The organism is Microbispora sp. NPDC004025 (assembly GCF_053604425.1).
The window spans coordinates 571,691-626,086 of sequence record NZ_JBSGHN010000004.1; the positions used below are offsets into that span (position 1 = coordinate 571,691).

General features: G+C 70.7%; 59 protein-coding genes, 1 tRNA gene and 1 pseudogene. 37 read left to right on the forward strand and 24 right to left on the reverse strand.

The genetic code is table 11. The features are described from left to right. Positions 1-131 precede the first annotated feature (131 nt). The 4 genes from ACWEQG_RS14655 (at position 132) to ACWEQG_RS14670 (ending at position 7,044) form a co-directional block, all read left to right on the forward strand. On the forward strand, positions 132-989 hold the full coding sequence (locus ACWEQG_RS14655) for an SAM-dependent methyltransferase (protein ID WP_452284824.1): 858 nt from the start codon (positions 132-134) through the stop codon (positions 987-989). A gap of 201 nt (positions 990-1,190) precedes the next feature. Continuing rightward, on the forward strand, positions 1,191-1,541 hold the full coding sequence (locus ACWEQG_RS14660) for an STAS domain-containing protein (protein ID WP_452284826.1): 351 nt from the start codon (positions 1,191-1,193) through the stop codon (positions 1,539-1,541). A gap of 230 nt (positions 1,542-1,771) precedes the next feature. Beyond that, on the forward strand, positions 1,772-6,184 hold the full coding sequence (locus ACWEQG_RS14665) for an HAD-IC family P-type ATPase (RefSeq protein ID WP_452284828.1): 4,413 nt from the start codon (positions 1,772-1,774) through the stop codon (positions 6,182-6,184). Positions 6,185-6,366: 182 nt separating this feature from the next. Continuing rightward, positions 6,367-7,044: a carboxymuconolactone decarboxylase family protein gene (locus tag ACWEQG_RS14670; RefSeq protein ID WP_452284830.1), complete on the forward strand. Its 678-nt coding sequence runs from the start codon at positions 6,367-6,369 to the stop codon at positions 7,042-7,044. Positions 7,045-7,099: 55 nt separating this feature from the next. Here the strand turns inward: ACWEQG_RS14670 and ACWEQG_RS14675 are convergent, their stop codons facing one another. Then, positions 7,100-7,495 carry a nuclear transport factor 2 family protein gene (locus ACWEQG_RS14675; protein ID WP_452284831.1) on the reverse strand — a complete coding sequence of 132 codons (396 nt, stop codon included), beginning with the start codon at positions 7,493-7,495 and terminating at the stop codon, positions 7,100-7,102. Between the two features lie 332 nt (positions 7,496-7,827). Here ACWEQG_RS14675 and ACWEQG_RS14680 point away from each other — a divergent pair, with 332 nt between their 5' ends. Together ACWEQG_RS14680 and ACWEQG_RS14685 are read left to right on the forward strand one after the other, a co-directional pair. Next, the gene (locus tag ACWEQG_RS14680) at positions 7,828-8,382 is read left to right on the forward strand and encodes a carboxymuconolactone decarboxylase family protein (RefSeq protein ID WP_452284833.1); all 555 of its coding nucleotides are present in this window, start codon (positions 7,828-7,830) and stop codon (positions 8,380-8,382) included. Next, positions 8,382-9,935 (forward strand): NAD(P)-binding domain-containing protein, encoded by a 1,554-nt coding sequence (locus ACWEQG_RS14685; protein ID WP_452284835.1) that lies wholly within the window; start codon positions 8,382-8,384, stop codon positions 9,933-9,935. The genes ACWEQG_RS14680 and ACWEQG_RS14685 overlap by 1 nt, the downstream gene beginning before the upstream one ends. Positions 9,936-9,944: 9 nt before the next feature. Here the strand turns inward: ACWEQG_RS14685 and ACWEQG_RS14690 are convergent, their stop codons facing one another. From ACWEQG_RS14690 to ACWEQG_RS14710, 5 genes are all read right to left on the reverse strand, one after another. Next, positions 9,945-11,084, reverse strand: a complete 1,140-nt coding sequence (locus ACWEQG_RS14690) for a carboxylate-amine ligase (protein ID WP_452284837.1) — start codon at positions 11,082-11,084, stop codon at positions 9,945-9,947. 106 nt (positions 11,085-11,190) lie between these two features. Then, the gene (locus tag ACWEQG_RS14695; protein WP_452284839.1) at positions 11,191-11,700 is read right to left on the reverse strand and encodes a hypothetical protein; all 510 of its coding nucleotides are present in this window, start codon (positions 11,698-11,700) and stop codon (positions 11,191-11,193) included. A 152-nt stretch (positions 11,701-11,852) separates the two neighbouring features. Next, positions 11,853-13,262, reverse strand: coding sequence for an aldehyde dehydrogenase family protein (locus tag ACWEQG_RS14700; RefSeq protein ID WP_452284841.1), 1,410 nt, complete (start codon positions 13,260-13,262; stop codon positions 11,853-11,855). 126 nt (positions 13,263-13,388) lie between these two features. Next, positions 13,389-13,997, reverse strand: a complete 609-nt coding sequence (locus ACWEQG_RS14705) for a cupin domain-containing protein (RefSeq protein ID WP_452285110.1) — start codon at positions 13,995-13,997, stop codon at positions 13,389-13,391. An 84-nt stretch (positions 13,998-14,081) separates the two neighbouring features. After that, complete coding sequence (locus ACWEQG_RS14710) at positions 14,082-14,696, reverse strand: pentapeptide repeat-containing protein (protein WP_452284843.1); 615 nt, start codon at positions 14,694-14,696, stop codon at positions 14,082-14,084. Positions 14,697-14,842: 146 nt separating this feature from the next. Here ACWEQG_RS14710 and ACWEQG_RS14715 point away from each other — a divergent pair, with 146 nt between their 5' ends. Beyond that, positions 14,843-15,943, forward strand: a complete 1,101-nt coding sequence (locus ACWEQG_RS14715) for a L,D-transpeptidase (RefSeq protein ID WP_452284845.1) — start codon at positions 14,843-14,845, stop codon at positions 15,941-15,943. Between the two features lie 67 nt (positions 15,944-16,010). On the opposite strand, the gene ACWEQG_RS14720 is transcribed toward ACWEQG_RS14715, so the two are convergent. After that, the gene (locus ACWEQG_RS14720; protein ID WP_452284847.1) at positions 16,011-16,499 is read right to left on the reverse strand and encodes a DUF5946 family protein; all 489 of its coding nucleotides are present in this window, start codon (positions 16,497-16,499) and stop codon (positions 16,011-16,013) included. Between the two features lie 187 nt (positions 16,500-16,686). Between ACWEQG_RS14720 and ACWEQG_RS14725 the strand changes: the two genes are divergently transcribed. The 3 genes from ACWEQG_RS14725 to ACWEQG_RS14735 all read left to right on the forward strand — a co-directional run bounded on the left by ACWEQG_RS14725 (position 16,687) and on the right by ACWEQG_RS14735 (position 18,919). Continuing rightward, positions 16,687-17,172 carry an SRPBCC family protein gene (locus ACWEQG_RS14725; protein ID WP_452284849.1) on the forward strand — a complete coding sequence of 162 codons (486 nt, stop codon included), beginning with the start codon at positions 16,687-16,689 and terminating at the stop codon, positions 17,170-17,172. A 402-nt stretch (positions 17,173-17,574) separates the two neighbouring features. Then, the gene (locus ACWEQG_RS14730) at positions 17,575-18,414 is read left to right on the forward strand and encodes a CDP-alcohol phosphatidyltransferase family protein (RefSeq protein ID WP_452284851.1); all 840 of its coding nucleotides are present in this window, start codon (positions 17,575-17,577) and stop codon (positions 18,412-18,414) included. Between the two features lie 58 nt (positions 18,415-18,472). Continuing rightward, entirely contained in the window at positions 18,473-18,919 is a 447-nt protein-coding gene (locus ACWEQG_RS14735) for a hypothetical protein (protein WP_452284853.1), read from the forward strand. A gap of 23 nt (positions 18,920-18,942) precedes the next feature. Here the strand turns inward: ACWEQG_RS14735 and ACWEQG_RS14740 are convergent, their stop codons facing one another. Next, entirely contained in the window at positions 18,943-19,299 is a 357-nt protein-coding gene (locus ACWEQG_RS14740) for a winged helix-turn-helix transcriptional regulator (protein ID WP_452284855.1), read from the reverse strand. Between the two features lie 97 nt (positions 19,300-19,396). Here ACWEQG_RS14740 and ACWEQG_RS14745 point away from each other — a divergent pair, with 97 nt between their 5' ends. The 7 genes from ACWEQG_RS14745 (at position 19,397) to ACWEQG_RS14775 (ending at position 26,071) form a co-directional block, all read left to right on the forward strand. Next, positions 19,397-20,269, forward strand: coding sequence for an NAD(P)-dependent oxidoreductase (locus tag ACWEQG_RS14745; protein ID WP_452284857.1), 873 nt, complete (start codon positions 19,397-19,399; stop codon positions 20,267-20,269). A 108-nt stretch (positions 20,270-20,377) separates the two neighbouring features. Then, positions 20,378-20,860: a DnaJ family domain-containing protein gene (locus ACWEQG_RS14750; RefSeq protein ID WP_452284859.1), complete on the forward strand. Its 483-nt coding sequence runs from the start codon at positions 20,378-20,380 to the stop codon at positions 20,858-20,860. A 126-nt stretch (positions 20,861-20,986) separates the two neighbouring features. Next, a complete protein-coding gene (locus ACWEQG_RS14755) occupies positions 20,987-22,510 on the forward strand; it encodes a serine hydrolase domain-containing protein (RefSeq protein ID WP_452285112.1) in 1,524 nt (507 codons plus the stop codon). Then, positions 22,507-23,202, forward strand: a complete 696-nt coding sequence (locus tag ACWEQG_RS14760) for a response regulator (RefSeq protein WP_452284861.1) — start codon at positions 22,507-22,509, stop codon at positions 23,200-23,202. The genes ACWEQG_RS14755 and ACWEQG_RS14760 overlap by 4 nt, the downstream gene beginning before the upstream one ends. 4 nt (positions 23,203-23,206) lie before the next feature. After that, on the forward strand, positions 23,207-24,844 hold the full coding sequence (locus ACWEQG_RS14765; RefSeq protein WP_452284863.1) for a sensor histidine kinase: 1,638 nt from the start codon (positions 23,207-23,209) through the stop codon (positions 24,842-24,844). Between the two features lie 135 nt (positions 24,845-24,979). Beyond that, on the forward strand, positions 24,980-25,630 hold the full coding sequence (locus ACWEQG_RS14770) for a DUF6461 domain-containing protein (RefSeq protein ID WP_363470156.1): 651 nt from the start codon (positions 24,980-24,982) through the stop codon (positions 25,628-25,630). A gap of 45 nt (positions 25,631-25,675) precedes the next feature. Further along, entirely contained in the window at positions 25,676-26,071 is a 396-nt protein-coding gene (locus ACWEQG_RS14775) for an ACT domain-containing protein (RefSeq protein WP_452284865.1), read from the forward strand. Between the two features lie 83 nt (positions 26,072-26,154). Here the strand turns inward: ACWEQG_RS14775 and ACWEQG_RS14780 are convergent, their stop codons facing one another. Next, positions 26,155-26,640 carry a DUF2000 domain-containing protein gene (locus ACWEQG_RS14780; protein WP_452284867.1) on the reverse strand — a complete coding sequence of 162 codons (486 nt, stop codon included), beginning with the start codon at positions 26,638-26,640 and terminating at the stop codon, positions 26,155-26,157. Between the two features lie 110 nt (positions 26,641-26,750). Between ACWEQG_RS14780 and ACWEQG_RS14785 the strand changes: the two genes are divergently transcribed. From ACWEQG_RS14785 to ACWEQG_RS14795, 3 genes are all read left to right on the forward strand, one after another. After that, positions 26,751-27,209: an Lrp/AsnC family transcriptional regulator gene (locus tag ACWEQG_RS14785; protein ID WP_452284869.1), complete on the forward strand. Its 459-nt coding sequence runs from the start codon at positions 26,751-26,753 to the stop codon at positions 27,207-27,209. Positions 27,210-27,367: 158 nt separating this feature from the next. Then, positions 27,368-27,826: a hypothetical protein gene (locus tag ACWEQG_RS14790; protein WP_452284871.1), complete on the forward strand. Its 459-nt coding sequence runs from the start codon at positions 27,368-27,370 to the stop codon at positions 27,824-27,826. Positions 27,827-27,969: 143 nt separating this feature from the next. Further along, complete coding sequence (locus ACWEQG_RS14795) at positions 27,970-28,671, forward strand: helix-turn-helix domain-containing protein (protein ID WP_452284873.1); 702 nt, start codon at positions 27,970-27,972, stop codon at positions 28,669-28,671. A gap of 67 nt (positions 28,672-28,738) precedes the next feature. On the opposite strand, the gene ACWEQG_RS14800 is transcribed toward ACWEQG_RS14795, so the two are convergent. After that, positions 28,739-29,242 (reverse strand): nucleotidyltransferase domain-containing protein, encoded by a 504-nt coding sequence (locus tag ACWEQG_RS14800; protein ID WP_452284875.1) that lies wholly within the window; start codon positions 29,240-29,242, stop codon positions 28,739-28,741. A 99-nt stretch (positions 29,243-29,341) separates the two neighbouring features. After that, entirely contained in the window at positions 29,342-29,800 is a 459-nt protein-coding gene (locus ACWEQG_RS14805) for a nuclear transport factor 2 family protein (RefSeq protein ID WP_452284877.1), read from the reverse strand. A gap of 287 nt (positions 29,801-30,087) precedes the next feature. On the opposite strand from ACWEQG_RS14805, the gene ACWEQG_RS14810 reads away from it, so the two are divergent. The 4 genes from ACWEQG_RS14810 (at position 30,088) to ACWEQG_RS14825 (ending at position 33,977) form a co-directional block, all read left to right on the forward strand. Further along, on the forward strand, positions 30,088-30,711 hold the full coding sequence (locus tag ACWEQG_RS14810; RefSeq protein WP_452284879.1) for a CDP-alcohol phosphatidyltransferase family protein: 624 nt from the start codon (positions 30,088-30,090) through the stop codon (positions 30,709-30,711). A gap of 10 nt (positions 30,712-30,721) precedes the next feature. Then, positions 30,722-31,312, forward strand: a complete 591-nt coding sequence (locus ACWEQG_RS14815; RefSeq protein WP_452284881.1) for a lysophospholipid acyltransferase family protein — start codon at positions 30,722-30,724, stop codon at positions 31,310-31,312. A gap of 1 nt (position 31,313) precedes the next feature. Then, on the forward strand, positions 31,314-32,246 hold the full coding sequence (locus ACWEQG_RS14820; RefSeq protein ID WP_363467659.1) for a phosphatidate cytidylyltransferase: 933 nt from the start codon (positions 31,314-31,316) through the stop codon (positions 32,244-32,246). A gap of 195 nt (positions 32,247-32,441) precedes the next feature. Then, positions 32,442-33,977, forward strand: coding sequence for a S8 family peptidase (locus tag ACWEQG_RS14825; protein ID WP_452284883.1), 1,536 nt, complete (start codon positions 32,442-32,444; stop codon positions 33,975-33,977). Positions 33,978-34,069: 92 nt separating this feature from the next. Here ACWEQG_RS14825 and ACWEQG_RS14830 read toward each other — a convergent pair whose 3' ends face one another. Then, positions 34,070-34,339: a hypothetical protein gene (locus tag ACWEQG_RS14830; protein ID WP_452284886.1), complete on the reverse strand. Its 270-nt coding sequence runs from the start codon at positions 34,337-34,339 to the stop codon at positions 34,070-34,072. Between the two features lie 306 nt (positions 34,340-34,645). Between ACWEQG_RS14830 and ACWEQG_RS14835 the strand changes: the two genes are divergently transcribed. Beyond that, positions 34,646-35,689: an NBR1-Ig-like domain-containing protein gene (locus tag ACWEQG_RS14835; RefSeq protein WP_452285114.1), complete on the forward strand. Its 1,044-nt coding sequence runs from the start codon at positions 34,646-34,648 to the stop codon at positions 35,687-35,689. A 59-nt stretch (positions 35,690-35,748) separates the two neighbouring features. On the opposite strand, the gene ACWEQG_RS14840 is transcribed toward ACWEQG_RS14835, so the two are convergent. Genes ACWEQG_RS14840 through ACWEQG_RS14850 form a run of 3 tightly spaced genes read right to left on the reverse strand, consistent with a single transcriptional unit; the run spans position 35,749 to position 38,504 of the window. Continuing rightward, entirely contained in the window at positions 35,749-36,699 is a 951-nt protein-coding gene (locus ACWEQG_RS14840; RefSeq protein WP_452284888.1) for a SpoIID/LytB domain-containing protein, read from the reverse strand. 33 nt (positions 36,700-36,732) lie between these two features. Next, entirely contained in the window at positions 36,733-37,617 is an 885-nt protein-coding gene (locus ACWEQG_RS14845) for a peptidase inhibitor family I36 protein (RefSeq protein ID WP_452284890.1), read from the reverse strand. A gap of 41 nt (positions 37,618-37,658) precedes the next feature. Next, entirely contained in the window at positions 37,659-38,504 is an 846-nt protein-coding gene (locus ACWEQG_RS14850) for a peptidoglycan-binding domain-containing protein (protein ID WP_452284892.1), read from the reverse strand. Positions 38,505-38,711: 207 nt separating this feature from the next. Between ACWEQG_RS14850 and ACWEQG_RS14855 the strand changes: the two genes are divergently transcribed. Further along, positions 38,712-38,885 (forward strand): hypothetical protein, encoded by a 174-nt coding sequence (locus ACWEQG_RS14855; protein WP_452284894.1) that lies wholly within the window; start codon positions 38,712-38,714, stop codon positions 38,883-38,885. A gap of 385 nt (positions 38,886-39,270) precedes the next feature. Here the strand turns inward: ACWEQG_RS14855 and ACWEQG_RS14860 are convergent. Next, positions 39,271-39,343 (reverse strand) — tRNA-Arg (locus ACWEQG_RS14860). Between the two features lie 140 nt (positions 39,344-39,483). After that, on the reverse strand, positions 39,484-39,942 hold the full coding sequence (locus ACWEQG_RS14865; RefSeq protein WP_452284896.1) for a MaoC family dehydratase: 459 nt from the start codon (positions 39,940-39,942) through the stop codon (positions 39,484-39,486). 198 nt (positions 39,943-40,140) lie between these two features. Between ACWEQG_RS14865 and ACWEQG_RS14870 the strand changes: the two genes are divergently transcribed. After that, positions 40,141-40,263 (forward strand): hypothetical protein, encoded by a 123-nt coding sequence (locus ACWEQG_RS14870; RefSeq protein WP_452284898.1) that lies wholly within the window; start codon positions 40,141-40,143, stop codon positions 40,261-40,263. 55 nt (positions 40,264-40,318) lie between these two features. Here the strand turns inward: ACWEQG_RS14870 and ACWEQG_RS14875 are convergent, their stop codons facing one another. Continuing rightward, entirely contained in the window at positions 40,319-40,834 is a 516-nt protein-coding gene (locus tag ACWEQG_RS14875) for a DUF4142 domain-containing protein (protein ID WP_452284900.1), read from the reverse strand. Between the two features lie 109 nt (positions 40,835-40,943). Next, positions 40,944-41,762 (reverse strand): glycoside hydrolase family 16 protein, encoded by an 819-nt coding sequence (locus tag ACWEQG_RS14880; protein WP_452284902.1) that lies wholly within the window; start codon positions 41,760-41,762, stop codon positions 40,944-40,946. 152 nt (positions 41,763-41,914) lie between these two features. On the opposite strand from ACWEQG_RS14880, the gene ACWEQG_RS14885 reads away from it, so the two are divergent. Beyond that, positions 41,915-42,328 carry a ribonuclease domain-containing protein gene (locus tag ACWEQG_RS14885; RefSeq protein ID WP_452284904.1) on the forward strand — a complete coding sequence of 138 codons (414 nt, stop codon included), beginning with the start codon at positions 41,915-41,917 and terminating at the stop codon, positions 42,326-42,328. 8 nt (positions 42,329-42,336) lie between these two features. After that, on the forward strand, positions 42,337-42,705 hold the full coding sequence (locus tag ACWEQG_RS14890; protein ID WP_452284906.1) for a barstar family protein: 369 nt from the start codon (positions 42,337-42,339) through the stop codon (positions 42,703-42,705). A gap of 43 nt (positions 42,706-42,748) precedes the next feature. Here ACWEQG_RS14890 and ACWEQG_RS14895 read toward each other — a convergent pair whose 3' ends face one another. Then, positions 42,749-43,444, reverse strand: a complete 696-nt coding sequence (locus ACWEQG_RS14895) for an SDR family NAD(P)-dependent oxidoreductase (protein ID WP_452284908.1) — start codon at positions 43,442-43,444, stop codon at positions 42,749-42,751. Positions 43,445-43,546: 102 nt separating this feature from the next. Here ACWEQG_RS14895 and ACWEQG_RS14900 point away from each other — a divergent pair, with 102 nt between their 5' ends. Then, a complete protein-coding gene (locus ACWEQG_RS14900; RefSeq protein ID WP_452284910.1) occupies positions 43,547-44,407 on the forward strand; it encodes a helix-turn-helix domain-containing protein in 861 nt (286 codons plus the stop codon). Positions 44,408-44,420: 13 nt separating this feature from the next. Here ACWEQG_RS14900 and ACWEQG_RS14905 read toward each other — a convergent pair whose 3' ends face one another. Continuing rightward, positions 44,421-45,050 (reverse strand): hypothetical protein, encoded by a 630-nt coding sequence (locus ACWEQG_RS14905; RefSeq protein ID WP_452284912.1) that lies wholly within the window; start codon positions 45,048-45,050, stop codon positions 44,421-44,423. Between the two features lie 237 nt (positions 45,051-45,287). Between ACWEQG_RS14905 and ACWEQG_RS14910 the strand changes: the two genes are divergently transcribed. The 3 genes from ACWEQG_RS14910 to ACWEQG_RS14920 all read left to right on the forward strand — a co-directional run bounded on the left by ACWEQG_RS14910 (position 45,288) and on the right by ACWEQG_RS14920 (position 48,663). Further along, the gene (locus ACWEQG_RS14910) at positions 45,288-47,360 is read left to right on the forward strand and encodes a sensor histidine kinase (protein ID WP_452284914.1); all 2,073 of its coding nucleotides are present in this window, start codon (positions 45,288-45,290) and stop codon (positions 47,358-47,360) included. Then, positions 47,350-48,006 (forward strand): response regulator, encoded by a 657-nt coding sequence (locus ACWEQG_RS14915; RefSeq protein WP_452284916.1) that lies wholly within the window; start codon positions 47,350-47,352, stop codon positions 48,004-48,006. The genes ACWEQG_RS14910 and ACWEQG_RS14915 overlap by 11 nt, the downstream gene beginning before the upstream one ends. A 69-nt stretch (positions 48,007-48,075) precedes the next feature. Next, on the forward strand, positions 48,076-48,663 hold the full coding sequence (locus ACWEQG_RS14920; protein ID WP_452284918.1) for a hypothetical protein: 588 nt from the start codon (positions 48,076-48,078) through the stop codon (positions 48,661-48,663). A 129-nt stretch (positions 48,664-48,792) separates the two neighbouring features. Here ACWEQG_RS14920 and ACWEQG_RS14925 read toward each other — a convergent pair whose 3' ends face one another. Continuing rightward, the gene (locus ACWEQG_RS14925; protein WP_452284920.1) at positions 48,793-49,491 is read right to left on the reverse strand and encodes a GntR family transcriptional regulator; all 699 of its coding nucleotides are present in this window, start codon (positions 49,489-49,491) and stop codon (positions 48,793-48,795) included. Between the two features lie 147 nt (positions 49,492-49,638). Here ACWEQG_RS14925 and ACWEQG_RS14930 point away from each other — a divergent pair, with 147 nt between their 5' ends. Continuing rightward, positions 49,639-50,172, forward strand: coding sequence for a YbhB/YbcL family Raf kinase inhibitor-like protein (locus ACWEQG_RS14930; RefSeq protein ID WP_452284922.1), 534 nt, complete (start codon positions 49,639-49,641; stop codon positions 50,170-50,172). Between the two features lie 95 nt (positions 50,173-50,267). On the opposite strand, the gene ACWEQG_RS14935 is transcribed toward ACWEQG_RS14930, so the two are convergent. Further along, positions 50,268-50,735 carry a hypothetical protein gene (locus tag ACWEQG_RS14935; protein ID WP_452284924.1) on the reverse strand — a complete coding sequence of 156 codons (468 nt, stop codon included), beginning with the start codon at positions 50,733-50,735 and terminating at the stop codon, positions 50,268-50,270. Between the two features lie 105 nt (positions 50,736-50,840). On the opposite strand from ACWEQG_RS14935, the gene ACWEQG_RS14940 reads away from it, so the two are divergent. Then, positions 50,841-51,497, forward strand: coding sequence for a TetR/AcrR family transcriptional regulator (locus tag ACWEQG_RS14940; RefSeq protein WP_452284926.1), 657 nt, complete (start codon positions 50,841-50,843; stop codon positions 51,495-51,497). 87 nt (positions 51,498-51,584) lie between these two features. Here ACWEQG_RS14940 and ACWEQG_RS14945 read toward each other — a convergent pair whose 3' ends face one another. Further along, positions 51,585-52,067 carry a hypothetical protein gene (locus tag ACWEQG_RS14945; protein ID WP_452285115.1) on the reverse strand — a complete coding sequence of 161 codons (483 nt, stop codon included), beginning with the start codon at positions 52,065-52,067 and terminating at the stop codon, positions 51,585-51,587. A gap of 605 nt (positions 52,068-52,672) precedes the next feature. On the opposite strand from ACWEQG_RS14945, the pseudogene ACWEQG_RS14950 reads away from it, so the two are divergent. Together ACWEQG_RS14950 and ACWEQG_RS14955 are read left to right on the forward strand one after the other, a co-directional pair. Then, positions 52,673-53,284: pseudogene (locus ACWEQG_RS14950) on the forward strand (HAD-IA family hydrolase); the annotation flags it as partial. 580 nt (positions 53,285-53,864) lie between these two features. Then, positions 53,865-54,221 carry a hypothetical protein gene (locus ACWEQG_RS14955; RefSeq protein WP_452284928.1) on the forward strand — a complete coding sequence of 119 codons (357 nt, stop codon included), beginning with the start codon at positions 53,865-53,867 and terminating at the stop codon, positions 54,219-54,221. Positions 54,222-54,396 lie beyond the last annotated feature (175 nt).

The window sequence follows — 54,396 nt, forward strand, 5'->3', positions numbered from 1 at the left end:
GTCTGATGCGCCCGGCCTCGTCCGTTGACCGACCCGTTCATGCCAGTTATCGCAAACATCTCCCTCTCGGCCCCCGCGGGCCTTACCATGATCGCGATCTGGACCCGTACAGCGAGGGAGCAGGACGGATCATGGCTGACGACGACCAGCACGTGAGCGGTGCCCCGGCGAACGACGAGCAGGCGGCGACCAGGATCGACACGAGCAAACCCAGCATCGCCCGTGTCTACGACTTCTTCCTCGGCGGGAAGGACAACTTCGCCATCGACCGGCAGGTGGGCGAGGCGACGTTGAAGATCGCGCCCGACGCCCCCGCGGCGGGCCGCGCGAACCGGGCCTTCCTCCGGCGCGTCGTCCACCATCTCGCGGCCGAGGCGGGCATCCGGCAGTTCCTCGACATCGGCTCGGGCCTGCCGACGCAGGGCAACGTGCACGAGGTGGCCCAGGAGGTCGCCCCCGAGGCGCGGGTCGTCTACGTCGACAACGACCCGATCGTGCTCGCGCACGGCCGGGCGCTGCTCGCCACGAACGGGAGCACCACCGTCGTCGAGGCGGACATCCGCGACCCGGAGTCGATCCTGAACCACCCCGCGGTCGGGGCGCTCATCGACTTCGACCAGCCGGTGGCCCTGCTGCTGTTCGCGATCCTGCACCACGTCAACGACCACGAGGACCCCCAGGGCATCGCCGCCCGATTCCGCTCGGCCCTGCCCTCCGGCAGCTATATGGCGCTGTCCCACTTCCACAACCCGGGGCCCGCCATGCCCGAGGTGTCGGCGCAGGCCACGTCGGCTGAGAAGCTGTTCAACGAGAACCTCGGCACGGGCCGGTGGCGCACCCGCGACGAGATCCTCGCCTACTTCGGCGACCTGCCGCTCCTCGAACCCGGTCTGGTGCCGCTCGCCGAGTGGCGGCCGGATCCCGGCGAGTTCGTCGAACGCGGCATCACCTACCACACGTTCGTCGGCGCCGTCGCCCACAAGCCCTGAGAAATCATCCGGGGCGATAAACGTGAAATACGTCACTGCCCCGCCGTACGACCCGGCAGGCATCGGCGCAGGCCGGGGGCCACGCGACGGCGGGCCGGTGATCGGCGGGGTGGGTGCGGGGACCTCGCTTCGGTTGACATCGGCGAGCAGCGACAGTGATGCTCGGAGGTGGCTGCCCCTCTACAGGAAGGCGGCTCCGACATGATGACCATCAACAGGTCCTTCGAATCCGCTCTGCACAAGCAGAACCTGCTCTATCTCGACAAGCAACTGACCGTACGCGCCTCCGACGACGGCTCCGTACGGCTGATCGGGCAGATCGATCTCACCAACGGCGACGCGCTGGCCGACACCCTCCACAGGCAGTGGGCGAGGCCGGGAACGGGATCCGTGGACGTCGCCGAACTCCAGTTCATCGACCTCTACGGCCTGCGTGCCCTGGCCCTGCTGTCCGACATGCCCCTGGGCCGGCCGATCCGGCTGCACAACGCCACGCCGGCGCTGCGGAGGCTGCTCGCCCTCCTCGACTGGCCCGCATTCACCGTCGGCTGACCCCTCGGTTCCACGGGCCCGTCGGCCGCACCGATCGCGGGCGGTGCGTCTGCCGTTCTCCCGGCTTCTCGTCTCCCGGGTTTCCCGTATCCCGCGTTTCTCGTGCTCCGGATGGAGGAAAGGTATCCGACGACGGTCGTACGACCGTTATGACCAGCGTCTGATCCTTCATACGGGTTCAGGCGGGATTCATCCGTGAGTTCCCCCCGACTCTCGCGAGGAGGGGTGATGTGATCCTGAACCGGGTGCTCAACACGTCCGCGGCCCTGCTGCGCGGCGTGCTGCCCGAGCCGTTCCGAGACCTGATTCCATGCCCTCGTGAGGTGCACGTCTGCCCCGGCGGGTTGCGCATCAACCTGCACGGGATCGGCCGGCCCGGCTCGGAAGCAGCGGCCGGCCGGCTGGAGGAGCGGCTGGAGACCGTCCCCGGCGTCGAGCGCGCCGAGGTCAACGGCCGCATCGGCGCCGTCTTCGTCGCCTGTGACCCGGGCCGGGTCGACCAGGACAAGCTGCTAGCCGTCACCGCGGAGCTCGACGAGCAGGAGGAGCACGCCCACGAGAGCCCCGTCCACCTCGTGGAGGAGCACCTGCGGGCGACCGTGCGGCTGACGGCCGGTGTCACCGGAATCGGGCTGATCTTCCTGGGCAAGGCGATTCGAGCCCCCCGGCTCCCGGCGACCGTGCCCGCGTTGCTGCAACTGGTCAACTCCACCCCCGTGATCCGCGAGCAGCTCGACCTCCGGCTGGGGCGCCGTCCCGCCAACGCCCTGTTCATCACCGCCGGCCTCGTCACCCAGACGCTCACGCTCCGCCCCACGGCGCTGTTCGTGCAGGCCGTCGCGAACGTGGGCCGCTACATCGAGACCAGGGCCAGCCGGTACGGCTGGGAGGGCCTTGAGGAGCGGCTGGCCACGCGCCCGGGGGCCTACCGCCACATCCGCGCCGCGACCCGGCCGCGCCCGTGCCACCTGCCGCACGGACCGGTCGAGCGCTACGCGGACGTCGTCGCCCCGATCAGCGCCGCCGCCTACGCGGTGACCCGGGTGTTCGCCCGCGGCGAGCGGGCCGCCGCCGTTCTCATCTCGGCCACCCCCAGGGTCGCCGACCTCAGCCGGGAGGCGTTCGCCGGCGCGATCAGCCGTGCGCTCGGCAAGCACGACACGGTCGTCTTCGACGCCGACTGCCTGCGCACGATGGACCGCGTCGACACCGTCGTCCTGGACGCCGCCGCCCTGACCACCGGTTCGTGGACGATCGACCGTGTCGAGCCGCTGCTCGAAGGGCAGGACACCGACGAGCTGTACTCCCGGCTCTACTCCCTCATCGACTTCACCGACCCTGGGCGCACCCGGACGCTGGAGGGCTGGTCGGCCCGGCCGCTGCCCGACCCCGAAGGCCTGGTCGCGGACGCCGCCCTGTGGCGGTCGCGCGGACTGCGGGCGGTGGAGGTGTCCAGGAACGGCACCCGGATCGCCGTCGCCGGTCTCGCCCCGGAGATCGACGCCCTGGCCGTGCCCATCGTCGGCGCGGCCAAGGCGGCCGGCGACGTCTTCCTCGCGGGCGGCGAGGAGGGCTTGCCGCAGCGTCTCGCGATCGGCCGTACGCTGCCGGGCGGCGCCGAGCTCGGCCGGCACGTGTACGACCTTCAGGCGGAAGGCCACTGCGTGGTCGTCGTGTCCCGCCGCGCCCGGCACGCGCTCGCCCAGGCCGACATCGGCGTGGGGGTGGTCGATCCGGAGGGCACCGGCCCGGAGGGCATCGTGCCGTGGGACGCCGACGTCGCCGGCGAGCTGCACGGCGTCCACCTGTTCCTGCGCTGCCTGCCCCGCGCCCGCGCCACCAGTGGGAACGCCGTACGGCTCGGTGCGGCCGGCGCGGTGGTCGGCACCCTGCTGGCCGTCGCGGGCCCGGCCGCCACGGCCCTGCGCCGGGCGCAGCTCGCGAGCGCCGTCGTCTCGCTGGCCGCCATCGTGCTGGGCGAATGGTCCGGGCAGAACGCGGGACGCGTCCCCACCCCGCCGCGCGCCGACACCACCCCCTGGCACGCCATGTCCGCCGCCGAGGTGCTCTCCCGGCTCCGTTCCTCCGCGCACGGGATCGCCGAGCAGGAGGCGGGCAGGCGCCGCACCGAGGCCGCGCCGGAGAAGGCGGAGGGCCCGCACTCGCTGGCCCGGGCCACGGTGGAGGAGCTCGCGAACCCGCTCACGCCCGCCCTCGCCACCGGTGCGGGGATATCGGCCCTCGTCGGCTCGGCCCTCGACGCCGTGCTGATCAGCGGTGTGATGGTCATCAACGCGTTCCTCGGGGGCGTGCAGCGGTACAAGGCCGACCGGGCGCTGCACCGCCTGACCGAGTCGACCGAGGTCCTCGTACGGCTGCGCCGCCCCGAGGGAGTCGTCGAGACGACGACGGACGCGCTCGCGCCCGGCGACGTCATCGAGCTGCGCGCCGGTGACGCCGTGCCCGCCGACGCCCGCGTCATCAAGGCCGTCGGGCTGGAGGTGGACGAGTCCACGCTCACCGGAGAGTCCCAGCTCGTCGCCAAGACGGCCGCGCCGACCGTGGCGGCGGCCATCGCCGACCGCAGCTCGATGGTCTACCTGGGCACGTCGATCGCGGCGGGCAGCGGACGGGCGGTGGTCGTCGCGACCGGCGACATGACCGAGTCGGGGCGCAGCGCCAGGCTCGCGGGCGAGCCGAGCCCGCCCACGGGAGTGGAGCTGCGCCTGCGGGAGCTGAGCAGCCGCATCCTGCCGATCTCGATAGCCTCCGGGGTGGTGCTGCTCGTCACCGACCTCCTGCGCGGACGGTCGCTGGCCGCGGCGCTCACACCGGCCGTGAGCCTGACGGTCGCCGCCGTGCCCGAGGGGCTCCCGTTCATCGCCACCGTGGCGGAGCTGGCCGCCGCGCGGCGGTTGTCCAGGCGTGCCGCGCTGGTGCGCAACCCGTCCACGATCGAGGCCCTGGGCCGGGTCAACGTGCTGTGCTTCGACAAGACGGGCACGCTGACCGAGGGCCGCATCAGCCTGCGGCACGTGTCGGACGGGCGCGCCGGCCGCCCGGTCGAGGAGCTGATCGAGGAGGTGGACGCCGGGCTGCGGCGCGTCCTCGCCGCGGCCGTACGGGCCAGCCCCAAGTCCGGCGTGGGACGGGTCATCGCCCACCCGACGGACCGCGCCGTGCTCGACGGCGCCCAGCGGCTGGACGTCACGCCTGCCGAAGGGTTCGAGAGCTGGGAGCGCGTGGACGAGATGCCGTTCGAGCCGGGCCGCGGCTACCACGCGGTGCTCGGCCGCACCGAGCACGGACACCTGCTCAGTGTGAAGGGCGCCCCCGAGATCGTGCTCACCCACTGCACCACCGTGCACCGCGACACCGGTCCGGTCCGCTGCGACGAGACCGTACGCGCGGAGCTGGAGCAGGAGGTGGAACGGCTGGCCCGGCAGGGATACCGGGTGCTCGCCGTCGCGCAGCGGCCCGCCTCGGACCGCAGCGACCTCGACGAGTCGCGCATCGAGGAGCTGTGCTTCCTCGGTTTCCTCGGCCTGGCCGACCCGGTCAGGTCCACGGCCGCGGAGAGCGTCAGGCGCCTGACGCGGGCCGGGGTGCGGATCGTCATGGTCACCGGCGACCATCCCAGCACCGCCGAGGCGATCGCGGTCGAGCTGAACGCGTTGAACGGCCAGCGCGTCATGACCGGCCCCGAGCTGGACGAACTGGACGACGAGACGCTGACCAAGGTGCTGCCCGACGTGGCGGTCTTCGCCAGGACCACACCCGCGCACAAGGCCAGGATCGTCACGTGCCTGCGCCGGGCGGGGGAGGTCGTCGCCGTCACCGGAGACGGCGCCAACGACGCGCCCGCCATCCGCACGGCCGACGTCGGCATCGCTCTCGGCTCGCGGGCGACGCCCGCCGCGCGGGCCGCCGCCGACCTCGTCGTCACCGACGACCGCATCGAGACGATCGTGGACGCCATCGTCGAGGGCAGGGCGATGTGGACCTCGGTGCGCGACGCGCTGAGCATCCTCCTCGGCGGCAACATCGGTGAGATCGCCTTCACCGTGGGGTCCAACCTGCTGGCGGGCGGCAGCGCGCTCAACGCCCGGCAGCTCCTGCTGGTCAACCTGCTCACCGACATGGTGCCGGCCATGGCGGTGGCCGTACGGCCGCCCGCCTCGACCGACCCGGACAAGCTCCTCGCCGAGGGCCCGGAGGCGTCGCTGGGCGCGTCGCTGACCCGCGACATCTACCTGCGCGCGGCGGTCACGACGGCGGCGGCGACGGCCGCGTGGATCCTGGGCCGCATGACCGGCACCCGCGTGCGCGCGGACACCATCGGCCTGGTCGCGCTCGTGTCCGCGCAGCTGCTGCAGACGCTCTCGGGCGGCGGCCGGGACAGGATCGTCGTGCTCGCGTCGCTGTCGTCGCTGGCCGTCCTGTGGCTCATCGTCACGGTGCCGGGAGTCAGCACGGTCTTCGGCTGCCGGCCGCTCGGCCCGGCGGGCTGGGTCATCGGGCTGGGCAGCGCGGCCGCCGCCACGCTGGTGGGGATGCTCGTGCGGCGCCCGGTCAGGGAGGCGACGACCCGCGCCGAGGCCGAACGCCGCCGGAGCACGGCCCACGTGCCCGTCCCCGCCTGACGGGAGCCACCGGTCCTACCGGGGACGAGCGTTCCGTCCCAGGAGAAACGCCGTCAAGTTCGGGAATTGACAGAAGAATGCCAGCGGCGGACATCTTGCTGAGCCGCCTCCGCCTGGTTGTCCCGCCTTTCTCTTCGCACTGTTGATGGTGGGAGGAAAACCACGAGGAGAAAGTCAGGGAAATGACACACACAGCCACGCCCGCGGCACGCCCCAACGTCGCCACGGAGCTGTCCATCGTCCCTTCTCCACGACAGGGCGGGCGGACCGGGCCGCAGCACACCAATCACCGCGGGGGCACCCAACCGTATATCGCCCTCGCCACCGACGAGCCCGGAGTTCGCGGCCTTTTCCGGTTCCGCCCGGAGGCCGCGCTGCCGATGAACCAACTGGTGGACGTCCTGTTACGCGGGGACGGCACGCTCGGCCGCGGAGAACGCGAATTGATCGGCGCCTACGTTTCCGCGCTGAACCGCTGCCGATTCTGTTTCCACACCCATGCCGCGTTCGCCGCCGTACGACTGCCCGAGGGGATGGACCTGGTCGAGCAGGTGCTCGCCGACCTCGACACCGCGCCGGTGACGCCCAAGATGCGGGCACTGCTGCGCATCGCGGCCTCCGTACAACGCGGCGGCAGGGACGTGACCGAGGAACAGGTCGCCGCCGCCCGTGCCGAGGGCGCCACCGACCTGGAGATCCACGACACCGTCCTCATCGCCGCCGCCTTCTGCATGTTCAACCGGTACGTCGACGGCCTCGGCACGGTGGCCTCCGACGACCCGGAGCACTATCTCGAACGGGCCAGGCTCACGCAGGGGTACGTGGCGGTGCTGGCCGAGGCCCTCGCGGCGGCGGGATGAGGGTGGGGCGGCCGGGCCGGTCCGCCCGGCCCGGCCGCCCCGCCACGAGACGGCGTCAGGCGGAGAACTCGTCGAAGAGATAGGGGTCGTAGGGGTAGCTCCAGCGCTCGGTGATCTTCCCGTCGGCCACGCGGAACACCTGGACGCCGTGGTCGTCGAGGCGGCGGTCGCCGCGCTCACCCCGGACACGGACCACCGCGGCGACCCTGTCGTCTCCGACGAGGAATGATTCCGGCTCGTATCCCAGCGTGTTTCCGGACAATTCACCGAGCCGGGCGAGATAGTTCACCACTTCGTCCTTGCCGCGATATTCGCCGGCCAGGGCGCCGCGGCCCGGGACGTGGAATACCACGTCGTCGGCGAGCAGGGTACCCCTGAGGTAATCGAGGTCTCCTTTGGCCAGGGCGTCGTAGCTCTCCCGCACCACGATCACATTGGGGTGTTCCGACATTACGCACCCTCCGTATTGGGGTTGGCCTATTCGGGTGATTGTGCCGGCGCCGTGCCTCGAACAGTGTCAGCGAACATCGCGGTGAGAACGGACTTACCACAAGGCCAGAGTGCGCTAACCCCACCAGGAAAACGGCCCGGACCTGGCGATTCACCGACACACCCGAATCGCCCGTTGACATCGATGTGGAGGAGTAAGGATCATGAGCATTCGGCGGGCCGTTTCTTCTCGCGATACCGCCGGAAATCGCTATTCGACCGGTCCGGAATCGTCCCGATCCCCGCCGTCCCCTTCTGTCGCCTCCCGCCCGCCCGCCAGTCCGAGGAGTGAGGATGCCCCATATCACCCTGCCCACCGAGGAGCCCGGCATCCTCGGCCTGTTCGGCTACCGGCCCGAGACCGCCACGCCGATGAACGCGCTGGCGGAGGTGCTGCTGCGCGCGGCCCACACGCTGACCAAGGGAGAGCGCGAGCTCATCGCCGCCTACGTCTCGTCGCTCAACCAGTGCCGGTTCTGCGCCTCCTCCCACTCCGCCTTCGCCGCCGCGCAGCTCCCCGAGGGGATGGACCTGGTCGAGCAGGTGCTCGCCGACCTCGACACCGCGCCGGTGACGCCCAAGATGCGGGCGCTGCTGCGCATCGCGGCCTCCGTACAACGCGGCGGCAGGGACGTGACCGAGGAACAGGTCGCCGCCGCCCGCGCCGAGGGCGCCACCGACCTGGAAATCCACGACACCGTCCTCATCGCCGCCGCCTTCTGCATGTTCAACCGGTACGTCGACGGCCTCGGCACGGTCGCTCCCGAAGATCCGGCGGCGTACGCCGCGATGGCGGAGAAGATCGTCGCGACCGGCTACACCGACGGCGCCGCGGAGTCCCGGAACTGATGGCGGACACAGGCCCGGCCGGACGGGCGCACCGTTACCTGATCGTCGGCGCGGGCCCCGGGGGCCTGCAACTCGCCTATTTCCTGCACCGCGCGGGCGCCGACTACCTCGTGCTGGAGCGCGAGGCGGCGCCCGCGGCCTTCTTCCGGCGCTACCCCCGCCACCGCCGGCTGATCTCGCTCAACAAGGTGCACATCAGCGAGAAGGACCCCGAGATCGCGCTGCGCTGGGACTGGAACTCCCTGCTCAACGACTCCCCGGACCTGCAGTTCCCCCGCTACTCGCAGGAGTACTTCCCGCACGCCGACGACCTCGTGCGCTATCTCACCGACTTCCAGCGCGAACACGGCCTCAACGTGCGCTTCTCCACACCGGTGGAACGGATCGAGAAGGCGGACGGGCTGTTCGCCGTGCACGCGGCCGGCGAGGTGCTCCACGCCGAGTGCGTCATCGTCGCGGCCGGCTGGGGCGGGCCGTACGTGCCGGACATCCCCGGCATCGAGCTGGCCCGGGGCTATGAGGACATGCCGGTCCGGGGGGAGGAGTTCACCGACCAGCGAGTGCTGATCATCGGCAAGGGCAACTCGGCGTTCGAGACCGCCCAGGCCATGCTCGGCCACGCCGCCGTGATCCACCTCGCCAGTCCCAGCCCCGTACGGCTCGCCTGGACGAGCAAGCACCCGGGCCACGTGCGCGGCCAGTACGGCGCGCTGCTGGACAGCTACTGGTTCAAGACCCTGCACGGCGTGCTGGAGTGCCGGGTCGACCGGCTGTGGCGCGAGGGCGAGCGGTTCAAGGCGGCGATCACCTACACGCTGGCCGAGGACGAGAGCACGGTGCTCGAATACGACACCGTCCTGCGCTGCACCGGCTTCACCATGGACCGCTCGATCTTCGGAGAGTCCTGCCTGCCCGACCTCGCGCCGAACGGGCGGATGCCGGCCGTCCGGCCCGACTTCCAGTCGGCGAACGTGGACGGGCTCTACTTCGCCGGCACGCTCATGCAGGCGCGCGACTTCAAACGCGCCTCGTCGGCGTTCATCGACGGGTTCCGTTACAACCTGCGCACGCTCGCGGCCCTGCTGGCCGAGCGGTACGAGGGCGCGGAGCTGGAGCACCGGACGCTGCCGGTGGACGCCGCCCAGCTCACCTCGGCGATGCTGGAGCGGGCCAACTACAGCTCGGCGCTGTGGACCCAGTTCGAGTACCTGTGCGACGTCTACGTCGTGGCGGACGGCCGGGTCACGCACTACGCCGACCTGCCCGAGGACTACGCCGTCGAGCGCTTCGGGGACGCTCCGCTCGCCTTCACCGTCACCCTGCGCTGGGGTCCCAGGGACGCCCACGCCGACGTGTTCGCGATCAAGCGGCATCCGGTGCCCGAGCGGGCGCACGAGAGCGCCTTCCTGCACCCGGTCGTACGGGCGTGGCGAGGAGGCGAGCAGGTCGCCGAGCGCCACCTGCTCGAGGACCTCCTGGCCCAGTGGCGCGACCCCGTCCGCCACGTGGAGCCGCTGCGCGCGTTCCTGGCATCGCTGCTTCCCGGCGCTTAGGCGCCTCCGTCAGGCCAGCAGCTGCGCGACGAGGTGGTCCACCACGTCCTCGGCGCGGCCCCGCCGGGCGTGGGCGGCCCACTGTCGGGCCGCCCCGGTGCCGGCCGCGTACAGCACCTTCAGCCGCGCGGTCACCTCGGCGAGGTCGCCGGTCTCCTCCAGGGCCGGGGTGACGTGCCGCAGCAGCGCGTCGGCGAGGTCGCGGGCGGGCCGGCGCACGCCGGTGAGCGGGTCGATGCCGTGGCCGTCGAGGCCGTCCCTGGCCGACTGCCAGTACGCGGCGCGCAGTAGTTCGGGCGACGGCTCGGGTCCGGGGTCGCCGCGCTCCACCCGTTCCAGCGCGGTCATCACCAGTCCCCGTACGACCATCGCGAGCAGCGCGCTCTCGGCCGCGGTGGCGGGCACGTCGGTCACCCTGACCTCGATCGTCGGCAGCCTGGCCGAGGGGCGGACGTCCCAGAAGATCGTCCCGGGGTCCACCAGCACCCCCGCCTCGGCCAGCGCGCCGGTCAGCCGCTCGTACTCCTCCAGAGAGGCGAAGTACGGCGGAGGGCCCGCCACCGGCCACTTGGTCCAGCACAGCGTGCGCCAGCTCGCGTACCCGGTGTCCCGCCCCATCCAGAACGGCGAGTTGGCCATGAGGGTGATCAGCACCGGCAGCCACGGCCGCAGGTGGTTGCCCACCAGCACGGCGCGTTCCCGGTCCGGCAGGTGGACGTGGACGTGACCCGCGCAGATGCTCTGCTCGTCGTGCAGGGCGCGGTAGTTCTCGATGCCCACCTGATACCGGGGACCGTCGATGATCGGCGGCGGGACGACGTCGCCCAGCACCGGCGTGCCCGATGCGACCAGGGCGAGCCCCTCCTCGCGGGCGGCCGCCGCCACCGCCTCCCGCGTGCGGCGCAGGTCCTCCTCCAGCCCGGTCACCCCGGCGTGCGGGCCTGTCTTGGCCTCCACCTGGAACAGGGTGATCTCGGTGTTCGTCCGCTCGCCCAGCGCCCCCGCGGCCCGTCCGACCACCTCTCTCGCCCGCGGCGCCGCCGCCCGGGTGGCGGGATCGACGACGACGTACTCCTCTTCCACACCCATCAGCGGACGAGCCGGGTCGAACGGCGCCGGCCCGGTCGTCACGGTCGTCGCGGCCGTCATCCGCGCTCTCCGGAGAGTCGGCTGCCCAATTCGGCGATCATGAGGAAACCGTACCGAGCGGAACCCGCTCCGTGGGGGCAAGCGGCCTTTCCCGATGGGACGCCCGTCAGCGGTGACGGTGATTGCGGCGGTGGTGCGCCTTGCCGCCGTGGCGGTGCTTCTTCCCCCGGTGCTGCTTCGCCTTGTGGTTGTACGGCTTGTCCGTCACCTGGAACTTCTGGAACCCGAAGTCGGGCAGTGTGATCGGCTTGGAGGGGTCGTCCGAGATCGGGACGACCACCACGTCGTGCCGCACGCCGTCCTTGCCCTTCATGTGGTAGACGGCCTGCTTCGGCTCGCCGGCCGGCCTGGTGAGGGGAGCGGGACCGGCGGCGATCGGCATGGCCACGGGCGCGTACCTCGGCCCGTCATCCAGCCCGTCATCCGGCCCGTCATCCGGGCCGTCGCCCGGACCGGTGGGGCCGTCATCGGGGTTCCGGACCACCGTGTCGGGCGGCGCCGCGGCCGGTGTCACGCCGCCCCCGGACGGGCCGGCGGGCGGCGCGGGGTCGGCGGACGCGGCCGGTCCGGCGATCAGGGTCGCGGCGACGGCCGCGGCGGCCAAGCAGGTGATCATGAGTCTCCCCCGAGGTCACGGATCCTACGAGGAAGACGCTAGGCAGCCGACCGGCGCCGATCACGCGGCCGGCGCCCAATGTCGGGTCAAAGCTGGAACTCGTCCATTCATGGTCATCACCGGGCCGGGGCGACGAGTCCCGGCACAGCGGGTCAGGGCAGGGGGCTCAGGTGCACGACCTTGGTGTGCGTCATCTCGTCGAGCAGCTCGGGGCCGTACCCGAAGCCGTGCCCGCTGGAGCCCAGCGGCTGGGCCGCGCCGCCGGGCGCCCCGCCGAAGACGGCGTTGACCTTGACCGTGCCCACCGGCAACTCGCGCCAGGCGCGCTGGGCGTTGGCCATCGACGGGGTGAGCACGGTGGCCGCCAGGCCGTACCGCGACTCGCGGGCCAGCTCCAGTGCCTCGTCGAACGACTCGGCCACCCGCACCGCCGCGACAGGGCCGAACGTCTCCTCGCGCATGACGTCCATGTTCTCCGTGCAGTCGGCCAGCACGGTCGGCGGGTAGAAGGCGCCCGGCCCCTCGGGCACGTACCCGCCGGTCAGCAGCCGCGCCCCCGCCTCGATCGCGCCGCGTACGTGCCGGTCCACGACGTCGCGCTGGGCCCGGTCGACGAGCGGCCCGAGCGTGGTCTCCTCGTCCACGCCGGGCCCCATGCGCAGCTCCTCGGCCCGCTGCACGAGCGCGGCGAGGAACTCCTCGGCGACCGCGCGGTGGACGTAGACACGCTCGGCCGAGGTGCAGATCTGCCCGGCGTTGGCGAAGCAACCGGTCGCGGCCTGGCCGGCGGCCCACTTCACGTCCACCCCGGCGTCCACGATCAGCGGGTCCTTGCCGCCGTTCTCCAGCAGGGTCCTGGCGCCGGTGCGCGCGGCCACGGCGGCGATGGCCCGGCCCGCGGCGGTGGAGCCGACGTGCGCGACGAGGTCGACGCCCGGGTGCGCGGCCAGGGCCTCACCCGGGTGCCGGTCCCCGGGCACCATGGTCAGCACGCCCGGCGGCAGCTCCGCCGCCATCAGCTCCGCGAGCAGCGCCCCGGTGTGCGGCGTACGCTCCGACGGCTTGTGCACGACCGTGTTGCCGGTCACCACGGCCGCGCCGACGAGCCCGCAGGCGATGGCCACCGGGTCGTTCCACGGCGTGATCACCGCGACCACCCCGCGCGGCTCGTGCACCATCAGGTCGGTGGCGTTCCACCCGCCCTGCAGGCTCCGCCCCCGGTGCAGCGGCCCCAGCTCGGCGTACTGCCGCAGCGTGCCGATCCCCGCCTCCACACCGCCGCGGCTGTCGCCGATCGGCTTGCCCATCTCCCTGGTCACCAGCTCGGCCAGCTCGTCCGCGCGGGCCTCGATCCGGTCGGCCATGCGGTGCAGGCGGGCCGCCCGCTCGGCGGGAGCCGTACGGGCCCAGGAGGGCTGGGCACGGCGGGCCGAGTCGACCGCCCGTTCCACGTCCTCGACGCACCCCGCGGGGAAGTCGCCCACCGGCTCCCCCGTCGCCGGGTCGGCGACCGTGCGGTCCCGCTCGCTCGCGCTCGCCGTCCACTCTCCGTCGGTCAGCACCCAGCGATCCCTGTCCCGCACCCCGGTCCCCTCCCGTGCTCGCTCTACCCGTGCTCGCTCTACCCGTGCGCGCGTACGGTTATCACCCGGCTTCCTCGACTCTCCGTATACGACGGGACGGCCGGCCTACAGCGCGGTGAAGTCGGCGAAGTCGAAGCCGGGGGACACGACGCAGCTCACCAGCACGCCCTCCGTCCCCGCCGGACGGGCCGCCTGCCAGGTGCCCGCGGGCACCACCGCCTGAGGGACCTGCCCGTTCTCCACATCAGGGCCCAGGACGACCACGTCCTCCCGGCCTGGCCGCTCACCGGCGCCGCCGAGCACGAGCGTCAGCGGCCCGCCCCGGTGCCACAGCCAGACCTCGTCCGACCGCACGGCGTGCCAGACGGACTCCTCGCCCGGCTCCAGCAGGAAGTAGATGCCCGTCGCGGTCGCCCGCGCGCCGCCGTACCCCGGGGGTTCGACGGCGACCGCCGCCCGCCACGTCTCGCGATACCACCCGCCCTCGGGGTGCGGCAGCAGCCCGAGCGCCTCGGCGATCGGGGGACGCGCCTGGACCGCCACGAACGCCCCGGTGACGTCCCTGCGCAGGAACCGGAGGGGCGCGCCGGGGTCGTCCTCGTCCACCGCGACGACGGGGTCCGCGCCGGGGAAGGCCGCGGCGGCGACCCGCAGCGCCTCCTCCTCGTCCCGCGCGGGAACTCCCGGCCCATCGGGATAGGCGTCCAGCCTCATCAGCAGCACGCGGCCGATCGTACGGCAGGGGCGCCGCGGCGGGTCCGAGGGTAGGAGCCGGGGCCCGGATTGGCGCAGCGGCGGCTACCGGACGTCGAGGCCGAGCGAGGTGGCGATCGTGACGGCCTGCGGCACGTCGATGACCGCGCCCGCGATCTCGGCCGTACGCGGGTCGAGCGAGGACAGGTCGCTGCCGCGCAGGTCGCAGCGGGAGAAGTCGGCCCGGTGCAGCCAGGCGCCGGACAGGTCGGTCCCGCGGATCGTCGCTCCCGCGCACCGCGCGCCGGTCAGGTCGGCCTCCCGCATGCGCACGTCCACGAACGAGGCGCGGCGCAGGTCGGCCCCCGGCATGCCGGTGAACGACCAGTCGCCGCCCTCGACCTTGAGCAGGTCGTAGGTGCAGCCGTCGAACACGCTGCCGACGAGCTTGCATCCGGTGAAGGCGGCGTCGAAGAACGAGCACCTGACGAACGTGCAGTTCACGAACGCGGAGTGGGTGTGCTCCGAGACGTTGAACCGGACGTCGCGGAAGGTGCACTCGAAGAACTCCGCGCCCCGGCCCGACGCCTCGGTCATGTCCACCCGGACGAAGGCGACGTTGCGGTGGCTCTCCCCCGACAGGTCGCGGCCGTCCCAGTCCTCGGAGTCGATCGTGCTGTCGGTCGGCGCGGCGGGCCTTCCGTACGGACGGTCAGCCACGGCTGCCTCGATGGGAACGCATGCGCCGACAGTATCGCCCATCCCGGCGTTACATGATCGTTACGAAATCGGTCGCACAAAACAGCGGTTTCACACGTTCCAAGTCAGTGCAAACCGCTGTGAAACACCCCTATGAGGAGTAGACCGTGAACACCCTCCGGCGGGCGGCCCACGTCACACTCTCCGTCGCCGCCATCGCCGTCGCTACGGCCTGCTCGGCGGGAGGCACACCCACTCCCGCCGCATCAGTCACTGGTGCGGCCGGTACCGCCACTCAGGCTCCGGCCGCTCAGGCCCGGGACGCGTCCAAGGCGACGGCGGCGAGCGCCCCGCACGCCGCGTCCGGGACGGTACGCAAGGCGGGCAAGCCGAAGCTCGGCATCGCCGACATCACCCCCATGGGGGAGAAGGTCGAGCGGGTCGGCGTCGGTTTCCCGATCATCGTCACCTTCGACCGGACGGTCCGCGACCGGGCGGCCGCCGAAGCCGTGCTGCAGGTCCAGGCCGAGAAGCCGGCCGAGGGCGCATGGCGCTGGGTCTCCGACCGCAAGGTCGTCTATCGCACCAAGACCTACTGGAAGCCGCACCAGAAGGTCCTGTTCACCGCCAGGCTGAGCCAGATCCCCGGCAACCAGGCCGCCAAGGACGTCTCGCGCCGCTTCGCCGTCGGCACCGCCAACATCTCGGTGGTCGACACCAAGAGGCACGTGATGAAGGTGCGCCGTGACGGGAAGCTCGCCAAGACCATCCCGATCAGCGCGGGTCGCGGCGGCCTGCGGCGGGGCGGCGTCGACGTCTACCTCACGACCACCGGCGTGCACCTCGCGATGGGCAAGAAGCGGGTCGAGACGATGACCTCGTCCTGGCTCGGCGTCACCGACCCCAAGGACCCGCTCTACTACAAGCTGGAGATCCCCTGGGCGGTCCGGATCTCCGACAGCGGCGAGTACGTCCACCAGAGCGCGGGCGACTACCAGTTCCTGGGCAAGTCGAACCAGAGCCACGGGTGCGTGCGCGCCACCCCCGCGGGAGCCAAGTGGTTCTACGGCATCAGCCAGCGCGGTGACGTCATCCAGGTCACCGGCACCAAGCGCAAGCTCGACTGGCGTAACGGCTGGAGCTACTGGCAGCTGAGCTGGAACCAGTGGAAGCGCGGCAGCGCGCTGCCCGCCGGCTCGGCGTCGGCCTCCGCCACTCCCACGCCCTCGGCCTCCCCGACGGCCGCCGAGGACGCCCTGCAGGGATAGGCCGTCCGCTCTCCACGGCGCTTCCACCCCCGGTCCGTACGACCCCGGGTGGGAGCGCCGCGTGCTTTCAGGCCGTGCCGCTTGTCCATGACTCCACGGTCGCTTCGGCGACGGCGTGTATGCGTTCGCCGTACGCCGCGTGCCCGTCGGACACGAAGCTGCCGTCCCCGCACGACATCCCGGAGAAGCCCGCGCGGAAGGGCCCGGGGGACACGCCCTGTGGGAGCGGGGCGTACGCCGCGAAAGGCGCCATGTCGTAGCCCGACCGCACCCCGTGCTTGTTGCGCGCCACCTGATGCGCCGCCACGCGCAGCAGCGCGTCGAGGCCCTTGTCCAGATAGAGCTGCAGCATGCGGAACTGCACGTCGAGGTGTTTCTCGTGGCCCCGCGAAGGGTGCTGCAGGAGATACGCGCAGACCACGACCGTGTGCCACTGGTACATCCGGGGATCGGCCTGTTCCTCGGCCAGGATCGCGTAGTAGTAGTCCACGCACTCGCCCAGCGGACCGGCGGCGGCGCCGCAGTCGCACCGGCCCGTATCGGAGCTGTCCGTCATGGCCCGCACCCTAGGTGGCCTGCCACGGCCACGTCGACGCCATTTCCTCCGGAGCTCCGCCGGCGACGCCTCTGAGGCCCGCGTCCTCCCGTGTGTCACGGTCCAGAGAGCACTGCTCTTGACAGACAGGCGCGCCAGAGAGAGCATCGCTCTCGTTGAAGAGCACGTATCTCAATTGGAGACCTCCGTGTCGCTGCTCTATTCGGGCCCGCCCCCCGCCGTCCTGCACGAGGAGTACGCCGCACGGGGACGCGTCGACCCCGACGCCCAGCTGATCTCCTCCTCCCACCTGGTCGTGGACGTGGCCGCCGACCGCGTCTGGGAGGTCATGGCCGACCTGCGGGCGTGGCCGTCATGGGCCTCCCGCATCCGGATCACCGAACTCGGCGAGGTGCGTCCCGGCGCGTCCTTCCGGTGGAGGCTGAACGGCGTGCCCCTGCGGTCACGGTTCGCCGTGGTCGAACCGGCACGGGAACTCACCTGGACGGGCACCTTCCTCGGCCGCTACAGGGCGGTGGACCGGCACGTCCTGGAACCGCTGGAGGGCGGGGGCACCAGGATTACCGTTGAGGAGTCGCTCGCCGGCCCGTTGCTGCCGCTCTTCTACCGGGAGCCGATGCTCAGGGCGAACCACGAGCGGTGGCTCTCGGATCTCGCCCGCGCCGTCGCCTGAGCCGTACGGCGAACGTAGAAATACCGAAAAAGTCGGAATTTGCTTTTTCTGGCTATTTCCTCATACGCCGACGGCCTGTGGAAAAAGTCGACGGGGGTCGCCGGGCGATGCTTTGATGAGCAGTGGAAACAACAAACGCCGGGCAAAGGGCATACAAATGCTTAAGATGCTTCTCCAGCACATGGCGACGCTGCTCGACGCCGATGATCTGCATCTGGGCGACGACTCACACGCGCTCGACCAGGATGACGACTCGGACGAAACGGAAGATCTGGATGACGACTTCTGACGTTTTCCCGCAAATCTTCCATAGATGAGAAAGCCCCCCAAATGACGTTCACACTGCATGACGTACGCTCTCGGACATACAAGGCACGCGACGCCTGGTGGACCGTTTTCCTGGTGGATCCCCTGGCCGGCAGGCTGGTGGTGACGACCGCCAACCGCACGTCCGTCACCCCGAACCAGATCACCTGGGGCGCCTTCGTGCTCGGTCTGGGCTCGGCCTGGTGCTTCCTGCGGGCCGAGTGGCCGTGGCTGGTCGCCGGGGCCGTCCTCTATCACGTGAGCTTCGTCCTCGACTGCATGGACGGGAAGATCGCGCGGCTCAAGGGGACGGGGACGGTCCTCGGCGGCTGGCTCGACTACGTCTTCGATCGCATCCGCGTGCTGGCCTGCACGGCCGCCCTGATGTGGGGGCAGTACGACGCGACGGGGCAGGACGTCTACCCGGCCCTCGGCATCGCCGTGGTGTTCCTCGACATGCTGCGTTACGTCGACGCCCTGCAGATCGCGAAGGTCCGCCGCCAGATGCGCCGGGCGCTGCGACAGGCTTACGAGGAGTCGGCGGGCGGCGGTCCGGTCGCACTGCCGGCGTCCCTGTCGCACGACGACCTCGACAACGACCCCGACGAGATCAGGATCCGCCTGACGGACGCCGTGGACCTGCAGAAGGAGTTCCGCGACCGCTTCTCCTGGTATCCCGGCCTGCGCGAATGGCTGCGTGAGCACCGCATCCGCACGCACCTGGTCAGCGGCATCGAGTTCCAGATGGCCGTGTTCATCATCGGCCCGCTGACCGGCGCGGTCATCCCGGTCACGATCGGCGCGGCCGGCCTGCTGCTGTTGTTCGAGGCCGCCATCATGTACAAGCTCGTGCTGTCGTCGCGGGACCTCAAACGCGCGCTGGCCACGATCCGATCGTCCGCCGAACCGTCCGTCTCGGGCAGCCCCGCCGGTTGATCGTCCCCGGCCGTATCGCACCGGTAGAGGTGCCCTCACCTGGGGTAGCGGTGGGGACATGACCGAACGCGAGGAACCCGCCGGCCTGCCCGATCCCGATCACCGCCGTCCCGAAGGGCTGGACGACGTCACCGTCGACGCGCTGGGCAGGCTCAGCAAGGCGCTGGAGACCATCCACCGGGTCAGAGGCCATCTGTACGCCTTCCACCAGCTCACCGGGACGGCGGACTTCGAGCTCGACAACGCCGTACGGCTGCTGCGGCAGGCCGGGCACGACAAGTGGGCCGACCGGATCGAGCGCGAGCTGATCGGCCGCAACGTCATCCAGGGCCGCTGGACCTTCCAGATCGTCGAGGAGTACGACGACGGCTACTACGCGACCTTCCAGGAGCTGGAACGTCAGGCCCGCAACGAGCTGGCCGGAGGCATCCGGCACCTCTACGAGGCCGAGCTGAAGCAGCAGCGGCGCACACCCGGACAGCCCGGCCACGAGACCACCCCCTGAGCCCCGGGCCGCCCATCGGCGTCTCAGGTGGCGGCGACGTGGTGATCGGCCCGTCCGCCGAGGAGGTGCTCCCGTCCCCACTCGCCGAGCGGCGCCAGTGCCTCGTTCAGCGCGACGCCGAGCGGGGTCAGGGAGTATTCGACGCGCGGCGGCACCTCGTCGTACACCTCGCGGTGCACGATGCCGTCGGCCTCCATCTCCCGCAGGTGCGAGGCGAGCACCTTCTCGGTCACGCCGGGGAGCATCCTGCGCAGTTCGCCGAAACGGCACGCGCGCTCGTTCAGCGCCCAGAGGATCGAGCTCTTCCACTTCCCGCCGATCACCTCCATCGCGGCGTCGATGCCGCATCCGGACGCTCCGGGACGCCGTGCGGTCCGCATGCCCCACCCCCTCCTGGCTGTTCGCTCACCCCGGGGTAAGCACCCACTTGGAAGTGCGTACTTGATCGGCTCGGGGCTCGTGACCAGCCTAATCGGCATGACCCACAACGCTGAGAAGTCTCCGCTGTCCCTCCTCGGGCTGGGCGCGATGGGCGGCGCGCTCGCCCGCGCCTGGCTCGCCGCCGGGCACCCCCTGACCGTCTGGAACCGCACCCCGGGGAGGGCCGAGGCGCTGCCGGGCGCCCGTGTCGCCGCGACCGCCGCCGAGGCCGTGGCGGCGAGCGATCTCGTGGTCGTCTGCCTGCTCGACCACGCCTCGGTCGGCGAGGCCCTCGCCGACGCCGACCTGTCCGGCAAGGACCTGGTCGACCTGACCACCGGCACCCCGGAGGAGGCCCGGGCCCGCGCGCGGTGGGCCGGGGAGCGCGGCGCACGCTTCCTGGACGGCGGCGTCATGGCGGTTCCGCCCATGATCGGTGCGGCGGGCTCCGGCGCCTACGTCTTCTACAGCGGCTCCCGGGAGGTGTTCGAGGCCCACGCGGGCACGCTGGCCGTGCCCGCCGGCACCGTCTACACCGGCGAGGACCCCGGGCTCGCCGCCCTCCACGACGTGGCGCTGCTGAGCGCGATGACGGGCATGTTCGCGGGGGTGGCGCACGCCTTCGCGCTCGTCCGCGAGGAGATCCCCCCGAAGGGCTTCGCCGATCTCGTCGTGGGCTGGCTGACGGCGATGGCCCCGTACGCGTACGGCGTCGCCGACCACTTGGACAGCGGCGACTACACGAAGGACGTCACGTCCAACCTGGCCATGATGGTCCGGGGCAACGCGACCCTGCTGCGGACGGCGGAGGAGCAGAAGGTCAGCCCTGAGCTGCTCACGCCGTTCATGACCCTGATGGAGCGGCGGCTCGCGGACGGCCATGCCGACGAGGGCACCACGGGGGTGATCGACCTGCTGCGGGCCCCCTGATCTGCCCCCTGCCATCCCTGCCCTGCCTTGTCCCCCTGCCCCTGGCCGATCACGGTGGAAAGTTATCCTCGCAGGAGGATGCCGACCACGTCGTTGCGAGGTGAGGCCGTGACCGAACGCAAGCCCCTCGGAGTGGGCTTCGAGTCGTGGATCGACCGGCAGATCCGCGAGGCCACCGAGCGTGGCGAGTTCGACGATCTGCCGGGCGCCGGCAAGCCCATCCCCGGCCAGGGCAAGCCGCACGACGACATGTGGTGGATCAAGCAGAAGATGCAGGCGGAGAACCTGTCGTTCCCGCTGCCGGGGACGCTGGCGCTGCGCAAGGAGGCCGAGGAGGCGAGGGCGGAGGCGCTCGGCGCGCGCACCGAGGCCGAGGCGCGCCGGATCGCCGAGGAGATGAACGTCAAGATCCGCGACAGCTACCGACGGCCCCTGTCCGGTCCGCCCGTCGTGCAGCCGCTCATCGACGTGGACGAGATCGCCGCCGAGTGGCGGGCCCTGCATCCGGCCACCGAGAGGAAGCCCACCCCCGCGGCTGCTCCGGAGAGGCGTGCGAAGCGCTCCTTCCTCCGGTGGTTCGGCCGCCGCTGACTCGCCCGATCAAGGACCTGACGAAAGTCAGGTGAGGACCTCCCGATCGCCCGCTGTGCCGCCCCTCCGGCCGCTCTTACCGTCGTGACCCGCGAACGGAAAGCTCGGAAGGGAAACACGGTGCGGATGCGCAGGATCGCCGCGACCGCCGGCCTGGCCGGTGTGCTGCTGCTCATGACGGGGACGACGGCGAACGCCGCGACCGGGACGACGACTGGGACGACGACGACGGTGGACACCGCGACGCGGACGACAGGCCCGGCCGGGCAGCCCGGCCTGACCACGGAGTCCGTCGACCGGTACGTGCGCGACTACATCAGGCGCACGGACCTGCCCGGCGCGGTGGTGACGGTCGTCAAGGGCGACCACGTCGTGTACGCCGCCGGTCACGGCCACACGGCCGGCGGCGAGGCGATCACCAAGGACACCCCGATGCCGCTCGCCTCGGTGTCCAAGTCGTTCACGGCCCTCGCGGTGCTGCGCCTGGCCGACGAGGGCAGGATCGACCTCGACACCCCGGTCCGCCGGTATCTGCCGGAGTTCACCATGGCCGATCCCCGGGCTCAGCGGATCACCGTACGGCAGCTGCTCCAGCAGACCTCGGGCATGAGCGACCGGACCTTCCCCGACATGACGCTCCCCGCGCCGGACGATCTCAAGGGCGCCGTCGCGATGCTCGGGACGGCTCCGCTGGCGGCGGCGCCGGGCACCCGGATGATGTACCACAACCCCAACTACACGGTCGCGGCACGGCTGGCCGAGGTGGTGTCGGGCAGGCCGTTCGCCGATCTCATGGCCGCCACGGTGTTCACGCCGCTCGGCATGGCGTCCACCCGCACGGTGGACACCACCGAGGACCTGCCCGGCGCGGCCGCCGGCTACGTCCGCGCGTACGGCCGGGTGATCGAGCGCGCGCACCCGAAGTGGTTCGTCAACGGCTCCTACGGCGTCGTCAGCACGGCGGACGACCTGGCCAGGTGGCTCGTCACGCAGACCGGCGCCGGCCACGTCATCTCCCGGGACCTCGTCGAGGCCACCCAGACCCCGTCCGGTGTGGGCGGCAGCACCTACGGCATGGGCTGGGCGGCCCAGCGGACCCCCGGAGGAGCGCCGATGCTGCGGCACACCGGCTGGCTGCTCACGCACAACTCCGCGCAGACCGTCCTGCCCGGCAGCGGGTACGGCATCGCGGTCGTCACCAACACGGGGATGATCTCGGGCGACGACGCGCTGATCATCAGCGACGGCCTGGTCGACCTGATCGAGGGACGGACCGGCACGGACGCCGCGCCCTTCACGACGTCGGTGGACCCCTGGCTGGGCGCGTTGTCACTGCTCAACCTGGGTCTTGGCCTGGCCGGGGTCGTACGCGCCCCCCGCTGGACCCGCCGTCGCACCGGCCGGCCCGCGTGGCGGATGGTCGCGCGGCTGGCGCCGTACGCGCTGCCCGTCGCGTTCTACCTCGGGCTGCCGGCATTGGCCACGGTGGTGCTCAACCGGGTGGGCACGCTAAACCAGTTCACCTATGTCTGGCCCGCGCTGTACGTCTGGGCCGTCACCGGAGCGCTGGCCGCCGTCGCCGTCGTGGCCGCCCGTCTCGTCCACGCCGTACGGTCCCGGCGGCGGGCCGTTGGTAACGTCCCGGCATGAGCAGCGGTGAGCCGGGGACGATCCGCGTCCTGCTGGCGGACGACGAGGCACTGATCCGGGCCGGTATCGCGGGCATCCTGGCGACGGCCGGTGACATCGAGGTCGTCGCCGAGGCGGCCGACGGGCACGAGGCCGTCGACCTCGCCCTGCGCCACCGTCCCGCCGTCTGCCTGCTCGACATCCGGATGCCGCGCCTCGACGGTCTGGCGGCCGCCGCCGAGCTGCGCCGCGTCCTCCCCGAGGTCGCCGTCGTGATGCTCACGACGTTCAACGAGGACGACTACGTGACGAGCGCGCTCGGCTCCGGCGCGTCCGGCTTCCTCCTCAAGTCGGGTGATCCACGCGAACTGATCGCGGGGGTCCGCGCCGTCGCCGCCGGCGGCGCCTATCTCTCCCCCACCGTCACGCGGCGGGTCATCACCCGCCTCCGTGCGCGCCCGCTCGGCACGGAGGCCGCCGCCCGCGCTCTGGTGGCCGAGCTCGGCGAGCGTGAGCGGGAGGTGCTCGCGCTGGTCGGGGCCGCCCTGTCCAACGCCGAGATCGCCCGGCGCCTGCACCTCGTCGAGGGCACGGTCAAGGGGTACGTCAGCCAGATCCTCGCCCGTCTCGGCCTCCGCAACCGGGTCCAGGCCGCGATCCTCGCGTACGAGGCGGGTCTCGTGCCCGAGGCTCCGCTCGACCGGAGGGGGTGAGGCGGTGCGCACGTACCGTCTCCTCGACCTCGGTGTCTGGCTGGCCGTGTCCGCGCCGCCGGTCGCGTCGGTCGTCGACGACATCCGCGACGGCGCCCTCGGCGGTGTCCTCGGCGATGTCCTCGGCGATGTCCTCGGCGGTGTCCACGATGGCGTGCTCATGGGCGGCGACGCGCGGCGGGTGGCGGCGGCGGCCGTGGCCGTCCCGCTGTTCGCGGCCGCCACGGCGGTGAGCCGCAGGTGGCCGCTGGCGGCGCTGGCCGTACCGGTGGCGGTGAGCCTGGCCCTGGACGCGCAGATGGTCGGTCCTCTGCCCTGGACGTGGGCGGCGCTGGTGGTCTTCGGCTTCTTGGCCGGGCACCGGATGGCGAGCGCCCGCCCGGCGCTGTGGTTCTTCGCCGTCGTCGCACTCGCCGGGCTGCCGCTGTCCGCGCTCGTCCTGCGCGACCTGTGGGGCTGGCCGACACAGCTCGCCACGTTGCTGCTCTCGGTCGTCACACCCTGGCTGCTCGGCCGATGGCGCCGCCAGCGCACCGAACTGGTCCGCACGGGCTGGCGGCTCGCCGACCGGCTGGAGCGGGAGCAGCAGGCCGTCGCCGACCGCGCCCGCCTGCGGGAGAGGGCGCGCATCGCGGGCGACATGCACGACTCGCTCGGCCACGAACTGACGCTGCTCGCGGTGCGCGCGGGCGCGCTGGAACTCGATCCCGGCCTCGACCCCCGGCAGCAGGCGGCCGTACGCGAACTGCGTGAGGCCGCCGCGGCCGCCACCGAGCGGCTCCGCGAGATCATCGGCGTGCTGCGCACGGACGACGAAGGTGCCGACGTGGCGCCGCGTGAGGAGAGCGTGGAGACGCTCGTCGAGCGCGCCCGCGACTCCGGCGTGCCGATCGTCGCCGAGGACCTGGGCGGCACCGGCGACCTGGCTCCGATGACCTCGCTCGCCGTGCGCCGCGTGCTCCAGGAGTCCCTGACCAACGCCGCCAAGCACGCTCCCGGCGCGACCGTACGCGTCGCTCTCGCGTCCGATGACGGCGTCGTCACGCTCCGCGTGGCCAACGACCCCGCCCCGGCGGCCGTCGCCTCGGGTGGCTCTGGTGACACGGGTGGTTCGGGGCTCGTCGGGCTGGCGGAACGGGTGCGGCTGGCCGGCGGCGTCCTGCGGGCGGGCCCGGCCCCCGGCGGGGGTTTCGAGGTCGCCGCCCGGCTGCCCGTCGACGGCGTGCGCGCGGACGACGGGCACCCGCGGGCGGCGGGCCCCGGCACGCCCGTGACCACGTCGGCCCGGGAGCTCGACCTCGCCCGGCGGCGGGTGCGGCGGCGGCTGGCTCAGGCGGTCGTGATCCCCGTGGCCGTGCTGACCGGGATCTTCGTGCTCCTGATCCCCCTCAGTTTCGTCAGCTCGTCGTTCTCCGTCCTCGACCCCGCGACGTACGAACGGCTGAAAGTGGGCGAACCACGCGGCGACGTGCTGTCCCGGCTCCCCGCGTTCACCAGGGACGGCCCGCCGGACGGCGCTCCCGCTCCGCCACCGGGCCAGGACTGTGCGTACTACACCGTGGAGGCCGATGCCGCCCGCGCCTACCGTCTGTGCTTCGCCCGCGGCCGGCTCGTCTCGAAGGCGGTCGTCCCCGGGCCGTGACGTGCCGTTAAGCAAGATCCAAGCCGCTTCCAGGTCCGTGCCGCCATCCTCCTGACGTAGACGGCGTCCGCCGTCGGTGGACAGGAACGCGACTGGTGGGCGCCACCACGTCGCGAGACGATCAAGGGGGCTCACGTGGCCGATGCTCTCGCCCGCTTCCGGTGGCCGGCGGCCCCGCCCGGAAGCGCGGACAACCCGCTGGGCGACGTCTTCTGCGTGTCGTTCTTCCACGGGCTGGACCCCGCCGAGGTCGCGGACCGTCTCGATCCCGCCGGAGCACCGGTGCGTTCGATGACCTTCGGCGAGCTCGACGACGAGGTCGCGGAGTTCGTCGAGGGGACCGACGGCGGATACGGCGGCGGATACGTCGGTGTCACCCGGATCGGCGAGTGGAGCGTGGCGGTCGAGTTGTGCGGCTGGCACACCGCCCTGGGCGAGAACCTGGCGCGCCTCTCGCAGGGCTGCGAGGCGGTGGCCGTCGGACGCCACGACTACGCGGAACACAGCTTCCTGTACGCCGTGGACGGCGAGATCGTCACGGCGTTCACGCCGCACGCGTCGGTCAACCGCTGGGGCGGCGACCCTGATCGGCTGAAGGAGCCGATGCGCAGGGTCGGGCTGCCGCTGACCGCCACGGCCGGAAAGGCGGCCTGGGACGTGCGGTGGGACGACGCCCTCCCGAAGGCGTTCGCGCTCGCCGCCAGGATCACCGGGGTGACCCTCACCGCGGACTCCTTCGCCGGGCCGCTGCTGGTCGCCTCCGTCACCGAGTGGTCCCAGGTCTAGGTCTGTTGTCGGTGTCCTGTCGGGGGGCTCTGCTACACACGAGGCATGACCTCACCCGCCGCCCAGCAGCTCGGCATCGTGCCGTCCGTGTTCGCCGTCCAGCACCTGCCGCAGGCGACGTTCCCCGAAGACGACGACTGGATCGCGCTCGTTCGCGCCCCGGAGGGCCTCACGGTCATCCGCGAGGCCTGGCCGACGGGGTCCGGCGATCGATGGATCGGCCTGTACGGCGGGGGAACGGGACACGACCTGGACGTCCCGGGCATGCTGGCGGCCATCGTCGGCCCTCTGGCCGAGGCGGCCATCCCGGTGTTCGTCGCCTCGACCTTCCACGCCGACCTGGTCCTCGTGCCCGAGCCGAGGATCAAGGAGGCGGTCGCCGTCCTGGAGGAGGCGGGGCACCGGGTGGACACCCGCCACCTGCGCTCGCCCGGCTCCTGACGTCAGCGGGCATACCGGGATGCCGGGATGCCGGGATGCCGGGATGCCGGGATGCCGGGATGCCGGGATGCCGGGATGCCGGGTCACGGCATCAGGGGCAGCTTTCCCGCGATCTTGTCCACCCGGTTGCGCGGCCCGACCACGCTGACCGCGTAGTAATCGACGTCGTCGGCCGCGGTCTCCTTCATCGTGGCGAGGTAGTCGGCGTAGACCCGTGTGTGCTGGGCCGCGGCGGGCATGTCCGCCACGAAGCATCCGGCGGACGCCGCCGCCTTGGCACGGATGGCACGGAGCGTGGCGGCGTCCGCGGCCAGCACCGAGCACCCCGCCCAGGGCAGGCCCGGGTGCGCGCCGCCGTCGGCGTCCACCGCGTCGTCACCGAGGAGCCCGGCCACCGCCGTAGAGGTCGCCGCGGCCACGCAGACGGCGGCGTTCACGGCACGGCCCGCGGGAAGGTCGCCGTCGACCACGATCACCCATTTGAGGCGGGCCGCCCGGGTCGGGAGGGCCGGGTCGATCTCCTCGGGGACGAACCCGACACCCGTGGTCGCTCCTTCATCGGCTTTCATGCCGTTCCCCTATCCATGCGTTCGGATGTACGCCGTTGATGCTAGGCATCCGTACGATTAGTCTGCAACAAACCCGTACTTGTATCGAACGAAGGGGCTCAGAGGCGGGCATGGACGAACTTGATAAGGCGATCCTGGCGGAACTCCAGTCGGATGCACGGAAGACCAACCGTGACGTCGCCGCCGCGGTCGGGGTCTCGCCGACCACGGCACTCGACCGTACGCGGGCGCTCCGGCAGCGCGGCGTCATCCGGGGAGCGATCCTCGACGTCGACCTCGCGGCGATCGGGCGTCCGGTCCAGGCCCTCATCGCCATCCGCGTACGTCCCCCCTCGCGGCGCAACATCGAGGGCTTCCGCAACTGGGTCAGCGCGCTCCCCGACACCCTGGGCGTCTACGTGACGACCGGCACGGAGGACTTCATCGTGCACGTCGCCGTGCCGGACAACGCCAGCCTGTACGCGTTCGTGATCGACAAGCTCACCGAGCGGGCCGAGGTCGCCGACGTCCGCACGTCGATCGTCTACGAGCACATCCGCAACACCCGGATCGGTCCGACCGGGCCGTGATCCGTTCCTCGGCGGCGCCGGTGACGGTGTGAGCCCGGCGGGCGCCCTCCGGCTCCGGTCCGGCCTTCCGGAAATCCGATTGCCAGTCCCCCCGGGGCTGCGAATACTCCTCTTGGTCATCCGTACGGCGATATCGAACGACGAGGTGGGTGAGCATCGTGGGGACGAGGTTGCGGAGGCTGCACGCGGACGGGCGGGAGTTCGCGTGGACGGCGCAGATCAACCACGTGGCAGGCGAGCGTGACTGTCACCGATGCGTCCGCCTCCGCGTCTGGGGCGCCGGGAAGAACAGCCGCGTACTGCAGGCGGATCTGTTGTCCACGGCCGTCCTGCCGTGGGGGTGCGCGACCGACGGCGCCTACCCGACGCCCAAGGATGTGCGCAGAGTCGTCGACTACGCCATGACGCATGGGTGGGACCCCGACCTCGCCGGCGGGACCTTCTTCCTGAGTGAGAGCGAACACGCCGCCGCGTTCGAACTGGACGACTTCCTTCTCACCGATCGCCTTGCGGACGACGGGGCGCCGGATCCGACCGAGCGGGTGTTCCGCGCCCGCGACAAGCGTGAGAACGGTGCGGCCGCGCCTGTGCCCGACCGACAGGACAAGGTCGTCTGATCGGGCGCCGATAACTACTATTGATCACCGCGTGCACGGTGTCGTTCAGCTTCTCCCGGGCGCGGGCCACGAGAGCGCGGTGGGCGGTGGTTCGTCTCCCGCCGAGTCCCGGTGCGCACGGGCGATTGAGGGGGGTGACCCGGATGGGCCTGAACATCGAGAGCCGGTCGTCCGACTCGCCGTACATCGAGCGGGTGTGGCGGAGCAGCAGCCGTGACGTCGAGCAGATGACGGCGGTCGCGACGGCGCATTGGGATCTGGTCTTCTGGGAGCATCGCGGCCAGGTGAGCGCGTCCGTCCAGGGGCCGGAGTCGAAGGCGAGTTCGGCCCCCGTTCCCGAGGAGGCCACGTTCTTCGGGATCAGCTTCTCTCTCGGCACGTCGATGCCCCACCTTCCGGCCGGCCGGCTCGTGGACGGTTCGGCGGAGATTCCCGATGTGACGCGCAGGTCCTTCTGGTTGAAGGGTTCCACCTGGCACCTGCCCGACTACGACAACGCCGAGGCCTTCGTCCAGCGGCTGGTGCGTGAGGGTGTCGTGGAGCGCGACCCGCTCGTCGCCGCGGTGGCCGGCGGCGCGTCGCCGGACGTGTCCGAACGCACCGTGCAGCGGCGCTTCGTGACGGCGACCGGGCTCACCCGCGGCACCGTGCGGCAGATCGACCGCGCCCGGCGGGCGGCGGTCCTGATCCAGGAGGGCGTGCCGGTCCACGACGTGATTTACCGCCTCGGCTACTTCGACCAGCCGCACCTGGCGCGGTCCCTGAGCCGTTACATCGGGCGCACCGCCACCCAGTTGAGCGAGCGGAATCCGGCGCAGCCGCTGTCACTCCTCTACACGCCCTGACCGCTCGCCCCCGGGCACCGGCCCGACGTCGCCGGAGCGGCGGCCGTACGGCTCCGCGGCGTGCGGGTCAGAAGTGCGTGGTGACGCCGAACGCCGCACGCAGGCTGGCCATGTCCTCCAGGTCGCGGTCCCTCGGCTCGTAGCCCTGGTGGAAGGCGACCTGCTGGCCGACGGACAGGCAGCGCACCCGCACACCCTCGATCGTGCCCGTGACGAAAGCCGCGGCAGGGTAGTGAAGCACGGCGCCGCGGTCGTCCAGGTGCTGCACGGCCGAACCGTCCTCCGCGACATGCAGCGGATGGAGATCGAGCTCGTGCCCGTGGCCGTCGGCCATGACGAACCTGGCCGGTCGCCCGGGCACCACGCCGGGCCGTTCGGCGTACCCGAGCGACTCCAACTCGCCGATCACCAGCCGCTCCTGTTCGGCGCGGTGGAGCAGGTCGAGGTCGTGATGCTCCCGGGTGACGCGCCCGACCAGGACGTCGATTCCCCAGCCGCCGGCGACCCAGACATCGCATCCGGTGGCGTGCAGCGCGTTCAGCACCCGCAGCATCTCGCCGAGTGACAGCACCGGTTCACCGCCTCTCTTCCCGATCTTCGACCACGCTATCCCGGCGACGGGTAGCGCGGGCAGTGGAGAAGGTCCGCCGCCGGGCCGCGGCACCCGAGTTCACGGCGCGGGCTCGGCCCGCACCTGCTCGAAGAGCTGAGTCAGCCGCCCGAGCCCCGCCGCGGTCCGCAGCACGTCGGAGTAGTCGCGCAGGTGGACGATACGGCCGTCGCGGGCACGCAGGACGAGCACGAATCGGGAAGAGAACGGCTGCCCGGTCGCAGGGTTCACGCCGTCCATCTCGCCCTCGGAGATGACCACTTCGGCGTCGGCCGTCTCGTGGACGCACATCGCGCCAAATCCGGTCAGCGGCGGCTCGGAGACCGACGCCCACGCCGCCCTGAAGCCTGCGCGGATCTCCGCGCGCCCGTCGTACCGCTGCGACTCACCGCGATGCGGGGCCCAGAACACGAACTCGTAGGTCGCCTCGTCGGCGAACAGGTCGGCGAGCGAGTCGGGCGAGAAGTCCAGCATCGCCTGGTGGAAGCGGTCGAGCAGCTGTCGTGGAGTCGCGAGCACGCTGTCCCCTTCATCGCTGCGAGCGTTGGCTCAACAAACGTAGACCGAAGCAGAACCCTCGGTCAACAAGCGTGGAGCCGATCCGACTCTCCTGATTACTCGTCGGTAACCAGAATTCAAGCAGGCGTCAAGCACCGGAAACTACTAATGATCACCGAGTTCGGGGGGTTTGGTCAGCAGGGCGATGAGCCGCCCTCCGTCAGTGCATCGGATACGGCAGGTCCAGTGACACGAGAGTTGTTCGGCGATGCGTTCGCCGATTCGAGACGAATCAGCGGAGGACGGCTATGACGCTGGAACGCCGGCCGGTCAGATCCCGGTCCAACGGCGCTGTCCGAGGTGTCGCCTCATGGATTTCCGGCACCTCCGTCACGCCGAACCAGATCTCCTGCGCCAGCGTGGTGTTCGCGGGTCTGGCGGGCTGGGCGCTGTCCGGGGCGCCGGGATGGGCCGGATACCTGGCCGCCGCGGTGCTCATCCAGCTGAGGCTGCTGTGCAACGTGCTGGACGGCCTCGTCGCGGTCGAGGGCGGGAAGAAGTCCCCGACCGGCGCGCTCTACAACGAGTTTCCGGATCGCGTCGCCGACTCGCTCGTCATCGTCGGGGCGGGCTACGGCGCGGGACTGCCGGAGGTCGGGTGGCTCGCCGCGCTTCTCGCCGTGACCACCGCGTACGTCCGGGTGTTCGGGGGTGCGCTCGGCTTCGAGCAGGAGTTTCTCGGCCCGATGGCCAAGCAGCACCGGATGGCCGTCCTGTCGGCCGGCTGCCTCGTGGGCGCGGCCGAGTCCCTCCTGACGGCGACGCAGTACTCGCTCAAGGCGGCGACAGTGGTCGTGGCCGTCGGCTCGGCCGTCACGTGCTGGACCCGCGGTCGCGCCGTCGCCAGGAGATTGCGGGCCGCCGGTGTCTAGTCTCCTCAGGATGGCGCTGGTCTGGCTGGTCCGGATCGTCGTCGGCGCCCACCCCCGGTACCTGTCCGCCCTGGCGACCGGCCGCCAGCGGATCTATTTCTCGAACCACACCAGCCACGTCGACACGATGGCGATCCTCGCCGCGCTTCCCGCGCGGCTCCGCGGAAACGTCCGTCCGGTGGCGGCGCGCGACTACTGGGACTCCTCACCGCTCAGGAGCTTCGTCGCGCGGCGCGTGCTCGACGTCGTCTTCGTCGACCGGCGGCGGCAGGGGGCGGGCGACCCGCTCGACCCGCTGCGGGAGGCGCTGCGCGAGGGGGCCTCGCTGGTGATCTTCCCCGAGGGGACTCGGGGGGCGGGGCCGGAGCCCGGGCCGTTCCGGAGCGGGATATTCCGGCTCGCACGGGACTTCCCCGACGTCGAGCTCGTCCCCGTGAATCTGTCGAACCTCGATCGCGTCATGCCCAAGGGAAAGGTGATCCCCGTTCCCCTCCTGTGCCGGGTGGGGTTCGGCGCGCCGCTCGAGCGGGTGCCCGGCGAAGAGAAGGACGCTTTCCTCGAACGCGCTCGGGGCGCGGTCATCACGATCGGAAACACCTGACATGCCACACGTCTTCTGGATGACGATCACCGGAATGGTGACACTGCTCACCGGGGCGACGACGGTGGGAGCGGTCCTGGCCCGTCGCACCGGCCCGGGGAACACGACGGTGCTGAACCTCAACCAGCGAATCAACGCCTGGTGGGTCATGATCGCCGTCGCCGGCACCGCGATCGTCGCGGGCAGCCACGCGACCATCGTGCTGTTCGCGCTGTGCTCGTTCTTCGCGCTCCGCGAGTTCATCACGCTGACCGCGACCAAGGACGCCGACTACTGGTCGTTACTGCTGGCGTTCTACGTCGCGCTTCCGGTCCAGTTCGCGCTGCTCGGGCTCCGTTGGTACGGGCTTTTCTCGATTTTCATCCCGGTCTATGTGTTCTTCGTCGTCTCGGCCGCCGCCGCGCTGTCGCAGGACACCTCCGACTTCCTCGAGCGCAACGCCAAAATCCAGTGGGCGCTGATGGTGTGCGTCTACGGCCTCAGCCACGCCCCCGCGCTGCTGATGCTGGAGATTCCCGGCTACTACGCCGGCAACGGCCCCCTGCTGCTGTTCTTCCTGCTGGTCGTGCAGTCGAGCGACGTCTTCCAGTACGTGTGCGGCAAGCTCTGGGGCCGCACGCCGCTGTCGCCGAAGGTGAGCCCTTCCAAGACCGTCGAAGGGCTCGTCGGGGGCGGCCTGGCGGCGGTGCTGCTCGGCGTGCTGCTGCACGGGCTGACGCCGTTCACCCCCTGGCAGGCCGCGCTGATGTCGCTCGCGATCGTGGCGGCCGGTGTGATCGGCGGTCTGGTGCTGTCGGCGGTGAAGCGCTCGCTCGGTGCCAAGGACTGGGGCGAGATGCTGGCCGGTCACGGCGGAATGCTCGACCGGGTGGACTCACTGTGCTTCGCCGCACCGCTGTTCTTCCACCTGACCCGGTACTTCTTCGTCCCCTGACCCGTACCGCCGTGCGGTGGCACGGCCCCGCAGGTGCCGGTGCGTGTTGGTGAACTCTTGAACAATTCACGATCGAGCTGTTAGCGTCACCAACCAACTCTAAAGGCTGGATTCAGGGCCATTCCGGACTTTCGATGCCGGAACCAGCCAGACCGCGACGATAGCGCCGCGGTCTCACCGTTCTAGGAGCAACCCATGCAGCATGCCCTGCCCAAGCGACGCCTCGCGGCCACCGCCGCGGCGTTCGCCATGGTGGGTGCCGCCTTCCTCGGAGGCGCGACCGGCTCGGCCAGCGCGGCCACCACCGACGAGCCGACGTCGACACCGGTCAACGTGGACATCCCCGACGGGATGCTCATGAGCTACGTCGTCAACGCCCGGATCGCCAACCCCGGCCAGACGCGTCTCGTCGAGCGCGCGGTCGAGGCCGCCGGAGGCGTCGTCGTCCAGTCCTGGCCCGAGATCGGCGTGGTCGTCGCCCACTCCGACCGCGCGGCCTTCCGCGTGAACGTCACCGCCAAGGGTGGCAACGCGGTCGCCTCCGTCGGCGCCACCCGCACGGCCGGGGTCTCCGAGGGAACGCCGGCAGACCTGGCCGCGCCGTGGGGCCCGGGCGCCAACGGGTACAAGAAGGGCGCCAAGAAGCCGGTCAACGGCGACATCCCGTCCGACCCGCAGCCCGGCGAGAGCCTCGACCCCAACGAGGGCGTCCAGTGGGACATGCAGATGATCAAGGCTCCGCAGGCGCAGGCGATCTCCGACGGCAATCGGAACGTCCTCGTCGGGGTGCTCGACAGCGGCATCTCGCCGACACACCCGGACCTCAAGGCCAACATCGACGTCGCGAACTCGGTCAACTGCAGTAACGTCGGCCGCCCGGACCAGACGCCGCTGGCCTGGCGTCCGACGACGAGCGACCACGGTACGCACGTCGCCGGCACCATCGCCGCCGCCCGCAACAACATCGGCATCGTGGGTGTCGCGCCCAACGTCCGCATGGCGTCCGTCAAGGTCGTCAACGACGACGGCTTCATCTATCCGGAGTACGCCGTCTGCGGCTTCATGTGGGCGGGTCAGAAGCACATGGACGTCACGAACAACTCCTACTACGTCGACCCGTTCGAGTTCTGGTGTGACGACCAGCCCGACCAGGCCGCCAGCAAGGAGGCCGTCCGGCGCGCCGTGCGGTGGGCCACCGAGCAGGGCGTCGTCAACGTCGCCGCGGCGGGCAACTCCAACTACGACATGGCCAACAAGACCGTGGACAAGGGCAGCCCCAACGACGCGCCGCAGCCGACCGTGCGCACGATCAACAGCGGCTGCAACGACATCCCGGCCGAGCTCGACGGCGTCGTGACGGTCGCGTCCCTGCAGCGCGTGGGCACCACGCTGGACAGCGTCCGGTCGTCCTTCTCCAACTACGGCCTCGGCAAGATCGACGTCGCGGCTCCCGGCTCGTCGATCTACTCGACGACGTGGAACACCCGTACGGGGATCGACGGCTACGGCACCAAGAGCGGTACGTCGATGGCGAGCCCGCACGTCGCCGGCGTCATGGCACAGATGAAGTCGGCGCACCCGTCATGGTCGCCGAACCAGATGATCAGCGAGCTCAAGGCGCGGGCCGTGCCCAAGCCCTGCCCGCTGAACACCGCGGCCTGCACCGGCACCGTCGACGACAACAGCTTCTTCGGCGCCGGCGTCGTCGACACCCTCGCGGTCATCCAGTGAGCTGACCCCCGGCATCACCTGAGTGACACTCTCACGCGGGGCCTGCACCGTCACGACGGTGCAGGCCCCGTGCCGTACGGCGACGAGGAATGTCATCCACACGGCCGGCGCGGCGGCTGACGACTGCCGCAGAACTCGGCGATGTAGGCCTTGTCCATCAGCGCGATCTGGTTCTCCGCTCCCCCACTGCCATTGATCACCCAGGCGAGCGTGTGGGTACCGCGCGACCGCGCGGTCACGCCGGTGAGATAACCATCGAGCATTCCGCCGTGGCCGTACACGGTGATCCCGCAGGGGAGCTTCATAATGATCACGCCGAGGCCGTCCGGCCGCCCGTGGTCCGAGGAGGTCGACCGGCGCATCCTTCGTCCGCTCGGTTTGCGGGACACCAGTGGACGTTCCGGACCCGCATTCCGAGGGTTACGACCGGTACCCCGACGGCACGCTCGTCGACGTCACCCGAACCCGTGCGCCCTACACCGCCGACGCCGCCGAAGCCATCATCTCGACCACCGCCGACCTCGACCGGTTCTATCGCGCTCTCCTCAGCGGCAGGCAGGCCACCCTCAACCCTGCCGCGGCGAGCGAGGCACAGGAGGACGTATGCGAGATGCTGCATAAGCTTGAGTGGACACCGTGGGCGCTGTTAGCTTCACCCGGTGGACGACATGCCCGCACGGGCGGAGGCGATCGAGGACTTCGCGGCGGCACTGCGAGAACTTCGCAAATCGGTCGGCAACCCACCGTTCCGAGAAATGTCTGGCCGGTCGGGGGCGATCTCCCACACGACGTTGCACGAGGCCACGAAGGGTAACCGGCTCCCGAGTTGGGAGACCACCGTCGAGTTCGTCAAGGCGTGCGGCGCAGACTCGGCCGCGTACCGTGAACGCTGGGAGAGGGCGAATTCAGCGGTCAGATCGGCGAGCGCCGGAGATCCTTCAAGCCGCGGGGGCACCTTGCGGGCCGGTCCGCCTGATGGTCTCGAAGCCTCCGCCACGGACATCGCGGAAGATCGTGCCGTGCCCGGCGCCACCGGGCCACAAGCCCCACGATCGGCTGGTGAAACCCCGGCATCTCCGCCTACGCCGCCACGGCCCGACGAGATCGCGGGCGACGTCCAGCCTGTCCCCTCTGTGCCAGAGGGCCGGAGGCGATTCCGACCAACCCTCCCGGCCGCGGCCGCGCTCGCAGTAGCGGCCGCCGGTGTGGCGACAGTGGTCCTCATCGCGGTCGCCGTCAATCGTGGCTCCGGGACCGACGGGCACAACGTGAACCCGTCCGAGAGCGCATCGAAGACCGGGCTGTCGGCAGCCGACTGCCCGGTGCGCGCCACCAACCCGCCGTGGAGCCCGCCTGTGCACGAGGGTGATTCGGCGAAGTTCATCGGAGACATCACGCTGCCCGACTGCACGCGCGTCGGCTCCCGCCAGACCGTGACCAAGGTATGGCGGCTCAAGAACGCTGGGACCGTGCCGTGGAAGGGATATTCGCTGCATCGCATCGACCTCCCGCAGCAACCCGATCAATGCCAGACCGTCCCCGACGTACCGATAAAGGACACGCGCCCCGGAGAGATGGTCGACATCCGGACCGACATCACCACGCCGACGAAGCCAGGCTTGTGCTATGTGCGGTTCAAGATGATGGAGGGCTCGGGACGGGTCGCGTTTCCCGGAGGCCGGCCACTCAACTTCCAGGTCATCGTCGGCTGACGACTGTTCCCCGCCGTGCACGACACGGCGGGAAACAGGGACGGACCGCCTCCCGCTGCTCAGGACGTGAGAGCGATCCCCTTGTAGTAGTACCTGAGGATCCTGGAGTAGCTCCAGCCCGCCTCGGCCTTGTCGCGAGAGCCGTTCTGCGACATCCAGTCGCCGGTCACCCAGTGGCGGCAGGCCGTCGTCGTGGAGCAGTACTGCGCCTTGAAGATCTTCCCGTTGCGCGTCATCCGGATGCCCCAGGTCGCGTCCACCGCGGCGTTCGTCGCCGCCGTCGCCGAACCCGGCTTGTACATCTGGCTGGACGTGTGGTCGGTGACGTCGTAGCACTGGCCGCTGGGCGTCTTGCTCGCCGACCTCAGCGCCCAGTACCAGCCGAAGTTCTTGACCGCGATCGCCCCGGCCCGGAGAGACTCCCTCGGCCAGTGCGACCGCCACTCGTTCGGCAGGACGTTCTTGATGTAGGTCTTGAACTCCACCCGGTCCACGCGGTTGAGGGATTCCCGGTAGACGAGGATCGTCGTGGGCAGCCTGCTGTCCGTGCCGTCGGTCTTGCACCCGGTCGGCGGCGCGGAGCTCAGGAACCGGTGGGAGGCGTTCTGGTTCTTGAGGCCGGGCTTGAGGTTGCCCTTGGCGCCCGGCCCGAAGTCCTGGTAGACGCTGCCGCCGTAGTTGCTGTTGAAGTAGACCCGGACGGTCTTGCCGCTACGGTTCCAGACCGAGGCCGCGGCGTTCTTGACGCACTTGCCCTTGCCGGTGCCCGGTCCCTTGAAGTCGTAGCAGGAGGGCTGCCGGGTGCCGTAGTCGCCGACCGATCCGGTGAAGTCCGAGACCGATCCCTGGTTGTCGCTGTTGAAGTAGTAACAGAACTCGCCGGTCTCACACACGCCGTTGCGGGTGGCCGCCGAGGCGGGCGAAGCGGCGGCGAGCACCGCCGCGCCGACCACCAGCGCGGCGGCCGCCGCGGCGGGCCGCGAGATCAGCCGTGCAGTTCGTGGAGACACAGTCGCCTTCCTCTTCTTGGGGGCCGCGGTGCGCTAGCGGACGTTGTAGCCCTGGGAGTTCCAGAACGAGTTCGGGTTCGGGTTGCTCAGATTCGGGTCGCGGACGCTCTTGGCGGCGAGCTTCTGCCGTCCAGGACGCATCTCGACGTGGGTGTGCGCGGCGCTGCGGGACGACACGCCGTGCCACGCCTCGTCCGCGATGATCTGGCCGCGCGCGATCTGCTGGCCCACACGCAGCGAGGACAGCGGAGCGGAGTGCAGGTAGATGATCGTCTTGTTCAGCGAGGCGTTGTAGATGGCGATCGTGGAGAGCCCGGAGCCGCCGTTGCGCCCGTGCACGACGTTGATGATCTGACCGCTGACCAGGGCGTGGACATCCGAACCCTCGCTGCGCTTGAGGTCGATACCCTCGTGCCGGCCAGAGGTGTGGACGTAACCGTCGAATCCGCAGCTGATGTAGCCGCCGCCGGTCTGGTACAGCGCGTACGACATGTTGACACGCGCCGATGACGACGGGCCGAACTGGTGGGAGGCGTTCTGGTTCTTCAGGCCGGGCTTGAGGTTGCCCTTGGCGCCCGGCCCGAAGTCCTGGTAGACGCTGCCGCCGTAGTTGCTGTTGAAGTAGACCCGGACGGTCTTGCCGCTACGGTTCCAGACCGAGGCCGCGGCGTTCTTGACGCACTTGCCCTTGCCGGTGCCCGGTCCCTTGAAGTCGTAGCAGGAGGGCTGCCGGGTGCCGTAGTCGCCGACCGATCCGGTGAAGTCCGAGACCGATCCCTGGTTGTCGCTGTTGAAGTAGTAACAGAACTCGCCGGTCTCACACACGCCGTTGCGGGTGGCCGCCGAGGCGGGCGAAGCGGTGGCGAGCACCGCCGCGCCGACCGCCGCCGCGACGAGGATCTTGTCAAGCGTTCCCATGGTGTTCTCCTTCGTGTCTGTGCAGGCTGGGTCTCGGATGGTCAGCGGCGCTGGTACTCCTCCCAGGTGCGGAAGGTCACCTTTGGGCCGTCGTCCGGGCCACGGCCGGCGAGCCCGTTCAGACCGAGGTAGTAGTCACCGATCTGATGCTGGGCCTGGCTGGAGAGGTCGGTGTCGTTGATCGCGGCGGCGTGGATGTGCCACGGCCAGTCGGCTTGGTCGGGGCTACGCACCCATGCCGCGAAGCCGACACGTCGCAGCGCACGGACGACGGCGGTGCGGGTGGCGGAGTCCATCCCCTTGACCGAGATGTCGACGACGCCGCCGCCGTCGTGGGTGCCCGCGGACGTGGGGTCGCCGCCGCGGTTGTACGACCCCTGCAACAGCACGAGGTCGCGGCCGAACAGCCGCTTCGCCTCTGCCAGCATGCTCCGCGTACGGGTGTCGACGACGACGCCGCCGGCGGACACCCGGGTGCCCGGCCCGATGATGTGGGTGACCGTGAAACGGCCGGCTCCGAGCCTGGTGAGCGACGCCTTGCCCGGAAGGCCGTTGGCGGCGAGACCAGTGAGGCCGAGCGACCTCTGGAACTTCGCGAAGGCGACGACCGTCGTGGTGCCGAAATAACCGTCCACCCACTTCGCGTCGAGCAGGTGCCGGTCGCGCAGCGCCCGCTCAACGAGGAGCACGCTGGCCTTGGCGCCCGGGGTCAGCGTGTCGTCAGACCGCCGCGGGTCGATCTGGGCCGCCTTGACAGTGGCTTCCATGTTCACGCTCGGAAGGGCCCTGGCGTCGGCTGCCTGTGCCGCCGACATCCCGGACGCCCCGGTCATGCAAGCGAGCAGGGCGGCCGCCCCGAGGGCGGCGGCGCATGCAGGCAGCTTCATCGTTTCTCCTGGTGTCGAACGCCGGCAGGTGACTCCTGCGGCGGATCCACGGTTTCGGATCGCTCACGCCGTCCACAAGGAGATCGCGTTGTCAGCCTGTCCCGACAAGGCTCCCCGTACAGGCTTACGCGCCGCCTGACAACCACCGCACCTCGTGGAGGGCGATAAGCGAGCGGCGACGGAGGCCATCGCGAGCAAGCAGGCCTCGTGTCCTTGTGGGTGCCACTCGTTCTCAACGGCGGCCAGGTGCTCGATTTCGTCTCCAGCGCTGTGGCGCCCAAGCTCGTGGTGAGTGCGTTGATGACCGCCGGCTTGATCGGCTTGGCGCTCGGCATCCGTCCGAGGCGGGTGGCGAGCGCGGCAGCGACCGTTGCGAAGTGACCAGTGAAAGCCCAGCTCATCGAAGCGAATCAAGAACCGGGACTCGAATGCGGGCCGGAAGACCAAGCTCGTGATCAACGAGCTGAAGACCCACACGAGCTCCGGCACTCGGGGCCTCGCTGGAGCTCGCCCAGGGGATGCCGTCTCCACGTCGTCTCCGATGTCCTCGGACACGCGAGCATCGCGATCACCGAGGACGTGTACGGACACCTCATGGAGGGCGACAAGCGAGCGGCGACGGAGGCCATTTCGAGCGCTCTACTGGGCGGACCGAAACGGGTGGCTCCCAAGGTGGCTCCCACGGACGCGGAAGAGACCGCGTGATACCCGAAAACACCAAGGCCCGTTTCCAGATTGTCCCTGGTAACGGGCCTTCTATGATGTGCGCGGCCGAGAGGACTCGAACCCCTAACCTTCTGATCCGTAGTCAGATGCTCTATCCATTGAGCTACGGCCGCTTTGCTGCCTGATCACCTGCGGTGCCCGGCAACGGGTGTAACTCTACCAGACCCCTCACCCCTGCTTGCGCCAATGAATCGCCCCGCCGCCGGTCAAGCCGCCCCCCGTACTATCGGAGCCCGACCATGGGCGCGAGAGGTCACTCCTGGGGGACGAAGAGCGTGAGCGTGTCGGCGACGCAGGCCGGCCTGTCGACGCCCTCGACCTCGATCGTGACGCGCAGGTTCACGAGGGTGCCCGACGGCGTGCCCTTGACGTCGGCGATCTCGGCCCCGGCCCGTACGCGGGACCCGACGGGAACCGGCCGGGGGAAGCGCACCTTGTTGAGCCCGTAGTTGATCGCCATGCGCAGGCCGCCGACCTGATACAACTCGCTCACCAGCGACGGCAGCAGCGAGAGCGTGAGGTACCCGTGCCCGATGGTGCCGCCGAACGGGCCGTCCTTCGCCCGCTCCTGGTCGACGTGGATCCACTGGTGGTCGTCCGTCGCGTCGGCGAAGAGATCCACCCTCTCCTGACCGATCTCCCGCCAGTCGCTGTATCCGAGATGCTCGCCCTTGGCCGCCTTGAGTTCGGCGAGATTCGTGAAGATCCGCATGATCGCACCCTACGCAAGGGCGCCGGCGGTCGGCGGGAATCGGGGGACTCGAAGCCCGGCGCCGCTCACACTGGTGCCATCGGGGACCTGACGAGCCCTGTCACGATCAGCAACAAACACATCTCCCTGAGTGACGATGTGCTCGTGACCTGCGGGGTATCAGCACACCGCCGGACCACACTCCGGCGTGGAGGAGACGTGGACGAGCAGCCCGGCCCACCCGGCAAGCGATATCGGCTTCGCGGCCTCGTCGCGGTCGTGGTCGCGGGTCTCGTCTGCTGGGGGCTCATCATCCTGCTGCTGGTCAAGCTGTTCGGGTGAGCCCGCGGTCAGGGGGACGTGCCGGCCGGAGACCCGCCCCGGCCGGCACCGGTCGTCACTCGCCGCTCTGGATGCTCTCGACCAGCTCGAGGTGCTCCTGGACCACCGGCTTGGCGGCCCGGGCCAGGTTCTTCACTTCCTCCGAGGATCCGTTCGACACCTGCTCGTCCAGGGCGAGCAGGGTCTTGCGGTGGTCCTGGACCTGTGCGTCGATCCAGGCCCGGTCGAACGCGGCGCCGCTCTTGGCCGCGAGCCGGCGCAGTTCGGCCTGCTGCTCCTCGCTCGGCCGGCCGGGCAGGTCCACATTCAGCTTCTCGGCCACCCGCTTGAGCTGGGCGTCGAGGGAGGTGTGGTCCTGCACCAGCTTCCTGCCGGCGTCCTTGACCGACTGCTTGGCGGCCTGCCGCTCGGCGGTCTGCCCGCCTTGGATCTCCGTGAGGTTGTCCTGATGCGCGGCGACCAGGAACGCCTTGTCCTTGTCGCTGACATCCGGCGGCGCCGCGTAGCCTGCGGTGACCCCTGACAATGCCGCGACCACGGCCGCGACCAGGGCGATGAGCCATCTCAGCATCAGATCCCCCGATCCTTCACCGGACGGCGAGCGCCGGCTGATCGGCTTCGACCATCCGGGCATGACGCTTCACATGCCTCATACCCACCGGCCGCGTCCTCGCTACGGCTCAGCTCGTCGCGGGCCGGTAGCCCCGCACGTAGTCGATCACGAACTCCTTGGGGTACGGCCCCACCCGGTCCGGCCCCTCGGCGTCGGGGAACTCGTAGATCCCGAGCATGAGCTGCATCGGGTAGTCCGGGGACTGCCGGATGGTCTTGACGTGCCGGCCGTCCACAAGAAACGTCACCCGGTCCGGGGTCCACTCGGCCGCGTACACGTGGAACTCCCGTGCGTCGATGGGGAGGACCTCGGCGGCGAAGTCGTCGCTGATCGCGGGGTCGCCGAACGGGTGGACGCCCATGCCGACCGCCGCCGTCTCCGGCCGTACGTCACGTCCGAAGATCTCACAGACGCAGATCTCCGCGGACCGCTCGGGCGCGTCCTCGAAGCCGATCATCCACAGCGCGACCATGGCGCGTGGATCGTCGGTGGCTCTGGCGCGCATCTCGATCAGGCCGTGGTGGGGGGTGTAGAGCCGGGCCTCCTCCTGTGCTTCGCGGACGACGGCCCGGCCCCGCCCGTGCTGGCCGACGCCGCTGCCCACCGGTCCGGAGAACACGCCCGTCTGCAGTGAGGACACGCGCATCCGGCCCTCCGTCTCCGGCGACCACGGCGGCTGGTCCTCCTCGATGAGCAGGCGCAGGCGGCCGTCGCTCACCCGGTATCGGGCCGCCGAGGCCGCGCGAGTGGTCCATTGGGGCAGGTAGCGGGGGATCCAGCGGCTCTCGTCGAGCACGCCGCCCTCGAAGGTGTCCTCGAACTCCAGCACATAGCCGGCCTTCGTCACCGGGTCCGGCGCGTACGTTCTGTCCAGGGCTTCGCTCATACGGCAATCCTGGCGCGACTCATGGGGCAGCGAGGCTCACCCCGGGGCATACGGGAGAAGACGACGAAAGTTCACCGCGCCGACCTTGGCCCGGCCCGGTTCCGAGGTGATGCTGGCGAGTGTCTGTCCCCTCGCCCCCACAAGGAGGTCTCGTGCAGACTCCGCGACGCTTCCGGCCGTCCCGGGCGGGACGGTTCACCGTCGTGATCGCCGCCATCGTGTCCCTCACCGGGGTGACCGGTGTCGTCCCCGCCCACGCGTCGGTCTACGGCTCCTGCTCGATCTCCCGCTGCTCCGACGCCCGCTCGGCGAACGCGATCTGGGCCGGGAAGGGGTATCCCACCAGCAGTGGCTGGTATTCCTGGCCCGACGGCAGGTACAACTACACCGGCGGGCGCTTCTACAACCGGGAGGGCCAACTCCCCGCCGGCGCCACCTACTACGAGTACGACGTCTACTCCCGGGCGCGTGGCGCCTCGCGTGACGCGTACCGGATCGTCGTCAACCGCGGCACGGGCGTGACCTGGTTCTCGCCCAACCACTACACCGACTTCTACCGGCTCTAGGACCCGTCATGGCCTCCGCCGCACGCCCGCTGCCACCGTGGCTCACGGTGACCACCGATCCGGTCCCGGCGGTCGTCGACGGCCTGGCCTGCCGGACCCGTGCCGCCTTCTTCGAGGAGGTGGCACGGGTCCTGCGTCTCCCCGCCTACTTCGGCCGCAACTGGGATGCCCTCACCGACTCCCTGCGCGACATCGGGCCGGTGCATCTGGTCGTGAAGCACGCCGAGAAACTGCTCGACGCCGAGCCTCCCGGGCAGTTCGCCACGCTGCTGGCGGTCCTGGCCGGCGCCGCCGAGGCCGGGCTGACCCTGACGCTCCACGCCGGCCCCGATCACGAGCCCCTGCTCCGCAGGCGGGTGATCGAGGCCCTGTCCTGACCGCCGCGGTCCCGCCGTGACCGGGGCACAGGGCCGAAGGCCGTCACCAGGGCACAGGGCCGAAGCGGTCGACGAAGCGGCCCGTTCCGCCGTCCGGTCCCTCGGTCGCGAGCGTCACGATCGCGTCGGTCCCCTCCGTCACGGTCTGGCTGCCGCTGTGCCCGTTGAGGTCGGTCGCGGTGTAGCCGGGGTCGGCGGCGTTGACCCGGATGCCGGGCAGCGCCTTGGCGTACTGCGTGGTGAGCATGGTCACCGCGGACTTCGAGGACGTGTAGAGCGGCCCCACGACCGTGGACTCCACGCGGGCCGGGTCGTGGGTCAGCGCGAACGATCCCGTTCCGCTGCTGACATTGACGATCGACGGGTGCTCCGACCGCCGCAGAAGCGGCAGAAAGGCGCTCGTCACGCGGATGACGCCCACGACGTTCGTCTGGTAGACCTCGAGGGCGTGCTCCGCGGTCAGCTTCTCGGCGGGCACGCGCGGGCCGAGGATCCCGGCGTTGTTGATCAGGACGTCGACGCGGCCCTCGTGCGCGGCGACGTCGGCCGCCGCGGCGGCGACCGACGCGTCGTCCGCCACGTCGATCCGCACGAAGCGCGCGCCGAGCTTGTCGGCCGCCGTCTGCCCGCGCTCGGGGTCCCGGGCGCCGATGACGACGGTGTGGCCGAGGTCGATGAGGCGGCGGGCGGTCTCGAACCCGAGGCCCTTGTTGGCCCCGGTGATGAAGGTGATCGTCATGGGTGAAAGCATCGCCGGGCCGCACGTGGCCAACCAGGGAGAGCGCTCCGGTAGGACAGGCAGTACCACCCTGGCGTCCGGCGACCCACGCAGAATGGGCACATGACCACAGACGAGACGAGCCTGGGCTCGACGATCCGCGCGTGGCGCGACCGGCTCTCCCCCGCCGCGGTCGGCCTGCCCGCGGGACGCGTACGCCGAGCGGCCGGGCTGCGCCGCGAGGAGCTCGCCGACCTCGCGGGCGTCTCGGTGGACTACGTCGTACGGCTGGAGCAGGGCCGGGCCACCACGCCGTCGGCGCAGGTCGCCGCCGCGCTGGCACGGGCGCTCCAGCTCAGCCGGGCCGAGCGCGACCACCTCTACCGGCTCGCCGGGCTGCAACCACCCCGGGACGGCGTGATCAGCGACCACATCCCGCCCGGGATGCAGCGGGTGCTCACCCGGCTCGGGGACGCGCCGGTCGCCGTGTTCGCCGCCGACTGGCGGCTGCTGTGGTGGAACCGCGGCTGGGCGGCGCTCCTCGGCGACCCCTCCGTGGTCCCGCCGGAGGAGCGGAACCTGGTGCGTTCGCGCTTCCCGGCGGCCTCCGACCGCACGCGCCTGGCGGCCTGGCCCGTCGTCTCCGAGAACGCGGACGCGACCGACCGGGCGATCGTCGCCGACCTGCGGCGGGCGTCCGGCCGCTACCCGGAGGACACGCGCCTGAGCGAGCTGATCCGCCGGACGCTGGCCGGGAACCCCCGCTTCGCCGAGCTGTGGCACTCCGGCGCCGTCGGCGGCCACGCGGAGGACCGCAAGACGATCCGGCATCCGGCGGTAGGGGACGTCACGGTCGACTGCGACGTGCTCTGCGACTCCGACACCGACCTGAAGATCGTCGTCTACACGGCCGTTCCCGGCAGCGAGGACGAGACCAAGCTCGATCTCGTCCGCGTCACCGGTGTCACGGCCCCGGCTCGCTGAGCCGCTACGGCGTTCAGTTCGCGCCGCGTACGAGCTCGGGACGGAACGCGATGATGAGGCCGAGCGTGGTGTAGCCCACGAGCAGGTGGGCCGCGCCGACGACGTCCGAGACGGACGTGCCGAGGATCGCCATGGTCGGGAGGGTGACGACCACCCAGCTCTCGGCGACGAGCGGCCAGAAGCGGGCCGCCCCGCGCCACCGCCCGGCGACGGCGACCTTGATGCCGATCACGAACATGCCCAGCATCGACAGCGGCCAGAACGCGTCGAGGATCCCCAGCCAGACGCTGTCCCGCTGGGCGGGCAGGAACGCGTGGAAGACGCTCCATGCCATCGCCAGGGCCAGCAACACCCGCTCGACCTGCAGCATCGCGCGGGCCACGCGGCTCACCCCGGTCGCCCTCGTACGAATCATGATCGCGAGGAGGGACAGGGCGCCGAACTGGAATGCCAGGCCGCCCAGGTCTGTGATCTTGACTCCCGTCTCGGTTGCGGGGGTGAAGCCGTAGAGGAAGCTGGCGGCGGACCAGGCCAGTGCGCCGGTGGAAAGGCCCAGCGCCAGCCGGCGTACGGTCGTCTCGGCGAGCGGCGCGGACGGGGACGCGTCGGCGGCGTGGGTGCTGGGCCGGGTGTGAACGGTCATCGTCGTTCCTTCTGAGCAGCGTGTCGTGATGGCGGCGGCGGTCGCCGCGGCAACGAGGACGATCCTCACGAACCACCGGCCCAAGCCGTCAGGGCATCGCGTCCCGATTCCCGACATATCTCGCGTCCCACGACAGATGGGACGCGCGTCCTAGGGACATCGGACACCTGCCGAGGGCACACTTTCCTGGTGCAGATTGGGATGGTTCGTCGGCTTTCGCGCCCACGCCTCGGGCCTGTGCTCCTCGCGATCGCCGTGACCGCCACACCGGTGGCGGCGCTGATCGACCTGCGGGTGCCGCAGGCCCATCGCGCCGTGCTCGAACTGCAGCCGGGCGGAGTCGACTCGACAGCGGGTGTCGCACTCGCCGCGGCCGGCATGGTGGTGCTCCGCCGGTATCCGCGACACACCCTCGGCCGCCTGATGTCGGCCTTCGGCGCCTGGTGGGCGCTGGACGGGGTGGCGTCGTCGTGGCTCGCGTACGCCACCACGCACCATCCCGCGCTCCCGGGGGCGTCCGCGGCCTTCGTCGTCTACCAGCGGCTCGGGGCGGGCCTGGTGTTGCTGCTTCCCCTGGTGCTGCTGCTGTTCCCGGACGGGAAGCTGCCCTCCGGGTGGTGGCGGGGCGCATCGCTGCTCAGCCTCGGGCTGACGAGCCTGCTCCCGCTGGCCCTGCTCGCGGCGCCGTCCGCCATCGCCCAGGCCACTTCGGAGTCCTCCCCGCTGCCCGCGCCGCTGCGCGAGCTGAACCTCGAGGCGCTCTACCTCCCGTTACCGGACGCCGTCTGGACCGGTGTGCTGCTGGTGGCTCAGCTGAGCCTCCCGCTGAGCCTGGTCACCCCGTTCGTCGTCGTGGTGCGGCGTTACCGCACGCTGACCGGCGCCGGCCGCGCCCGGATGCGCTGGCTGGTGTGGGCGGCCGTGGTCGACCTCCTGGTCATGCTGACGTTCCGGCTGCTGCCCAACTGGATCGGCGCCGCCGGCCTGACCGTCGCCGTGATCCTCACGGCCGGGTCGGTCGCCATCGGGATCGTGCGGCCGGATCTCGTCGACGTGGACCGGCTGCTCGGCGGGACGCTGGTGTACGGCCTCCTGCTCGCCCTGACGTTCGTCCTCGACCTGCTGGTCCTCGGCGGTGCGGGCCGGCTGCTCGGGCCGCGCCTCAACGAGGGGGAGCGGCTGGTCATCGCCGTCTTCGCGGTCGCCATCCTGTACGCCCAGCTCCGGCACCGGCTGTGGCGACTGGTGCGGCGCTGGATCATCGGGGACCGGGACGACCCCTACCACGTGATGTCCGGGCTCGCCGAGCGGCTGGAGCGGACCGACGACTCGGAGGCGCAACTCGTCACGCTGGCCCGTACGGTGGCCCAGGCCTTCCGCACGCCCTACGTGGGCGTGGAGATCACCCAGGTCAGCGGCGAAGTGCTGCTCGTCGAGGACGGCGAGCGTCCCGCCGAGACGCAGGCGCTCCCCATCACCTACCGGGGTGAGCGCATCGGGCGGCTGCTGCTGCCGCGCCGGGCCGCCCGCCGCCGGCTCACCGCCAATGACGAACGACTGCTGGCCGACCTGATCCGCCAGGCCGCCGCGGCGGCCCGTGCCGTACGCCTCGCGGAGGAGCTGCAACGCAGCCGGGAGGGCATCGTCTCCGCCGTCGAGGACGAGCGGCGCCGCCTGCGCCGCGAACTCCACGACGGGCTCGGCCCCGCCCTCGCGGCGGTCGCGTCCCGGATCGACACGGCCCGGATCACCGCCCGCCGCTCGAGCGAGGACGCCGACCGGATCCTCGGGACGGCCCGTCAGGAGCTCACCGGGATGCTCGCCGAGGTACGGCGGCTGGTGCACGGCCTGCGTCCGCCCGCGCTCGACGACGTGGGCCTGGTCGGCGCGATCCGCCAGCAGGCGGAACGGCTGCGCGCCCCGGGCCTGACCGTCCGGGTCGAGGAGCGGGGCGACCTCACCGGTCTGCCGGCCGCCGTGGAGGTGGCGGCGTACCGGATCGCGTCGGAGGCGATCACCAACGTGGTGCGGCACGCGAAGGCCGGCGAATGCGTGGTGTCGCTGACCCGCGACGTCGACGGCGGGCACCTCGACGTGGTGGTCGTCGACGACGGCGTCGGCCTCGCCCCGGAGACGGTGGCCGGCGTGGGACTGGTGTCGCTGCGCGAACGGGCCGCCGAACTCGGCGGGTCGTGCACCGTGACCGCCGCGGAGCCGGCCGGCACGCGGGTGCGGGCGCGCCTGCCCGTCACGTCGTCAGGGCGGACGCCCGTGCTCACGTCTACGGGAAAGGTGGAAGATGACCGCTAAGCGGCCGGTGAGGGTCCTCGTGGTGGACGATCACCCGGTGTTCCGCGAAGGCTTCGCGGCACTGCTGAGCAGCATCGACGAGGTCGAGGTCGCGGGGACGGCCTCGACCGGCGTCGAGGCGTTGCGGCAGGCCGCCGAGCGAGACCCCGACGTGGTGGTCATGGACGTGCAGATGCCGGACATGGACGGCATCGAGGCCACCCGTCGCATCCTCGAGATGCACCCGGAGATCGGCATCGTGGTGCTCACGATGTCCGAGGAGGACGGCACCATCTTCGACGCGCTCCGTGCCGGCGCCCGCGGCTACCTGCTCAAGGGCGCCGAGCCCGACGAGGTCGTCCGCGCGATCACCACGGTGGCCGGCGGCGGCGTCGTGTTCGGCGCGGTCCTCGCCTCGCGCATCGCCGGTTTCCTCGCCCCGAGGGCGCAGGCCGGTGACGTCTCGCCGTTCCCGGCCCTGACCGCCCGGGAACACGAGGTGCTCGACCTGGTCGCCGCCGGCCTGTCGAACGGCCAGATCGCCGCGCGGCTCTTCCTGTCCCAGAAGACCGTGCGCAACCACGTGCACGCGGTGCTCACCAAACTCCAGGCCGCCGACCGGGCGGAGGCGATCATCCGCGCCCGGGACGCCGGCCTCGGCCGCTGACCGCCGGGGAACCCCGGAGGGCCAGGACCGAAATGACCTATATGGATCATCACTACTATTTGCGCCGTGATGAGAAGAATGATCTCGCTGGTCGCCGCTGCCGGCACCGTCATCGGAGCCGTCGCCGTGACCGGTGCCGACCGGGCTTACGCCACCTCCACCACGTCCCTGCGGCTGTCCGGCGGGCCGACCCTGGAGATCCCCCGCACCTGGCGCGTCTACCGGAGCGGCGATCAGGTGCACGTGGTGACAGGCGCCTGCGCCAAGCCCAAGAGCCACTACTTCGAGCCCAGGTGCCAGGGCTTCTGGGTGATGGGAGCGAAGACGCTCAAGACCGGGGGCGAGGGCTTCCGGCGCTACAACCCCGTCGATGGAGCGTTCTATCCCGCCGTCGACGTGGCTCCCTGCCCGACGGACCCCAAGCTCGGCCATGTCCTCGGCAAGGCGATCGCGGTCGGCTACCGCAACATCGGCGAGGGCCACAAGGCGCACTACCGCGTATGGCCGGGACGCTGCGTCACGTACGACGACGCGACGGAGAAGTCGACGTTCAGGCAGCGTGAGTGGTACCTGCCGAAGGAGAGGCTCCTGATCGTCGACCAGTGGGCCACTCCCGGGCTCGCCACCGTGCTCAGAAACGCCACCTGGAAGAGCTGACGCAAGCCGTCTTCCTCTCCCGCGAAAAAGGAGCATCACCCGCGCTCACCAGGTCTGCCGCCGAGACGGCCACCAGACGGCTCATTCACACCCTCAAGGCCTGGCCACCGGCCAGGCCGGCGAGGCGTGTCAGCCTTCCTTCGCCTGGCCGGTGCGACCGGTCAGTGCGGCCGCGGTCAGGGTGAGGTGCCGGGCCAGCACCTCGGCCGCGGTGTCGGCGTCGCGGGCCAGCGCCGCCTCCTCCAGCCGGCGATGCTCGCCGACGTGATCCCGTCCGGGGTCGCGGTTCGCCGAGAAGCGGCGAGCCAGCTCGCTCGCGGTCCACAACCGGTCGAAGGTCTCCAGCAGTACGGGGTTGCCGCAGCCCTCCAGCAGCGTGCGGTGGAAGACCCGATGGGCCTCGGACCATGCACTGCTGTAGTACTCGCCCTCCTCGGGCACGAACGCCGGGGTACGGGCCAGACGGTGGTGGGCGGCTCGTACGCGGGCCTCCCAGTCGACGTCGCCGCGCTCGATCGACATGCGCAGCACGACCGGTTCGATGGTACGGCGGGCCTCGGCGATCTCCTGCCAGCGGCGGTCGGAGAAGGACGGGACGGCGAAGCCGCGGTTGGGCAGCCGGTCGGCGAGGCCCTCGCCGACCACCCGCAGCAGCGCCTCGCGCACGACGGCCAGGCTCACGCCCTGCTCCTTGGCGATGTCCTGCGGTTTGAGGGCCTCACCGGGGGCATGTTCCCCGCGCATGATCGCATCCCGCAGATGTGCGTAGACCTGCTCGGAGAGCATCTGCTTGCCCGGCGAGTTCGAGGGGTAGGCCGTCTGGGTCATGCGGTCAGCATAGACGATTCACAAAATAATCGATTATCTGTGTTAGTGTCGATTTTGCCACCGACGGCGACGCCCTACGCGAATCGCCGGCCCTCCGTCGGTCGCATCACCACGCACTCCGCGACACGGCCCGAAAGGAACCACGCGATGACCGCCAACGACCCCTTCGCCCGCCTTCCCGAGGCGGCTTCCTTCACCGTCACCAGCACCACCGTCGCCGACGGCGCCGCCTGGCCGCCCGAGCAGTTCTCCTCCGGAATCCCCGGCGGGAAGGACATCTCCCCGCAGCTGTCCTGGAGCGGCGCCCCGGACGGCACCAAGAGCTACGCCGTCACCGTCTACGACCCCGACGCACCCACCGGGTCCGGGTTCTGGCACTGGGCGGTCGCCGACATCCCCGCCACCGTCACCGAACTTCCCGAGGGCGCCGGCGACGACAGCGGATCGGGCCTCCCCGACGGCGCCTTCCAACTGCCCAACGACGCCCGTGTGGCCCGCTTCATCGGCGCCGCCCCACCGGCCGGGCATGGCCCGCACCGCTACTTCGTCGTGGTGCACGCCCTCGATGTCGAGTCCATCGGCGTCCCGGCCGACGCCACCCCGGCCTTCCTCGGCTTCTCCATGGCCGGTCACACCCTCGGGCGCGCGGTCCTGATCGCCACAGCCGAGACCCCCGCCTGACGAACGGCACGTCCGGACTCATCGACTCGGAGAGACGTACCTCCGAGGAGCGGGTCCACCACGACCGAGCGCCACCTCGGGCCGGTACGCGGGGATCACGCGTGGCCGGAGGCCAGAGGCCATGTCGCCGCTTCGCGGTAGAACCATGAGCCGACCGCCACCGCCACGATCATCTCCACCAGCGAGAGCCCACCGCTGAGCGCCACGAGCTGGGCGGAGAACAGGCCCATTCCCGCGTATCCGGCCATCGGCAGCAGGTAGCCGACCAACCAGAGGATCGCGCCGGCGAGTATCCGAGTTCGCGGCCCGGCCTCGAAGCGCGGCCGGATCGCCGCATACAGCCACACGCCCGCCAGCCCGTACACGAGGCTCGTCGCGGTGAAGAAGGCCAGTGTGCCCGGGCCGCTCGACGCGCCGCGCATCTCGACGCCCAGCCTGCCCATCGCCTCTGCCCATTCGGCGTTGAAGGCGGGGATCGCGCCGCCTTTGATCGCGTTGAGCGCGGTGAGCACCACCCCGGCCACCAGTCCGCCCATCGCCACCCGCGCGAGATTGATGCGCACCGTGCCCCCTCCCTACTAGTACGGCGTACGAGTTGTTGCGACGGGACCGTACTCGTACGATGTACCAGTGTCAAGATCGACCTACAACCCCGCAGGTGAGCTCGCATGACCGCGCGACGTACGCCCCGCCAGGACGCGCCGTCGCGGCGCGGGCGCGGACATCCGCCCCTCTCCACGGAGGAGGTCGTGGCCGCCGCCATCGCGCTGATCGACGAGGAGGGGCTGGAGTCGTTCAGCCTGCGGCGCCTGGCCACCCGCCTCAACGCCGGCCCGATGACCCTTTACTGGCATGTGCAGAACAAGGACCGGCTCCTCGACCTCGTCCTGGACACCCTCATCGGCGAGGTGCCGCCACCCGCCCCGCAGGGCCCGTGGACCGAGCGTGTGGCCACGGTCATCCGCGATATCCGGGCCGCCTACATCCGTCACCATCGGGCGGTGCCGATCCTGGCCACCCGTCCCGCCGTCGGTCCGAACGCTCTGCGCCTGACCGAGGCCCTGCTCGCCGTACTCCGCGAGGCGGGCTTCCCGCCGGCCGCCATTCCGACCGCTTATCAGTCGCTGCTGAACTACGCCGCAGGGTCGGTCCTCGCCGAGTGCCTGCCGGTGTCAGAGCCCCCCGAGATCTCGCCCGAGGCCCATCCCACGCTGGCCGGGCTCTCCCCGCAGTTCGCCGCTGTCACGCCCGATGACACCTTCGAGTACGGCCTCCAGCGGCTCCTCGCCGGCCTTGCTCAGGACGTCGAGCCCACTGCGTGCTGAGCGAGCCAGACTCTGGGACTTCCCCCGCTGCGGCGCGAGCCGCCGCCTCACTGTCGAGCGGTCATGCCGGGCGGTGCTTGTTCGCAGTCAGGCCTCACCCAACTGCTCGGCCAGCCGCTCCAGGCCACCCTTGATGAGCCGCCCGTAATCGTCGTCGCCAAGCGCGCCGATCCCGGCTCTGGCCTGCCGGAGATGCTCACGGGCGCGATCGAGATCGCCCAGCTTGCGATAGCACTCGCTCAAGTTCAGGTGCAGCGACGGATACAGGCCCGCTACGGAAAGCGTCACTCCAGCTTGCGCCACCGCCTCATCGGTGACCCGATCAGCGGCGGCAAGCGCGCGCAGATCCCACATCAGCTCCTGGTGCACGTCGTCCTGCACATCGGCCATCGAGTGGGCAAGAACGCAAACATGCAGCGGATCGCCTTGCTCCCCGCCGATGTCGTCCCAGATCTGCGCGAACACGTCGCGAGCGGCTTCGCGCTGGCCCTGGTGGTGATTCAGCGCCACCCCCTCGCCGATCCGGGCCAGCGTTGGATCGGCGTTCATCAGCGGCTCCTTCACCAGCACCGGCAATCGCGGTCAGCCTACTTGCCTGACGGCTTGAAGATCGAGCTTCGTGACGCCAACGGTCACAGGCCGGCTTGAGTCGGAGGACCCGGTCTGTTGGGCGTGCCTGGGTCGGCGGCAGCAGGGATGCGCGGCTCCCACCTCAGCCATTTGCGGCCCGTGCTCTCCAACTCGGGCTACATCCCCGAGCCGGAGCACTCCGCCAGAGGCAGGCTGTGGGGATCGCTTTGTTGATGGGACAGTTCCAGGCATGAACCAGTACCGACGCTCGATCTGGTACAGAGTGGGGCGGGGGCTTGCTCTCATCAATTTCGGCTGGATGGCCGCGGGCAGTTACTTCGTGCTCGTGGTCAATGGCAACGAGCGGCCATGGCCTCCCCTTCACCTATGGATTTTCTCGGGCATCCAGCTTGTCGTGCTACTGAGCAGTGTGATCGGTTGGCTTCGGTATCAGGCGAGCAAGCCGGAGCCTCTGGAGGGGCAGATAGCCGATACAGATCCAGGAGTCTCGTAGGCCGGCGCAGGAGTCAGGGAGCGACTGGAATGATCAGGATGTGTCCGCTGCCTCTCGGCCTCCGTGACCCGCGAGACGCGTCTTCTTCGACGTCGATGGCACGTTGATCGATGCTTTGGACAACCAGCGTCGCGTCTGGGCATCGTGGGCGGTGCACCATGCGCTGGATCCCGAGGAGGTCTACCGGGTGGCGCTTCGGACCCGGCCGTTGGAGACCTTCGCCGCTGTCGCACCAGACCTGGATCCCCACGCCTGCCTGATGGCACTTCACACGCTGGAGGACGAGGACGTGCGTTCCGGCGCCTACACGGCCTTCGACGGGGCCTTCAGGCTTCTGCACGGACTACCGACCGGATCATGGGCACTGGTGACCTCGAACTACGCCCGTAGGGTCCGCGGGCGTTTCCTCCGCACCCGGCTACCGATACCGAAGGTGATCGTGGACGCGGCCGCGGTCGAGCGGGGCGAACCATTATCCGACCCCTACCTTCTGGCCGCCCGGCGATTCGGCGTCCCATCGGAGCACTACCTCGTCGTCGAGGACGCTCCTTCCGGCGTGCAGGCCGGGCTGAGGGCCGGAATGACCGTGTGGAACGTCAACACGCCTGTTGCCGTGGACGGAGCGCACCGCCACTTCGAAAGGCTGCGCGACGCGGTGGACGACATCCTGGCGGAAGGCAACTGCAACCAGAACTGCGACTAGAGGCCCTGTGGAGATCAAAAAAAGCCCCCCTCGCTGAAGCCAGCGAGGGGGGCTTTGAACTGCGGAGGCTCGGGGATTTGAACCCCGGATGGGCTTAAGACCCAAACCGCATTAGCAGCTCGGCTCTTGGCCGTCCCGATCCGTTCCACCTGGACCAACACCGCTCGGCGGTCCTCCTGGAACGGCTTGGTACGGCGGGGAACTGCAACTAAAACTGCAACTAGAGCGGGCTCGTGACCTGCGCGGACGCGCACGCCTCGCCCTCCGCGCATCCCGTATGCCGTCGACCCACCGCGAAGCGGCAGCGGGCCGGCGACGGAGGGGCAAGCCCGTCTTTGCGTGTACCTCAGCCGGTCGCCGTTCCTCGGCCATCGGACGCCAAGGGTCACAGAGGGGCTTGAGCCGGAGGAGTCGGTCTGCTGGGCTCTGCCTGGGTCGATGGCAGGAGGGATGCGCGGCTCCTACCTCAGCCATCTACGGCCCGCAGTCTCCAGCTCGGCGCCATCCCGGAGCCGGAGCGCCCCCGCCGGAGGCGATATACGGTTGCCGATGCTCAGACAGGGTGCCAAGGATCTGCCTCATGGGGATGTTCAACCAGGTCATGGTTCCCGAGCCGATCCACTGCCCAAGGTGCCGCAAGGACCGCAGGGGATGGTTCGTCCAGATCTACTATGGCGATCTCATCCTCTGCGACTACCAGGTTGGCCAGGACCTCGTCTGGGAGAACCGCTGGGAGTGGACAGGGAACCCCGGGATTCCAGGCGTATGGGCGCAAGGGGTTCTCGCCGGCTGCCCCGTGTGTGGGTTCCGCTTCCGTGATCCCCACGAGGAGTTCTACATCGTGGAGATCCGCCATAACAGGATCGTCGGTGTGATCAAAGACGACAGCGGCTATGGCTGGTGGGCACAGGACTGGGTCGCCATTCCTGATCGCTGACTGGGGCCGACGGTGCGCTCGGGAGGAGAACCGACTACAGCGTGTGGGAGGCGCTGCGCTGCGGGTGGCGACTGCGTTGGGTACGGCGGGTTGGTGTGCGGCGAGCGGCCCTAGCCGCTGCCGGCCGGGACCGGCCCCCAGGCCGCACGCCCGGACGGCGAGCGAGCGACGGGCC

Excerpts from the sequence above, each read along its gene's own strand:
- ACWEQG_RS14720 (WP_452284847.1), bottom strand. The coding sequence starts at position 16,499 with ATGACGGACAGCTCCGATACGGGCCGGTGCGACTGCGGCGCCGCCGCC.
- ACWEQG_RS14920 (WP_452284918.1), top strand. The coding sequence starts at position 48,076 with ATGAGAAGAATGATCTCGCTGGTCGCCGCTGCCGGCACCGTCATCGGA.
- ACWEQG_RS14815 (WP_452284881.1), top strand. The coding sequence starts at position 30,722 with ATGGCGCTGGTCTGGCTGGTCCGGATCGTCGTCGGCGCCCACCCCCGG.
- ACWEQG_RS14955 (WP_452284928.1), top strand. The coding sequence starts at position 53,865 with ATGGGGATGTTCAACCAGGTCATGGTTCCCGAGCCGATCCACTGCCCA.
- ACWEQG_RS14940 (WP_452284926.1), top strand. The coding sequence starts at position 50,841 with ATGACCGCGCGACGTACGCCCCGCCAGGACGCGCCGTCGCGGCGCGGG.
- ACWEQG_RS14745 (WP_452284857.1), top strand. The coding sequence starts at position 19,397 with ATGACCCACAACGCTGAGAAGTCTCCGCTGTCCCTCCTCGGGCTGGGC.
- ACWEQG_RS14835 (WP_452285114.1), top strand. The coding sequence starts at position 34,646 with ATGCCCGCACGGGCGGAGGCGATCGAGGACTTCGCGGCGGCACTGCGA.
- ACWEQG_RS14675 (WP_452284831.1), bottom strand. The coding sequence starts at position 7,495 with ATGTCGGAACACCCCAATGTGATCGTGGTGCGGGAGAGCTACGACGCC.
- ACWEQG_RS14905 (WP_452284912.1), bottom strand. The coding sequence starts at position 45,050 with ATGACCGTTCACACCCGGCCCAGCACCCACGCCGCCGACGCGTCCCCG.
- ACWEQG_RS14780 (WP_452284867.1), bottom strand. The coding sequence starts at position 26,640 with ATGAAAGCCGATGAAGGAGCGACCACGGGTGTCGGGTTCGTCCCCGAG.
- ACWEQG_RS14925 (WP_452284920.1), bottom strand. The coding sequence starts at position 49,491 with ATGACCCAGACGGCCTACCCCTCGAACTCGCCGGGCAAGCAGATGCTC.
- ACWEQG_RS14830 (WP_452284886.1), bottom strand. The coding sequence starts at position 34,339 with ATGCGCCGGTCGACCTCCTCGGACCACGGGCGGCCGGACGGCCTCGGC.
- ACWEQG_RS14930 (WP_452284922.1), top strand. The coding sequence starts at position 49,639 with ATGACCGCCAACGACCCCTTCGCCCGCCTTCCCGAGGCGGCTTCCTTC.
- ACWEQG_RS14810 (WP_452284879.1), top strand. The coding sequence starts at position 30,088 with ATGACGCTGGAACGCCGGCCGGTCAGATCCCGGTCCAACGGCGCTGTC.
- ACWEQG_RS14690 (WP_452284837.1), bottom strand. The coding sequence starts at position 11,084 with ATGACGGCCGCGACGACCGTGACGACCGGGCCGGCGCCGTTCGACCCG.
- ACWEQG_RS14775 (WP_452284865.1), top strand. The coding sequence starts at position 25,676 with ATGACCTCACCCGCCGCCCAGCAGCTCGGCATCGTGCCGTCCGTGTTC.
- ACWEQG_RS14655 (WP_452284824.1), top strand. The coding sequence starts at position 132 with ATGGCTGACGACGACCAGCACGTGAGCGGTGCCCCGGCGAACGACGAG.
- ACWEQG_RS14890 (WP_452284906.1), top strand. The coding sequence starts at position 42,337 with ATGGCCTCCGCCGCACGCCCGCTGCCACCGTGGCTCACGGTGACCACC.
- ACWEQG_RS14735 (WP_452284853.1), top strand. The coding sequence starts at position 18,473 with ATGACCGAACGCGAGGAACCCGCCGGCCTGCCCGATCCCGATCACCGC.
- ACWEQG_RS14760 (WP_452284861.1), top strand. The coding sequence starts at position 22,507 with ATGAGCAGCGGTGAGCCGGGGACGATCCGCGTCCTGCTGGCGGACGAC.
- ACWEQG_RS14785 (WP_452284869.1), top strand. The coding sequence starts at position 26,751 with ATGGACGAACTTGATAAGGCGATCCTGGCGGAACTCCAGTCGGATGCA.
- ACWEQG_RS14825 (WP_452284883.1), top strand. The coding sequence starts at position 32,442 with ATGCAGCATGCCCTGCCCAAGCGACGCCTCGCGGCCACCGCCGCGGCG.
- ACWEQG_RS14845 (WP_452284890.1), bottom strand. The coding sequence starts at position 37,617 with ATGGGAACGCTTGACAAGATCCTCGTCGCGGCGGCGGTCGGCGCGGCG.
- ACWEQG_RS14820 (WP_363467659.1), top strand. The coding sequence starts at position 31,314 with ATGCCACACGTCTTCTGGATGACGATCACCGGAATGGTGACACTGCTC.
- ACWEQG_RS14865 (WP_452284896.1), bottom strand. The coding sequence starts at position 39,942 with ATGCGGATCTTCACGAATCTCGCCGAACTCAAGGCGGCCAAGGGCGAG.
- ACWEQG_RS14795 (WP_452284873.1), top strand. The coding sequence starts at position 27,970 with ATGGGCCTGAACATCGAGAGCCGGTCGTCCGACTCGCCGTACATCGAG.
- ACWEQG_RS14670 (WP_452284830.1), top strand. The coding sequence starts at position 6,367 with ATGACACACACAGCCACGCCCGCGGCACGCCCCAACGTCGCCACGGAG.
- ACWEQG_RS14880 (WP_452284902.1), bottom strand. The coding sequence starts at position 41,762 with ATGAGCGAAGCCCTGGACAGAACGTACGCGCCGGACCCGGTGACGAAG.
- ACWEQG_RS14740 (WP_452284855.1), bottom strand. The coding sequence starts at position 19,299 with ATGCGGACCGCACGGCGTCCCGGAGCGTCCGGATGCGGCATCGACGCC.
- ACWEQG_RS14660 (WP_452284826.1), top strand. The coding sequence starts at position 1,191 with ATGATGACCATCAACAGGTCCTTCGAATCCGCTCTGCACAAGCAGAAC.
- ACWEQG_RS14755 (WP_452285112.1), top strand. The coding sequence starts at position 20,987 with ATGCGCAGGATCGCCGCGACCGCCGGCCTGGCCGGTGTGCTGCTGCTC.
- ACWEQG_RS14895 (WP_452284908.1), bottom strand. The coding sequence starts at position 43,444 with ATGACGATCACCTTCATCACCGGGGCCAACAAGGGCCTCGGGTTCGAG.
- ACWEQG_RS14680 (WP_452284833.1), top strand. The coding sequence starts at position 7,828 with ATGCCCCATATCACCCTGCCCACCGAGGAGCCCGGCATCCTCGGCCTG.
- ACWEQG_RS14915 (WP_452284916.1), top strand. The coding sequence starts at position 47,350 with ATGACCGCTAAGCGGCCGGTGAGGGTCCTCGTGGTGGACGATCACCCG.
- ACWEQG_RS14695 (WP_452284839.1), bottom strand. The coding sequence starts at position 11,700 with ATGATCACCTGCTTGGCCGCCGCGGCCGTCGCCGCGACCCTGATCGCC.
- ACWEQG_RS14705 (WP_452285110.1), bottom strand. The coding sequence starts at position 13,997 with ATGAGGCTGGACGCCTATCCCGATGGGCCGGGAGTTCCCGCGCGGGAC.
- ACWEQG_RS14900 (WP_452284910.1), top strand. The coding sequence starts at position 43,547 with ATGACCACAGACGAGACGAGCCTGGGCTCGACGATCCGCGCGTGGCGC.
- ACWEQG_RS14685 (WP_452284835.1), top strand. The coding sequence starts at position 8,382 with ATGGCGGACACAGGCCCGGCCGGACGGGCGCACCGTTACCTGATCGTC.
- ACWEQG_RS14850 (WP_452284892.1), bottom strand. The coding sequence starts at position 38,504 with ATGAAGCTGCCTGCATGCGCCGCCGCCCTCGGGGCGGCCGCCCTGCTC.
- ACWEQG_RS14875 (WP_452284900.1), bottom strand. The coding sequence starts at position 40,834 with ATGCTGAGATGGCTCATCGCCCTGGTCGCGGCCGTGGTCGCGGCATTG.